Genomic DNA, 50,810 nt, shown 5'->3' with positions numbered 1-50,810 from the left:
TGTCAACAACTTTCTTTAAAAGTTTTTTTCTTAATTTCTTAAGATTTTTCTCTCAATTTTTGTTGTTTCTTTGCCGCATCTCTCAGCGACAAGACTTATAATACCATGCAATAGTACCCCCTAGCACCACCCCTGTCTGCGTTAACTTATATTATATTAATCCTTCTTTAAATTACTCCTGTTTTCTATACATTTCTCATATTGATACACCTGGCAACATTGTTAGAATTACCTTTCTCTGATAGTTTTCACCATGAAAAATGCATAAGATTTTCATCTTATGCATTTACAAAACCTCTTATATAACTAATTCCAATCTTTATCTATCATATCGAAAGTCATTTTACCAACTGTACCTAACGTAGTAACCCCATAAACATTAGATGGTAAATCCTTAGACATAACCGCAAATATAAAGTCTCCTTTTTCTACATTTAAAATTAGAGCATCATTTTCAATCTCATCTAAACTTCCACTTTTATTAGCCGTTTGTACTTGTACATTTTTAGGCCAATAAAATGATAGTCCAGTAGTAAATTGATTTTTCTTTATTATATCTATAATAAATGAACTATGCTCCTTCCTTAAAACTGTCCCATCATTAAGCAACGTTAAACATTTACACAAATCATAACAAGTAGTTATATTTTCATCTAAATCATTAGCCTTAACATTAGAAGGGTATTTATTTATAACCGTAGACGTTAACCCCATAGCCCTAACTATTTCATTAATTTTATTCATTCCAATAATGTTTATAATTTTACATGCCGCAGTATTATCACTTTGCATTAGCATCGCTACTATTAATTCTTTAATACTGTATTGTTTTTCTCCGAATTCATGTATTATTCCAAAGTATCCTGTAACTTTATCAGCCTCTGTTATACTAACTAATTGTTCTAAGGATATATTGTTGCATTCCACTTCTTTCATCGCAGCCATAGCTATTGGAATTTTAATGCACCCAGCCGCTACCATTTTATCATTTTCATTGAGACCGTAAGTATATCCACTTTTCAAATCAGCAAAATAAAAACTATATTTGCCTTCTCTTTTTTCTAAATAACGCTTAACTTCTTTCATACGCAACCTCCACACAATCAATGATAATAATCTATATCCTTTTAAAACTTATTATAATTTTCTTTCTATATGATGTCAAATCTCTAAAATTTATTCTTATTTTATAAATGATGTACATATATCTATGTTTTCTATAATATGCTACGCCTTTTTTCTAAATAGATCAATTATTCTTAATATTGTTTCAACACATATCCATTATAGTTCTCAATTTCACACGATTATAACCTCTAAACATAAGTATAAAGTGCTCATATAATCCCTAAAAATATATTACATACCTCCCATTACAAACCAACTACTCTTTGTTTATTATAACTGAACGCACTGTATTAACCCCATCAACGGAGATTTCAATCAAATTATTCCCAGTTTCCACAGAAAGACTATAATAAGTGTCCACTTTTATATACTCCCCACCATTTATCCTAATATAAAAGTCTCTAAGCATAGTACTATTCATAAAAGTTCCTAAAACAAACTTTATATATCCTTCGCCATCTTCTTTCATATCTCGTTTTGAAAATATCATAGTAGGAATTTCATCAGCCTTATATTCTTTTTCATCAATACAAGGACTTATATTAAATACAACCTCATCCTCTACAAATATTGTTGGCTGAATATAACCTTTATCAGTTTCAACCTGTATATCTTCAACTTCTTTAACATAAGTCACATATGAATTAATAACAGATTTATCGTATTTATTATTGTCCACTTTAATAGTATATGTACCTAAACTGCTATTTAAAATTTTAACATGAGACTTTTCTAAAGACATTTTTTTCTCACCAGTATCAAGTGTCAAATTTTTCAGATCACTATTAAGTACTTCTATAGCACTTAGCGGTTCACCGTCGCATTCTAAATATCCACCTGCAAATCCATCTACCATTATCCATTTCATTCTTTTAGAATCCCAGATTTCAATTACTGAATAACTTTCATTAAGTCTATACTCACCAACTCTAACCGTAACACCAACAGAGGTTAATAACTCCTCCATAATGGTATTGTAATCCTTCTGTGAAACCACTGCACCCTTACCCATTTCAATTAAAAGTTCTTCAGCATTTTTTTTGGTTTCCATAGCTGTTAAACTAATCTCACATCTAGCTTTTAACCACTTTTCAATATCTAATGCCTTTAGAATTTCATCATCCTTTTCATTAACTATCTTATCAATTTCACATTTACTTTTTAAGTGAATTATTTCCGCTTCACCTTCATCCATATAATAAAACTTTATATTGTTTCCCTTATATAGGTTATCCCACTTATTTACCATAGTTATATAGTTTTTTTCCCCATCGTCACCGCCCAAATAAATAAACATAAATATACTAACAATTATTACAACTACACCTATGAATAAATTTTTGCTGCTCCCTATTTTCATCAAACCCTCTCCTTTCACAATGTAATTAAAAATTATACTTCAATTATAATGCTTTTTAAATAAAAGTGAAAGTTTTTATACTCGTAACATACACCTCGTATAAAATATTCTTTTGAGATTAGTTTAATATCACTAGTAGAAAAGGACCCTTTTTATACCAGAGTCCTTTTTATAAAAATATATAATTCAGCTTCAACCCTTTGTTCAACTCATCTTACAATTATAGTTTAATGTTTTATCTATTCTTTGCAACCAACCGCAGCTGCTAAAATTTCATCACTTAATTCATCGAACTTTTTAAAATTATTTTGGAATTGTTTAATAAGCTCTGCAACTTTTCCGTCGTATTCATCTTTATTTTCCCATGTATTCCTCGGATTCAATATTTCTGAAGGTACATTAGGTACACTCTTTGGAACAAGCACATTAAAGTTATTATCCTCTTCAAATTCACCATTTCTTAATTTTCCTTCTATGGCCGCCTTTACCATTGCCCTAGTATAAGTAAGGTTCATCCTCTTCCCTACGCCATACTCGCCTCCAGACCAACCTGTATTAACAAGATACACCTCTGTGTTATTTTCACTTATTCTTTCACCTAGAAGCTTTGCATACACTTCTGGTTTCATAAGCATAAATGGCTCTCCAAAACACGCTGAAAATGTAGCTTTAGGTTTAGTTATACCTCTTTCCGTACCTGCAAGCTTACTAGTATACCCCGACATAAAGTGATACATAGCTGCTTCTTTAGATAGCTTGGATATAGGAGGTATAACACCAAATGCATCTGCCGTTAAGAATATTATTGTATTCGGATTTTTACCTACACCACTAATTTCAACATTTTCAATATATTCAATTGGGTATGCCCCTCTTGTATTTTCAGTCAAAGAGTCATCATCAAACATCGGTCTATTCTCTTCATCTAACACAACGTTTTCAAGCAGTGCACCGAATTTTAATGCATTGTAAATCTCTCTTTCCTTATCCTTATTAAGTTTAATTGTTTTAGCATAACATCCACCCTCAAAGTTAAACACCCCATCATTACACCATCCATGTTCGTCATCTCCAATTAGTTTCCTTTCTGGATCTGCTGATAAAGTAGTTTTCCCTGTACCTGAAAGTCCAAAGAATACGGCCGTATCACCGTTCTCACCTATATTAGCTGAACAATGCATTGGAAATACACCCTTTGTTGGTAATATAAAGTTCATTATTGAAAATATAGATTTTTTTATTTCTCCTGAGTACTGGGTTCCACCTATCAAAACAATCTTTTTCTCAAAATTAATTATGATGAAGGCCTCCGAGTTAACTCCATCTTCAGCACCCTTAGCCTTAAATCCTGGAGCAACAATTACATTAAATTCTGATTGAAAGCCTTCCAATTCTTCTTTTTCTATTCTTCTAAATAATTGATTTGACATCAACGCTTCTGATGCATATTCATTTATAACTCTTATGTTCATGCTATATTCCTTCATAGCACCAACATATCCATCAAACACATATATATCTTTATCTGAAATATATTCTATAACCTGTGAATATAAACTATCAAATACATTTTCATCTATAGCTAAGTTTACATCTCCCCAGTTAATAAGTTCCTTAACACTATCTTGCTTAACTATAAATCTATCTTTAGGTGACCTACCTGTATATTTTCCTGTATTAACCACAAGAGCCCCACTATCCGCAAGAGTTCCCTCACCATTTTTAAGCGCATGTGAAACTAGCGCTGCATAGCTCAAATTTCTATAAACCTTTTTAGAAGTATTAATATTTAAATATCCTAAATCTAAATTCATTTTTCTACCCCCATATAAACTATATTATTAATTTAATTAATGTAACACATTTTTATTTACATAATATTATAATACTCTTTTTTTATGAAAATGCAAGAAAAATTTTAATTTTCCGCTGTATTTGGGTCTTAATATTGCAAAAATTGAATTATATATTTCATTGTGCATATTTTGTCACTTTTTCCCGTTAATAGTGCAACATATTACATACCACCCATTTGATTTTCAATAAATTTTTAATGCCATTAATCTTTTTTTCTTTCCTTATGATTGATAAGTTCTTATATGTCAATTCAATATTATATGTTATAATGTTGAATTGACATATAACTCATGAAGTTTTCTATATCATTGTAAAAATTATAGTTCTTCATTGGATTTATATTAAAATATGTTTAAATATATTAAAAGGATGTGTGGAAAATTAAAATTAATTCTCTTATAGCAATAATAAGCTCAAAGATTATCCTTAAACTTAGTACCACATTATTTAAGGGTGGTTCTAATTTCCCTGGCAAAGTTGCCCTTGCCCTAGATAAAAATATACTTTCCACTATAACTAAAGGATATAAAGTAGTGCTAGTTACAGGCACCAATGGTAAAACTACCACAACTAGTATGATTTATAACATCCTAATTAATGCAGGTAAAACTGTTGTAACAAATGGTACCGGTGCAAATATGAATACTGGAATTGTAGCATCTTTTATTTCTAACTATAAATTTTTCCGTAAGTCCAATGACATCTATGCTGTTATAGAGACAGATGAAGCTTACCTTAAATTTATAACTGAAAGTATAACTCCTGAAATTATAACGGTTACAAATTTATTCAGAGACCAACTTGATAGATACGGAGAAGTACATACAACTTATTCTAAAATTTTAGAGGGAATACACAAAACCCCCAACAGTCTTTTGATTTTAAATGGCGATGAATCTTTACTTGGTAAAATAGATGCTAAAAACCCTTCTGTATATTATGGATTCAATACAGCAATTAATGAAAATACAGTTTTAAGCGTTAACGCCGATAGCAAATTTTGCAAGTTTTGTAAAACACCTTATAGTTACGAGTATATTACCTATAATCACTTAGGAAATTATTTTTGTCCTAAGTGTGGATATAAACGTCCTGAACTAAAATTTAAAGTAGATACCATTCTAAACATTTCTCCCTCTGGATCAGATGTTATAATAAATAATGAAGATTACTATATTAATCAATCTGGAGAGTATAATATTTATAATGGCCTATGTGCTTTAGCTGTAACCTCAGAACTTGGGATTACTTCCGACTGTATTAAAACCTCTTTATCTAATCAAAAAAGTAGTTTTGGTAGACAAGAGAGTATAATTATAAATGGAAAAGAAATTAAAATAATCCTCGTTAAAAACCCTGCCGGTTATAACCAAGCACTTAACACTATTTTACTTAATAATGATTCCATAGATTTAACTTTAATGTTAAATGATAATTATGCAGATGGTACAGACGTATCTTGGATTTGGGACGTAGATTTCGAAAAATTAGCAGAACTAAACATAAATGATATTGCTATTTCAGGCATAAGACTTTACGATATGGCCGTAAGACTTAAAACAGCAAATCTTAATGAAAATAATTTTATATTCTGTGAATCTGATGACGATTTAATAAGTAGCCTGACACAGAGTAAAAGTAATACTAATTATGTACTTGTTACCTATACTGCTATGCTCCATCTTAGAAAGTTACTACACAGTAAAGGATATATAAATAAAATTTGGTAAGGTAAGGTGATCTCGTGGAAATTAATATATGTCATTTGTATCCAGATTTATTAAATGTTTATGGCGACGTTGGAAATATTCTAATCCTTAAACATAGAGCTGAAAAAAGAAATATCAAAGTTAATATTAAAAACATATCAATAAACGATGATTTTAATAACGATGAATTTGATATAGTTTTCTTTGGAGGTGGTCAAGACTACGAACAATCTATTGTATCAAAAGACTTAGTTGAAAATAAAAAAGAAACTATCTCACAATATATTGAAAGCGGAAAAGTATTTTTATGTATCTGTGGTGGATATCAACTCCTTGGCAAAACTTATTCAACATCAACAGGAGAAATTCTTGAAGGCCTTGGCATACTAGATATCTACACCGAGGCCTCCACTAAACGATTAATCGGAAATTCAATAATATACAATGAAATATTTGATGAGACATATGTTGGTTTTGAAAACCATTCTGGAAAAACTTATATTGGAGATTTAACTCCACTAGGTACCATAAAATATGGTTTTGGAAATAACGGCGAAGATAATAAAGAAGGTTGTATATACAAAAATACTTTCTGCACTTATTTTCATGGTAGCTTACTATCTAAAAATCCAGAGCTCTCAGATAGATTGCTCTCTTTAGCCCTTAATAACAAATACGGCGACGTAACACTCTCAACATTAGATGACACCTTTGAACTCAAGGCAAAGGCACACATAATTAATAGATTTGTAAAATAGAAATTAAGTTAATACTAATAAGAGCATTCACTAAAACTATTAGTAAATGCTCTTATTTTTTATATTATAATTTAAAAATTATTATTTTCCTTGAATGCTAAATTAAAATAATGAATAGAATCTCTAACATTGTTCATTCCATGATACATGCTACCAAGTTTCATATATCGCTTATATATCTGTCCCTTTGTACCATATTTAATTAAAGTATCCAAGGAGAGTACCATACAGGTTTCAGCCATCACATAATTTTTTTTCTTTTCATATACTATACCTTTATAATAATAGGCTTTTTCCATAGTTGGTATAAACTCTATCTCTATAGACAAATCCAATGCTTCTTCTATATATTTAAGCGCTAAATCTAAAGCTTCACATTCTATCAAGCTCTTTGCTCCATCTATTAGAAATTCACATAAACTTTCTTTATTTTCTCTTGGAAACTCATCTAAAGCCTTCTTAATATATTCTAAAGCACCATCTATGTCTCCATTACTAAACTTAGCTTTTGCGATATCATAATATGCAGCCGCCTTTTTATCAATACACTGTCCATATCTTCTAAATGCTTCTAATTCATATTGTTTTGCTTTATCACCTTTTGAGTATATCTCAACTATAGAAAGAACCTTATATATTTCAGCATTTATATATTCATCATCACTGAAACTAAGTATTTCACATAAATCTTTGCTTATCTCAATAGCTTTATCAATTTTATTATTCGTTATATTGATTGCAACCTGATTATATGTAGCTTTTATATATTCAATAGAATTTTTCTTGTTTAGTCCAATAAGTTTTTTTCTCACAGTAGAAATATAACTTCCAGCCTGTTCGATTTCTCCATTACTATATAAATACTTTGCTATATTCATATAATAGTTAATGTGTAGTATTTCATCTTTCGATTTCTGACATGAATTATAATATCTAGGTATAACTGTACTTAATTCCGTTTTCATCCCACGATTTAAATAATACTCAAAAAGTATATTAAATAATTTACAACTCAAATCATGATAATTATATTTTTCCGAATATTCAACACTCCTAAGCACATCTCCTAATGACATAAGTTGCTTCATCGAATTAAACTTCTCTATATTACCTTCAATTTGTTCTCTTATTCCATGTTTTAGATAATCCATATCTAAGTTAAGCTTGTCCCTTACAATTTCTAGTATCCACTCTTCCGGCTCAACCTTATTATTCTCTATACAGCTCATTTTAGAGACAGAAATCTTATCTTCACATACATCCTTCAACGTTAAACCTTGATAAACTCTTGACCTTTTTATTTTTTCTCCAGCCGATAATATTTCCATAATTATCCCCACCCCTAAAACTCCGTTAATTCATTAGTTTCTTCAAGAATTCTAACACCTTCATCAAGATATTTTTTAGCCTCACATTCACGTCCTAAATCCATATAGAATTTACCTAACGTAATAGCTATTTCAGCACTTTCCCTTGTGTAATTCATTTTTTCTGTATAACTCAATGTATCAATAAGTGTTTTTTCCGCTTCTTCATAACTTTTATCTAAAAGTTCTATTTTATATTTTAACATATGATATTTGTATAATAATGTAGAGTCTGTAGTACTCATCCCTTGAAGATTAGTAGAAATCTGCTCTAAAACTTTCTTTGCATTAACTTCATCTTTTAATTTTATATAGTTACTACAAATAAGCATTAATGTATCCGCTGTTGACTCTCCCATACATTGTTTCCCATATCTCTCACTAGAAATTTGTTCAAATGACTTTTCAATATTACCATACCATGAAAATAACTTACCTACACCAGTCATCAACTCATTCATCTCTATTTTTTCATCCCTTGCTTTAAAAACACTCAAACTTTTTTCTGTGTAAGTAATAGCTTGGTCCAAGTTTCCTTGCCCAAATCTTTCTTTCCCAATCACTAAAAAAGATTCTCCATATCTTACGTCATCTTTCAATTTCTTAATTTTTAAGTCTGCATAATTCATGTACTGAATCGATTTCTCATCAATACCCATTTTATTCAGAGTTAAACTAATATAATAATATACCTTACCTATCAAAACTTCATTATACACATCGCACTCTTCTAACACCTTTTCAGCTTGTTGAAAATAGCTATAAGATGAATGATATGCCTTTAATTTAAGTGTTATTTCACCTAACAATATGAAAATCTTAATTATTTCATCATAGTAGTTATACCTTATATATGTATCATTTGCCGAAAGTAACAACTCTTGAGCTTCATTGTATTCTTTTTTGTCCGCATGAATTAAAGCTTTTAAATACATATTAGTAGCTCTTCTCACTTCCAAATTATACTTTTCTATGTATTCAGAAGAATGTGCCAACGCCTCGTTTGCTTGATCTAAGTGCCTATTTAATATGTTAACTTTAGCTATATTTTCATAATAAGTACATACTTTATTAGCTTGGGCACCTTCACTTTCCATAAGATGTTCTACTGAAACGTTTAGCGTGCTTGCCAAATACTCTAACAAGTCCATGCTAGGATTAGATTTACCTGATTCAATTAAGCTTATTTGCCCTGCAGTAATCCTATCACCAGCTAAACTCTTAAGAGTTAAATCAAGCTCCTTTCTTCTTTGTTTAATTTTCTCTCCTAAAGATAAGATCTCCATAAATTCATCCTCTTCTCTTATCAAATTCTTTATAAAATACAACATAATTTCACGTATATTCATTGTATCATAAAGATGTCTAATACACAAAACGAAAAGTTCAAATCTTCTTAACTATGAATTTATTTTGTTTATAAATAAAAGCTAGAGCAAATGCTCTAGCTATTTTAAAGATGACATTGCTATACTTAACATATCTCCAGCCCTATGTTGAAGTTTTCTAGCGGTCTTTTTCATTTTTCTTTTTGTCCTCATATCCACCTTTGGCATTGCAAAATTTACTGCCAATAATAATGCTGATATCAAAGCAATAGCTTTAATTAAGACTTTCATATACTACACATCCCTTCTTAACCTCTATGTATATGATGTGCATAATTACAATTTATATCCCTCAAATTATAGCTTTAAAATATTTTTTTATAATCTACTTATTAACTCAATTATAACTTGATTTTTTGTATAATCTTCTACTTTATTCAAATATATATATATTTCTTCTTGAGATAACGTTAAAATATAAGATACTATCTGCTTAATATTTTTTTCTCTATTTATTTCATTGTCATTTGACTCCACTAAACTCTCATCCATACATTTAACTCTATCCAAATTCTTATCAATAATTTTGGCGATTATTTTTTTGACTTCAGTAGATTTTACTAGTAGTTCCGAATCTTTTATAGCCTTGTCAACTACTCTATCAATATTAACCCCTGCACCTACCTTAGCCAATTCATCTGCAACATCATTGTACAAATCATTTGTATGACTATCTACTTTAACAAATATGATGTTTATATCGCCCTTACGTTTTAATTTATTGATAATCTCATAATATTCTTTAGATAAATTTGTATTTCTCTCCCAAGTCCCTGTAGCATGCTGACATACGCCCTCATAATCATAAAATATAACAATTTCTTTATATTTGTTTTCTATGGCATATTCTACTGCCTCAATAGATGCTCTCAATTCTCCATTTACTTGCCTTTGATTACACTCTTCAGCAAATCCACCACCATAGCTTGCATGAATTATTGTATCTTTTTCAATAACTACAATTCCATAGCCATAATTTTCAGTCGCAGTATTATAGCTACCATCTACATATATGTGGGGAATATTTGAAGGATATTCATCAATGCCCTTTTTTAATGAATTCACACTATTTAAATATTCTTCTGCTTCACCACGTGTCAAAAAGCTCTTATATACAGCACCCTTTGCACCTTTTACATATCCAAGACATTCATTCCAAGTGTTAACAATTATGTTATTTACAGTTTTATTTGTTTGGACATCTATACCTCTTTTTATTGCATAATATTTAACTGCCATATAGTCTTTTATCTCCTTCTATTGAATAATATTTAAATTAATCTTACTGTTTATCATTATTATTTAGCAAAAAATCTAATAGTCTTTTTCATAGATATTCTTACCACATCTACCATCCTCTTAATTTCTTTTGTTCCAAACTTATCATCAAGTAGACTCATAGCATCTCTTGAAATCTCTATAATATTTGACTTACCTTCCCAATTTTCTAGTATCACTTCCTCAGGTATATCACAGAGAACCTTTTGAAGTATAAAAAATGTAACTGCTAAATCATCTATTTTCCCTACGAGCGGCACTGTATCTGGAATTATATCCAATGGGAAAAATAAATATCCTAATGCTATAGATATATTAAATTTAGTTTCTTTTGCCACTCTTTTATCATTATATAATCGTATGAACAATGAAATTATATCTGGTATTAAAACCACATACGGATATAATTTTTTATATTTACTTGTAAATCTTTCTTGAAACTCTTTTCTAAATCTTTTATAAGTGTACTCTTTACTAGCTTCTATCACATTCTGAAATTCTAGATTCACACTATCATCCCCATCAATGTTTACATTTTCCGCAGTACTTACATTATCCTCTACTCTATCTTGTGATGATATTTTGCCATTTTTTTTTATTTCTACATCTTTATTATCACTGTAAAAATTAAAATCACTTACCTCAGCCTCAAGTCCATATGGTATTATTTTCAATCCCTTTAGTTTAAAATCTACCATCGGTATAATTTCACATAATTTATCTAACTTAATTTTAATTATTTCTTCATTAAATTCAATTCCTAAATGTTCTACTTTTGAACTTATAATCTTTAACGCAATGTTAATAATTCCTTTGAATATTTTTAAGTTTTTAACATTTATTTTCTCTATGGATAAATATACTATATTATTCTCTACTCTTTCAACTGATATATTAATGGTAAATGGAATCGTAACCTTATACTTATAGGTTCCTGATACTATAATAGTTTTGTCTATTAATACTTTATCAATAACCAATCCATCAACTTCTACATATTCTTTTAACACATCATTAATAATACTGTATAAGTCTTTTTCTGTTACAACTACATTTATATTAGATATTTGCATTACAATTCCCCCTAGTTCTTTCCATCAAATTATTATCAAACAATCCTTTATTCTATATATATTTTCACATAAAAAAGGACCCACTTCAATTATACATGATAATTAAATACAGTGCATCCTTAATTATATACTTATTGTTTTAAATTACACTTTGAACCGTTAAATTTATCTTCTCAAGTAAATTTATCTCATAAAACCGTACTGGTTCCCTGGTTAAATGATCATATAGAACTCTAATTATCGGTCTATCAGGAAATCCTCTGTTTTGCTTTATTATATATCCCTCAACACCATTAGATAATTTTACGCAACTACCTAATGCGTAAACAGCAAATGTATCTTTGAATATCCGAACTAAGTCTTCATCGAACTGAGTTCCACAGCCAGATAGTATGAGCTCATAAGCTTCATTTGGTTCAAACTTATTTCTATAACTTCTATTACTTGTAACTGCATCGTACACATCACATATTCCTACTATTTTACCAAACCTTGAAATTTGATTTCCTTTTAACCCATAAGGATATCCTCTTCCATCTATCTTTTCATGATGTTGTTCTACACCAGCTATTGCATCACAAGAAATCTTGAAATTCTTTTTCAGAATATCTCCACCATAAATAGGGTGCTGCTTTACAACTGTGAACTCTTCCTCTGTAAGTTTACCACCTTTATTTATTATAGCTGCTGGAACTTTCAATTTTCCAACGTCATGAAGCATCCCCGATATGCCAAGCTCACTAATTGCCCACTTCTTCATTCCAAGATTAATTCCAAAGAATACAGACATTATACCAGTATTAATACTATGTAAAAATGTATAATTATCATGGGTTCTAATATCACATAAACATTTGTTTACATCTCCAACTTCCATTATAAGTTCTACTAATTGATCTATATTATTTAAATATTCATCTCCAACTTTGCCAGATATGCAGGTTATGCCCCTTGATATATTCTTTAAACTTTTCATAGTTTCCTGCTTAACTACAGTTAATTTTTCATCTTCTACCTCTATATCATCTAACCTGTCATCTTCAAGATATACACAATAAACACTCAACTCATTAAGCCTCTTTATATAAACACTATTAAGTTTAACACCAGCCTTAAGTAATATTCTTCCATCTTCTCCATACACATGCTTTGCTAGCACATCATCTTCTTTAACTGTATTTATGTATTCTAACCTCATGATTCCCCCTAAAAAAATGTGATATTACTTATACTCTTCTATTTTACCTTCAATATCAGCAATCACTTTATTCATATTCTCTTCTATCAAAGAACATATATAATTCAATTTATCACTTAACTTGTTATGGTCATCATCATATCCAAAAGTTAAAATCCATGTAGGATTAAATTCCTCATCATATGGCTCTATAGACGTTACTACACCATGAAATGCCTCTTCATTAAACAAATCATATATAGCTGTAAATTCCCAATCTTCCACTTCTTTGTTCGTATCGAAGTATAGTTTAACGCTATCTCCGTCATAAAACAATTTAGTTATGTACTCTGCACCTTCATGTATTTGGTAGCTTCCAAGCTCCCTTATAAGATAGTTTGTATCCTTTTCTCTCTCCATTAAAACAACAGCAGAAAAATCCATAAAATCACCCTTTCTCAATCCCAAATAAAATATTTACATATTTTATCATTAATGTTATAATTAGTATATATTCTCCTAGTAAGGAGTGCTGATAATGAAACGAATTAAAAATCACACCAAATTAAGAACCTTTTTATTTCTTATCTTAGTATTTATTCTTATGATATATTTGCTATTTTTTAAATTTTCCAGCAAAAAATATGAGAATGTTGACTACGCAATAAAACGATATACAACTACTGGTTTATTAAACAAATATAGACTTTATTCCCTTGAAAATTATGAAATTAAATTTTCTGACGGAAATTTATGTATTGCTGAAATCACCGGTATAGAAGATAAGAGCCCCTATCAAACAGTAATATATAATTTATATTTAGAAAAATCCAAATCTGGCAAATGGAAATTATTAAAAGTTTATTCTTCCAAGTAATTAAAAATTCATTCTTGCAATAATTAAATAATTAAATTACTACAATTAATTCATTGATTTTACCCCTATGAATTATCTAAATTCTTCAAGTAATTATTACATTTCCTATAGTATACATTACTAATTCTAAATATACAATAATATAGTTATCCCCTTAAGATTAATTTACCTATTTATCTTAAGAGGATAACTTTTTATTTCAAATTATTTTACGTCTGATAAAACATTAATTAGATAAGTGTACATTCTATCTACCGATGAAATGCTTATATGCTCATCAGGTGTATGAACATCAAATATGTTTGGTCCAAAAGAAATTTGATCTAAATTACCATTAAATTTATCTCCAATTAACCCACATTCAAGCCCTGCGTGGATTGCTGAGATTTCTGCCTTTTTACCAAAAGTCTTCTCATAAACTTCTTCAAATACAGTTCTAATCTTTGAATTTGGATTATACTGCCATTCAGGATAATCAGATTCAAATTCAATAACACAATTTAATATCTCTGCAAGCACTATCATTTGGTCCATTATTGATCTTTTTAATGATGCAACAGAGCTCCTTACAGCATTTTCAAACTCAACAGCCTCACCTGTAGTAGTCACAACACCTACATTGGTAGAACTTTGCACTAATCCTTCTATTGCCATGCTCATTGTTTGAACGCCATTTGGCAACATGAAGAGTGTTCTTAAAACATTTCTTTTAGTATCATCCGAAAACACCTTATCTATTCCATCTACAACTTCACATGTAAGTTTGAAATCATCATCTATTCCCTGTAATTCATTTTCAAATATACCAGTCCATTGTTTTATCTTATCCTTAACTTTGCACATCTCTTCCGCTCTTACTAAAACCATTGCATCTGCTTCTCTAGGAATTGCATTCATCTTAGCACCTCCATTTATAGATGCTAACTTGAAGTCTACTATAGCGTTAAGATCCATCAAGAATCTTCCCATCAATTTATTTGCATTTCCTCTTTCCTTCTTAATTTCCATTCCTGAGTGTCCACCCTTTAGCCCTCTTATTTTAATTGCTAAAGAACTATACTTACCCTCTGTATTTTCATAAGTTACAGGAACTGAGAATTTTGCTCTTACTCCACCTGCACAACTAACAAGAAGTACTCCCTCTTCTTCTGAATCTATATTTACTAGTATTCTACCATTTAAATCTTCAGGTCTTAGGTTTGTTGCTCCACCCATTCCTGTTTCTTCTTCAGTAGTTACTAGCACTTCTAACGCTGGGTGTGATATATCATTTCTATCAAGAATAGCAAGTGCATATGCTACTGCAATACCATTATCAGCACCTAGAGTTGTTCCATCTGCTTTTATAAAATCACCATCAATAATAAATGCAATTGGATCCTTCTCAAAATCATGGTTAGTTCCTTGATTTTTCTCACACACCATATCCATATGACCTTGTATAATAATAATAGGAGCATTTTCATATCCCTTTGTAGCTGCCTTTTTTATTATTACATTTAAAGCCTCATCTTGAATAACCTCTAAATTACGATCCTTTGCAAATTTAACCAACCAATCACTTATAGCTCTTTCATTTCCAGAACCTCTTGGTATTTCATTCATTTTTTTAAAGAAATTAATTACCTCAAAGCTTTTTAAGTTTTTTAAAGTTTCTATCATTTTACTCATCCTTTCCTTAGAAGAAAATCATCTTCAATCCAAATAATATTAAAATTACGCCTCCAATATAATCTGCATATTTACCTACAAGGTAAATTTTCCCTAGATATCTTGCTATTACAAATGCTAATATACTCATAATGAATGTGACAACACCAACTATAGATGTAAATATGGATAATGTAATAATACTTCCTATTTTTGAGAAAGTAATAAATCCAATTACCATTGCATCTATACTTACTGATATTCCTAACACAAAATATACATTAGAATTAAAAATAAGATTGTCTTCATCATTATTCATTCCTTCTTTAATCATAAGTACACCAACTACTGCAACTACCATGCCTCCTATAATTGTTGGAATTGAAGCAATATTTTCTGTAAAAATCTTCCCCCCAAAACCACCTAGGAAACAAAACAAGAATTGAAAAAAACCGAAGGAAATCGCAAATAATATTTTCATGCGTTTGGTAGCCTTATCATTCAACCCAATTGCTATTGCAATACCAAATGCGTCTAAAGATACAGCCAGAGATAATAAAAGCAATTCTTCTATTGCCATAAACCCTCCCATTCAATACATTAAAGTAATTCGAATCATAAATTATAATCACAATACTATTACTATTATGATTTAACTTAATTATGATTGAAAATTAAATTATCTGTACTATTATAATTATTACTTTTAAACATATAGTTGTCAATTACAAATATAGTGTTAAAATATATTCATAGATTTATTTTTATGAGGTGATAACATTGATTACAATATTAAAAAGTGATGCTTCTGGCGCCCTTTCAAACATAGATACCATTGAACACGGCTCTTGGGTAAGTATGATAAATCCATCGGATGAAGAAGTACTCTTAATTTCTCAAAAGCTTTCCATATCTCAGGACTTCATAAGAGCTGCCCTTGATGAAGAGGAAGGATCAAGAATTGAATTTGAAAACAACTCTACTTTAGTTATCATCGATATTCCATTTACTGAAATGGATGATAATTCATTAACATATGATACATACCCTCTAGCAATTATATATACTGAAAATATAATTATTACTGTTTGTCTTAAAAATAGTCCTGTATTATCTGACTTTGTCCTCGAAAAAATCCCTTCATTTTACACATTTAAAAAAGTTAGATTTATGCTTCAAATGTTATATAGAGCATCTAATTATTATTTGCTGTATTTAAGACAAATAAACAAAAAAAGTTTACTTATTGAAAAGACACTTTATAAATCCTTACGAAATAGAGAACTCATTCAACTTTTCGCTCTTCAAAAATCATTAGTTTACTTCTCAACATCCCTTAAATCTAATGATTTAACCTTGGAAAAGCTTCTTAAACAAGAAATACTAACTAAATATGATGATGATTGCGATATTTTAGATGATGTTATGATTGAAAACAGGCAGGCCATAGAGATGTGTAGTATCTATAGTGATGTACTAACTGGCACCATGAATGTTTTCGCATCTATAATCTCTAACAATCAAAACCAAGTTATGAAATATCTTACTTCTGTAACTATAGTTATTTCAGTACCCACACTAATCTCAGGCCTTTTAGGTATGAATGTCGGTGGAATTCCTTTTTTAGACTCTTCTAATGGATTTTTCTACATGTGTGTAATTGTTGGACTAATAACTATAGTTGTAACCTATTATCTAGGTAAAAAAGATATGTTTTAACAATAAAAAGTAGATAGTTCATGCTATCTACTTTTTACTGCTTTAACCTTAATATACTAATTAAAAATATTTCAAAACCGAAATTATCAAAGTTATATATTTTCTACCATACTAACTGTTTTCCTTCTATTGTCCTGCATATTGTAGCTTATATAGATTACTATATAAGCCTTTTTTCTCTAATAACTCTGAGTGATTTCCCACCTCTCTAACTTTCCCTTTATGCATTACAATTATTTTATCAGCATTTTTTATTGTTGATAATCTATGAGCAACCACTATTGTAGTTCTTCCCTTTGTAAGCTTATCTAATGCATCTTGAATTAAGCTTTCAGTTTCAGTATCGATATTCGCTGTTGCTTCATCTAACACTAAAATTGGTGGATTAAATGCTAAAGCTCTTGCAAATGCAACCAACTGTCTTTCTCCTTGAGAGAATGTTGTACCTCTTTCATTAACTTTGGCATTATATTTATCTGGTAGCTTCTCAATAAACACATTAGCATTTACATATTCACAAGCCTTTACAATCTCTTCATCGGTTATATTTTCATCATTTAACCTTACATTTCCTTTTATATCCCCTGTGAATAAAAACACATCCTGAAGTACTGTCGAGACATTCTTTCTCAATTCCTCTGTTGACATCCTTCTTATATCTACTCCATCTATTAATATTTCACCCTTTTGAATATCGTAAAGCCTAGTTATTAAACTAATAATAGATGTTTTACCTGCTCCAGTTGCTCCAACAAATGCAATAGTTTCACCTTTTTTAATTTTGAAACTCACATCTCTTAGCACCCATTCCTCATTATTATATGCAAACCAAACATGATTAAATTCAATCTCACCCTTAGCTCTTCCAATACTTTCAGGAATTTCGGGATTTTTAATAGTACTATCATTATCTAATAGCATAAATATTCGTTCAGAAGATGCCATGGACGATTGAAGTATATCAAACTTCTCTGACAAATCGAAAATTGGTTGGAATAACTTTTGAATATAGATTATGAAAGCATATAAAACTCCAAACTCAAGAGTTAGATTTAAAACCGCTGTTCCTCCAACCCATACAAGTATACAAAGCGCTAACTGATATACCATATCCATTATAGGTCTAAATATGGCAAAAACCCTTATTTGTTCCATAGATGCCTTAGAATAAGAAGTATTTATATCATCAAATTCTCTATATTTCTTATCCTCTACTCCATATATTTGAACTGTCTTCATACCACTAATATTTTCTGATAAAGATGAATTAATCTTTGATAACCTAGCTCTAACCTTTCTATATGCTTCTCTATCATATTTTCTGAATATAAATGTTAATGCAATTACAAGTGGCAGTGTTACCACTGATACTATACCCAATTTTATGTCTAACATAAACATAGCTATTATTATACCAAAAACTAGGAATGCATCTTTTATAAGATATATTAATACGGATGTATACATCTCATTTAAAGTTTCTACATCATTTGTTATACGAGTAACTAGCCTTCCTACAGGATTTTTGTCAAAAAACGATAATGATAATGATTCTACATGTTTAAAAACCGTAGCTCTAATATTATAAATAATTTTTTGCCCCGTATATTGAAGTATATATATTTGTATATAATTTAGTACAAATACTCCAATGCAAATACCTAACACAAGTAAAGCACTTATCTGTATTGCTTTTAAATCTTTGCTTCTTAACTGCTCTATGTCTTCAAATGTTATTTCATGCATTTTATAGCTATTACTACCTTGAAGGAATCTATCACCTTCAATTGTATATGCCGTATTTTCAGATGCAATTCCTTCTACAATGTAAGGCTTATTATCGCTATCATATATCATTGAGGCTCTTATTGCTCCGTCTCTCTCACCCCTTATAACATATTTATCCCCTATGCTAATTGCACTGTCTTCTGCTTTCTCAACAATAGAATACTTTCCACTTAAAGGGCTAATATTATTATCTATCACGTTTTTAATGATAAAAGGCACCGAAAGATCTAGGCATACTACTATAAACATGATAACTACTACTATAGCAATAAACCATTTGTATGGTAAAGCAAACTTTAACAGCCTTCTCATTAATAGAGAGTCATACTGTTTGTCTAGAATTTCATCTTCATGACTAAAGTTTTCCATAACTATACTTCCTCCTCTTCCATAATCTCTTGCTCAATTTGTTGCTTCTCAAATATATCCTTATATATTCCTGGTATATTTTTAAGTTCCTCATGAGTCCCTTGTTCTACTATCTCTCCATCTTCAAGAACTATTATATTGTGAGCATCCTTAACCGCTGAAATTCTATGAGATATGATAATTGATGTTTTATCCTTCATAACTTGCTTTAAATTTTCTAAAATTTTAACTTCCGTCTTTGCATCTACTGCCGACAAACAATCATCTAAAATTAATATATCAGGATCTTTTATAAGGGCTCTAGCTATAGAACTTCTTTGTTTTTGACCACCTGAAAGAGTTGTTCCCCTTTCTCCAACAATTGTTTCAAACCCCAATGGAAATTCTTTTATATTATCATATATATCTGCCTTTATAGTCGCATCCTTTACTTTCTCTTCATCAATTTTATCAAAGGCAAGTCCTATATTCTCTGACAGAGTTGTTGAGAATAAAAATGGGTCTTGAGATACAAATCCAATGTTTTTTCTTAAACTATTTAATGATATCCTATTTATATCTTTATCTCCTATGAAAATTTTCCCATCTCCCACATTGTAAAGTCTAAGAAATAAACTTACAAGAGTACTTTTACTACTTCCAGTTCTTCCTACAATACCAAGAGTTTCACCCTTCTTTATTCTTAAATTGATATTTTTGAGGGTTGGTGATAATACATTTTCATATGTGAACGTTAAATCCTTTATAACAATATCACCGTTTAAAGATTCCAATAATTCTGTGTTTTCATCTACTATGTCAGCCTTAGTGTGTAAAATTTCCTCTATTCTTTCTATAGAAGCAAACCCTCTTTGTAGTATATTAATTACCCATCCAATAGCCATCATTGGCCATACTAGATTTCCAAGGTACATATTAAATGTAACAAAGTCTCCTAGAGATATTTTTCCCAATACTACAAATGTTCCACCTACAATAATTAATAATGCAAAACTTAATGATGAAATAAATTCTACTAGTGGTGAGAACACTCCCCAAATTCTTATAAAATCCATGTTAGCTTGAAAATTTTTATCATTTTCTTCCATGAATTTTTCATATTCTTTCTCCTCTTGTACAAAGGACTTTACTATTCTAATTCCCGAGAAATTTTCTTGTACTACATCTGTAAGTTTTGAAAAACAGCTTTGAACTTTCGTGAACTTCTTATGAATTTTCTTACCAAATCTTTGCGATACTATTGCCACAAATGGAAGTGGTAACAAAGCTAATATAGTCAATTGAACATTGATTGTTAGCATAATACAAATTGTTGCAATAGTTAATACCACCGCATCAAAGAACATAATAACCCCAGGTCCTAATGCCATTCTAACCGCATTTAAATCATTTGTTGCCAATGCCATTAAATCTCCTGTTTTTTTCTCATTGTAAAAGTTAGCTGATAACCCTTGTAAATGTTTAAAAAATTTACTTCTTATATCATACTCTACCTGTCTAGAGGTACCATTTACATATATTCTCCACATAAATCTTCCAAATGCCATAACAAGAGCAATTATTAAGATATATATAATTGCTTTAATTAAACTACCTTTAGTTGCACTCCCTTGTGATAATCCATCTGTCAAATACCCTAAAATTTTAGGTGGAACAAGTTGTATAAAATCTACTAATATAAGAAAAAATATACCTACTAAATATTTCTTCTTATATGGCGCTGCATATTTTAATAACCCTTTAATCTTTTCCATTTGCATCCCCCTGTTTCAAAATTTAATTACATCATAAAAAACAATATTTTTTTCAACAAAAACCCTTAATATATATATAATATAAAACTTTACATATTATTTCAATATAAATATTTAGTTTTACGAAATATTATTTTGGAGAATATATTAAAAATCCTATGAACTTATTTCAAGTTCATAGGATTTTTCTAACCATATAAATCTTCTATAATTATTTTAAATACCTCTAATGCCTCTTCAACATTTTGCTGTAATAATATCCTCTTAGTTTCAAACTCCTTAAGTCCAACCTCTGTTATTGTGTATACTTTTTGTGATTTTTTGCTATTATCCCAAATACCTTCTACAAATCCCTGTTTTTCCAACTTTTTTAAAAGAGGATATATTCCCCCAGTACTAGGTATCCAAAAACCATTTGTTCTTTTACCTATCTGCTGAGATATGTCATTACCATTTGTAGGTCCCAATGTTAATATATACAATGTATAGATTGGTAGTAATCCCTTTGTAAAGACTTGACCAACCGCTTCATTTTCATACTTTATTTTTCTTAGTTCATTTAGTTTTCTCTTATAATCTTCGTATAATTTTTTTTCTTCTTCTTTAATGCCCCTTAATTCATCGCTCACACTGACTACTTCCTTTCGTAGAAAAGTACCCCTATAAATCCTGGTCCAGAGTGAACCCCTGAAACTGGACTTAAATATCCACCAAAAGTAACCGAATGTACATTTGAATGTAATTTAAATTTTTCCTCTAATGATTTGGCTTCTTCTGCTGCTTCTCCATGCATTATATACACATCACACTTACTACTATTTAGCTTATCTACCCCTATATCATAAATTTTACTTAAAGACTGCTTTCTCCCCCGGACTTTTGTATAAGTGTAGTATACACCTTCTTTATCTACGCTTACAATAGGTTTAAGGTGTAAAAATTGCGCAATTGTACCTGCCACTTTTCCAATCCTACCACCCCTTATAAGATATTCTAAGGTTCCTATAACAAAAAATATTTCTATTCTACTATTTATTTCAGGAAGTTTATCCACTATATTTTGGAATGTCTCACCAGCTTCTATCATCAATCCTGCCTCTTCTATAAGTATCGCTTCGCCCTTTGATATAGATTTAGAATCATGAACATAAGTTTTAATTTCTGGATGATCTGCTGACACCAATTTTATAGCATTATTAAATCCCGATAATTGGGATGATATTGTAACTATTATTGCATGAGTATACCCTTCTTTTTTTAACTCTTCAAAGGTATCTTCCATATCTTGCATAGACGGTAATGATGTAGTTGGAGCTGAGCTTTCTAATGTGTCATATACGTATTGTGGGGTAATATCAACTCCATCACTAAACTCTTTATCCCTATATATTATTCTAAAAGGTAGTACCCTTACATTATATTTATTAACTATCTCCTGTGTTATATCACTTGCACTATCTGTAATCAATGCTATTTTTTCCATATATATCACTCCTCTATTATCTCTACTATATTTATTATATATCACTACTGAGTATATTATCAATAGTGATATATCAGAAATGATACTTTTTATTACATAATTTGGTACATTGATCGTAAATCTCTTTATTCATTTCTTGTTAATCTCCATGTAATTTAAGATTAATAAGCTCTAGTGTTTCATTTAAATCCTCATTCTCCACGAGAACACCATCTACCCTAGCTATATACTTGTAGCCACAGAAATTACATGCTCCAATACACATATTCTCTGTTATTTTATCTTCACCTTTGACTATTTTTTTTAATCCTTCTACTAATTTATTTTGTCCTTCATTACATTTACATGTGCTAACTTTCTTTCCCATAGTATTCCTCCCATTATCTATAATTAAACATTTTTTTCATTATGTTATAATTAAATCCTATTATTAATTCAGAATATATTTTTTAATATGTATTGTCAATAATGCTTTTTTATAAAAAAATGGGATATATACTTTAATTAATATATATCCCAAGATTTCATATGCATTTTAAATAATTTGTCATTCACCCTGTTTCATAGCACTATATATAGTCTCTACATTATATCTTAATGTGTCAGAAAAAGATTTTTTATCTTCACTGCTATGAAGTGTATATATTTGTTTTGTTGTAGCTCCAACTTCCTTAGCTAAAGTATTTGAGAGATTTTGACTTATTAATTCTTCTACAAAAATAACTTTAATGTTATAGTTTTTGCAATGTAGTATAAGTTTCTCTAACTCCTTTGGAGATGGTTCACCTTCTGCAAACACTCCTTCTATACTGCTTTGTGTAAGACCTAAATCCCTACATAAATATCCAAAAGTAGCATGACCAGTAATAAACTCTTTATCTTGTAAATCTTGAAATTTAGGAACATATTCACTGATAATTTCATCAATTTTCCCTGCAAATTCCTCATAATTCTTTTCATAATAGTCCTTATTTTGAGTGTCTTTTTCCTGTAATGCATTTTTAATATTTTCTGCTTCGACCTTAGCTGAGGTAAGACCAAGCCATGTATGTGGATCTTTGCCTAAATTATTGTTATCTGTTCCATCGGCATTTATGAGTTCTACTCCTTTACTAGCTTCTACCGTGATTAACTTATTATTACCTATTGCAGCTTCTACATCAGTTACCCATTCTTCCATACCTGCTCCATTATAAATAAAAATATCACTTTCTTCTATAGCTTTCATGTCCTTAGCTTTAATATCAAAATCATGTGGCTCACTACCCTCAGGTATTATATTATCTATGTTAACTTTATCCCCACCGATTTCCTCCGCTAAAGCTTTCATTCCATAAAATGATGTAACAACATTAATGGTATCACTATTATCCATAGACTCACTCTTAGATTTTTCTGAACATGCAGTTAATATCATAGTCATAACTATCAACACTGCTGTAATTTTAAATTTTTTCATGTTTTTCCCCTTCCTAATTGAAAATGATTTTCATATATAGTATAATTATATCATACATATTATTAATATCAATACTGGTGCAATCTCTTGTGCACCTATATTGAATTAAGAATTTACATATTACTTCTTAAACTATTGTCATTTTTCATTAATATCATTCAATATTAATAATTTCTTTATATTATAACTATATTATGTAAATATGTGGTTAGACTTATAATATAACATTACACTGTATGAAAGGAGCTCATTTTATGATAGAAATAAAAAACCTTTGTTTTTCATATACAAATTCTGGGCCATACTTAATCAACAACTTCTCGCTTTCTATTAATAAACAAAATTATGTTTCTGTAATTGGAGCTAATGGTAGCTGTAAAAGCACCTTAATAAAGCTAATTTTAAATTTCCTTACGCCCCAAAATGGAAGTATCCATTTAAATTCACATAAAATAGGATATGTTCCTCAGTTCGTTGAAAATTTTAATAGTTCTTTCCCTGTAACTGTATGGGAAATATTAAATACACACAGAAAAGTAATGAAGATTGCAGATAAAGATTCTATATCTTCAGCTCTAAAAAAAGTTGGAATGCTTGATTATAAAAACTCACTTATTGGGAACTTATCAGGTGGTCAACGTCAAAAGATTTTCATAGCTAGAGCAATTTTAGCTAATGAAGATATCTTAGTTTTAGATGAACCTTCAACAGGTGTTGATAATCAAAGTATGAAAGAAATTTATGCTTTAATAACTTCTTTAAATAGAAAAAATGGAGTTACCGTAATATCTGTAGAACATAATATAGAGGCAGCTATTCAAAATTCAACACATATACTTAGTATGGACAATGGAAATGGAATCCTCTATACTATTGACGAGTATTTAAGGAGGTTATCTAATGTTTCAATATGAGTTTATGCAAAATGCATTTCTAGCTGCTATTTTCATTTCAATATTATGTCCTATGGTAGGCGTTTTTCTAGTACTTAAAAGACATTCAATGATGGGCGACACGCTTGCTCACTCCGCCTTTGCCGGGGTTGCAATTGGCTTAGTATCAGGTTTTAATCCAATTATATGTGCTTTTATATTTACCACAATTTGTGGACTTTCTATTGAATTTTTTAGAGACTACTACAAAAAATATGCTGAACTTATTCTTTCCATAGTACTTACATTTAGCGTTGGTGTTGGAATTACACTTATTAGTACTGGCAAGGCAAATGGCAATGTTAATAGTTATCTTTTCGGAAGTATCTTAACAGTTACAAAATTTGATTTACTTGTAATGATAATTCTTAGTTGCATTTCTATTATTACCTTATATTTTTTATATGATAAGTTACTATATACTACCTTTGATGAGGAAGGCGCAAAAATTGCTGGTATTAATGTGAAGGCAGTAAATTATATATTTGCTTTACTTGTTGGGGCTACTATTTCTGCTTCTATCCGTATTATGGGAATTTTAGTAATGTCCTCAATGATAGCCTTGCCTGTAGCAACCTCCCTCCAACTTAATAAAGGCTTTAAACCGACTTTGTTATTTTCTGTATTTTTCGGCTTTATAGATATTATTCTTGGTTTAATACTCTCCTATGTGTTTAATTGTGCTCCTGGTGGTACCATTGCATTAACATCTGTATTTGTATTAATCTCAGTAATTATATATAATTCCATAACAATGTCCAGAAAGTAAAAATCAGGTAAAGGATAATATATCCCTTACCTGATTTTTTATACTTCTTATAAATAAATTATACTGATATCTGTTATAAATACAATTTAAATTGCATTTAAATGTTGTTCCTTTAATAATATCTTATATCAATGTTTTTAAATGATTTTTAATATTTTCAGTTGCAAATGCTCCATCAACTGAATCATTATATATTTTTTTATAATCATCATAACTCATATTCTCAACGTGATTTATGCTTTCACACTCATTGGTTACATTAGTTCTTGATACAGTCCTGTTATCAGTATTAAAAGAAACTCTTATTCCATCTTTATAAAACTTAAATAATGGGTGGTCATTATAACCCGTCACTACTTTGGTCTGTATATTACTAGTTGGGCACATTTCCAAAATGACATTATTATTTTTAACTAAATCATATGCCTCTTTAAAATCTTTTATCCCTACTCCATGTCCTATTCTCTCAGCATGAAGAAGTTTAATTGCATCGGATACATTTACGCCTATGCCAGTTTCTCCTGCATGTATAGTAACTCTATATCCATACTCTCTCGCTACCCTTATAGGCTCTATAAAATCTTTGGAAAACCCTTCATTCTCCGCTCCACAAAGATCAATGGCTACAACGCCTTTACCTAAATACTTTCTTCCTGCCTCTACCACCGTAAGTGCACTATCTGACCCCATATGTCTTAGACATGATAAAATCAAATTACTATGAATATCAAAATCTTTTTCACCTTTTTTTATTCCTACTAATACACTTTCAATAACCTCATCTAAGGTTAATCCATTTTGCGTATGTAATGTTGGTGCATATCTTATTTCTATATATTTAACATTCTCTTTTGATGCGTCTTCCAATAGCTCATAAGTAACTCGCTCTAAGTTCTCTTTACTTTGCATAATTTTAACTGGAATACTAAATCTATCTAGATATTCTACTAATGATTTACACTGCAATGGAGCTTCTAACAATTCTGTTAATTCACTCAAATTATAGCTTGGAATTTCAATATTATCTTTAGTTGCTATATCTAATATTGTTTGCGGTCTTATACTTCCATCTAAATGACAATGCAATTCTATTTTTGGCATTTCTTTAAAATTCATAGCTAATACATCCTTCCATTGTTGTATTTTAGTCTTACCTATTATTAAAATTAATTTTTGTCTATATCCTCTAAATAATGTAGTGTAATTTAAATATTTATAAGTTTTCTATGATTACTTTAGTTTTGCAACTAAACACATTGTTTTCATCCCCATTGACGTAAATTTTCCTTCATATTCAGTAACTATGTTATCTTCAAAACCACTGTTATGTAAGTCGTAGGTTACAAACTCCAATGAAAATCCACTTTCTTTAAAATATTCTTGGGAATCATTGAAAAGCTCTGTGTCATCTGTTTTAAACCAAATCTCTCCACCTGGTTTCAAAAACTTCTTATAAGCTTCTAAAAATTTTGTATAAGTAAGTCTTCTTTTATTATGACTCTTTTTAGGCCACGGATTACAAAAATTGATATATATTTTGCTAATCTCATCTTTGCCGAATACATTATCTATAAGCATTATATTCAGTACCATTAATCTAACATTTATATCTTTTTCTACTGAATCCTCTTGTCTAGATCCTTTAACCTTTCTTAAGGCATAAACTAAAACCTCATCCTTTAAGTCTATCCCAACGTAATTTACATCCTTACTCTTTTCTGCTCTTTTTGTAATATGTCCCCCCATTCCACATCCTAATTCTAGGTGAATAGGGTTATTGTTTCCAAATTCCTCATTCCAATTGTTGCAATGATCATATTTGTCATATACAACTATGTCACTTGCTTCTAGTTCTGGTTTAGCCCAATATTTTTTGCGTAGTCTCATAAATGTCTCTCCTTAATTTAAGTCAGTATTTTAATTAGTTAACGTTATATAAAATTAGTATTCTGTAATGTGCGTTTCCACATTATATTTATAAAATAGTAGATACAGCCCCAAAAACCGCATTAAAAATCATTATACCCGGTATTCCTACTATTATATCTAAAATAGATTTATTCCCAATTAACGGTAATACTAATATTATGAAAATAAACATATTGTTTTTATACATAATACTTTGAAATTTTTCTCCTTTACCTCTCAACAAATTCGTTATTATTTGAAATCCATCAAAACCAGGTATAGGAAGCAAATTCAACATAAACCACGTATAATTTAGCAATGCTATATTTAAAATAATCATATGTATTATATATGTAACTTCATTTGCTGATACATACTTTAAATATACAACTAAAATTATTGTACTTATCACAGCTATTCCTAGCGTTGTAACTATTCCACCAACTCTTACCTTTAAATCATCCTTGTAATAATCCTTAAAGTTTGATTTATTAATCTCTACTGGTTTTATCCACCCAAAACCTATAAGTATCATAAATATAAATCCTATCATATCAATATGTTTTAATGGATTTAAGGTATTTCTCTCATATTGCCTAGGTGTATCATCCCCAAGCTTCATAGCTATCCTAGCCTGCACATATCCTTTAAATGTAAATGCAACTAAAATCGCTGGTATGGATAGTATTTTCCCTAATATATAATCATTCATCTTATCCATCCTCCTACAATAATCCTAGTATATCATATTTAACTATTGATTTTTAGAATAATTTTATAATTTTTCTTTAATATTATATTTAAAACTTCACAATAAAGTTCATATTTACATTTAAAAATGAAGAACAATCAAAAGTGAATTTCACTTAATGCTTGTTCTTCATATCACCTTTATTTTAACATACTTTATACAAGTAAATTTTCATATATTGTATTTATATAATATTATTATAATCGTTGTGCTGCCTCATTTGCTAATGGCGACCTTTCACACTCTTCATATTTTAAAGATACTTGATAACAAAGTTTGCTTCCCTTCATTCTTTCTGATGCATAACACAATCCATTCGACCTTGAATCCATAAATGGATGATCTATTTGATCTGGATCTCCGATTAATATAAGTTTTGTCCCATATCCAACTCTAGTAGTTATAGCCTTAACTTGCTTTGGCGAAAGATTTTGTGCCTCATCTATAATTACCCATTGTCTAATTATAGATCTGCCTCTTAAATATGCTATAGCCTCTGTTGTTATTATTCTTCTATCAAACAATTCGCTTACCTTATCTTGTAACTCTTTTTCATTTTTATATCTTTCTTTCTCATCTGAATCCACTAAAACTTCTAAATTATCAAATATAGGCCTCATAAACGGTGATATTTTTTGTTCTTCTGTACCTGGTAAAAATCCAATTTCTTCGTCCATAGTAACATTAGGCCTGCAAACTAATATTTTTCTATACTCTCCTGTTTCTTCTTCCATGATTTTCTGCAATCCTACTGCTAATGAAAATAAAGTTTTAGCCGTTCCTGCTGGTCCTTTTATTATACTTAAAGGTGCCGATGTAGAGTCCGTAAATAAGCATTCTAACATAAATCTTTGACCTACATTTCTAGTACTCAATCCAAGCGGTCTACTATCCTTATAACGTAAGTGAACTATATTTTCTCCATCAAATCTTCCCAATGCACTGTGTTTTTTATTTTCTAATGAATACATTATAAGGAATTGATTAACATAAAGTTCAGGAATATAGTATTTGTCACTCTCCTCTAAATAACAAACTATATCATCCTTTGAAATAGTTTTTTTTGTATAAAACTCCGAGAGCTTTTCAGATGATATATAAACTTCAATCCTTCCAGTATATTGTTCATCGTCTTCCGGAACTACTTTTTCATAAAAATCTTGACTTTTCACATTTACTATATCAGCTTTTATCCTCTCAAATGTATCCTTTGTAATTAATATAACTTCCTCACCTGCATCTTTTAATCCTTTACACACTTGAAGTATTCTATTATCTGCCTTATTTTTATCCCAAAATTCAGGCATTTCAGTATTTAAGCAGTTCACCTCTACTCTTAACCGACCACCATTTGGAAGAGGAACTCCCACATTTACATTTCCATGTTTTCGTAATCCATCAATAATTCTAGATGCTTGCCTTGCATTTAGTCCAAGATCTGTTTTATTTTTTTTAAAATCATCTAATTCCTCTAGCACTACCTCCGGTATTACAACATCATTATCACCAAAAGACAATAACGCTCCTGATGAATAAAGTATAACATTAGTATCTAACACATATGTTTTTCTCAAGCCATCTCCCCCTCTCATATATTATGTATATGATTGATTCCCAATTAATTGAATTAAATTCTTAAATTTAATTTAATTTTTTCTATGTTAATTATAATTTTTATATATTTACAACGGATAATTTTTATTATATAATATTTATAGTAAATAAGCTTTAGAGGTGATATTATGGATATTAATTTTACTCAAGTTTTTAAAGAAAAAAAACTTAAACTTACACCTCAGCGTATAGCTGTATATAATTACTTGAAATCTACAACAGAACATCCATCAGCTGAAACAATTCACAAGGCCATCAAAGCGGATTATCCTACTATGAGCCTTGCTACTGTGTACAAGACCTTAAAAGTTTTAGTAGAGGTTAACCTTATACAAGAACTTAATGTCGGTGAAGGCAATTTCAGATATGATGGTTCTTCTTATCCACATCCTCATATTAATTGCATGTGTTGTTCTAAGGTAGACGATTTAGAAGGAGTTAACTTTGATCACTTAAATAATAGTGTTAAAGACGATACTAACTATGATATTATTTCTAACAAAGTATATTTTTACGGAATATGCCCTCAGTGCAAACCCCAAAAAAGAGATTAGAATTCTAATCTCTTTTTTTATTTATAATAATTATTCCAACACTATACACATATAATTTAACATGAGGTGATTATAGTGTTTAAAAAAATAAACTTTACAACTAAATTATTTACCCTATTTCTAATTTTATCAGGGCTAGCATGCTTTGTATTTAATCTTAGCAATACCCCTACATCTAAAGATGTTTTTAATTTATGTAATAATGAAGGTATATTCTATGAAGATTTAAATGGAGATGGTAAAAGCGATACAATTCTCTTAGAAAGAACTAATGATGGATTAATATCTCAAATTAATTTAAATGATAATATAACTTATAGTTTAGATTATGATAAAGACCTTCAAACCCTTGGAGAATTATGTGATTATTGGCCTATCCGTATTTCTACCCCCAATATTACTAATTCTAAATTCAAAGATATAGTTATTCAAAGTTCCTTTCACAACAAAGCTATACAACATGTTTTTTCATGGAATAAATCTAAATATAGTGATTTATTCTGTTCAACTAATAATATAGTTGGTATTAACCATAATTTCGATGGTGAAACTACAACGTTATTTTCAGGTAATTTTACTAATGATAATATTTATATCAATGAGTATCTGTATACTGATGAAAGTTTAATTGAAATTAATTTTTCTGAAGCTAATTTATTACCTGATATTGATACAATCAATGATTTTATATGTTTTATTGAAAGTGTCCCTTGTTTACCTTTAAATCTTCCAGATTATATTAATCCTCAAATCAAAGGTAATGATATTCAAAAACTTTCTTCACTTTTTGAAAATTCTAATTCCCTTATATTCCAAGATGGATATTTTACTAATTTACCTTTTAATAAAGATGATAGTATTAAATCCAATAATTGGAAATTAAACTTTAGAGTTACTAGTAATTTAAACTACAATGATGTTAATAGTATTACTATTAATTTAACTACAAGTATATACGAAAATAATCACTCTCTTCCCACAATTGCATCACTTACTATCAATTAAGTAATCCCTAATTTTGCCGCCACAATAATCTTTAAATCTAATTTAACCAATTCCCCAAAATACAAAACCCAGTCTAATATATATTTTACTTAATCAAAAAAATAAAAACGGGACCTATTAGGTCCCAAGGGGGATGGGGGGACCTCTAAAATTTCTTTTAGAGGATATGGAGATTTTAACTCCCATTACATTAATTATTATTAACCAATTAAATGTTTTTATACATATTAAAATAAATATTTTTTCTAATCTTTTCTAATCTTTTCTATGCTCATCTAAGAATTTTTGTAACAATTTAATTTTATTAGGTTCTATAAGTCTTATAAGTATATTTACAAGTTTGTTATATTCTTCTGTTGTTAACCCTCTGCCTCCTCTAAATATGTTCTCTTCAATTATATCTTCATCTCTTACTGTAGTAATATTTCCATTTACAAAGCTATCGTCTACGTCTATGTCACTTAAGTCTAAATTCGAAAAATCCATTTGTGAAAGATCCATATTATTCATATTGTTTAATATTGAATTAAAGTCAAGATTTGCAAGTATTTCATCTACAGATTCCTCACTCTTCTTCTTTTCAGTACTTGCGCTCTTCATATTTTCATTAACCGATTTATTAGGGTTCATATTTCCTAACATATTTTGAATTTGTTCAATATCTTGCGGTGTAATTTTAGACAATAAATCTTCAATTGAGTTAGCTTTTTTATTCTCTTGACCACTACTAAATCCTAAGTTAGTGCCTTGTGTATTCCCACCACCCATTAAGGATGATATCATACCCATTATATCTCCACCACCATCAGTTAATCCCGATCCACCACCTAACCCCAACATACTTAATAAATCTAAAATTCCACCCGAATTTCCACCAAGACCTCCTAGTATGTTTGCCAATGGATTGTTATTATTCATCATATTCATTTGATTCCCATTCATCCCTCCTCTACTATTTCCCATTCCCATTTGATTGTTATTCATGCCCATATTATTTCCATTAAAACCCTGTCCCATATTCCCATCACTACCCATCATATTCCCATTCATTTGCATATTTCCGTTCATTTGAGTATTCCCACCCATCGGTATATTCCCGTTGTATCCACCAACATATTGATTTTGTTCATGGATATTTTCACCTTCTCTTCGTCTATGCTTATGCTTTCCCATTAGCTCACCTCTCCAAATAATTATTGAAAATTTTAAAAAAGCAATCCATGAAAACATGGACTGCTAATTTTCTTACCTTTCTAGAAACCCCCCTATAATGGGCAATGGTTTACATCCTATTTTATCTTTCGATTTTCACTTGTTTTATTTTAATAAATTGTACTTGTTAGCAACATCTGTTATTACAACAGATTCTTCTTTGACAGCATCCACAATTATTGCTTCCACAGCCACACATCATATTATTGCTACCGCACCCCATATTACCACAACTGTTAGATCCTGATCTATTCATTCCACATAACCAATATAAGAATATTAAAGTTAATGCATTTTTAGCCCCTGGGTTACACTCTGTATCTAACAAACATTGATTCTTAAGAATTACGATTATTAATAAAATTGTACATGGTTGAAATCCAAATCCTGAACATCCCATATTACCTGTATTTCCACATCCACACATAACGATATCTCCTTCTCTTATTATCATTAATTAATCACTTAATAGCCTTAGTTTTATTTTCTATTTTATTCTAATCTTACTAGTATTTCTTCAATTCCTTTGCTATCTAAACTTTAATCTTAGTTATTACAGCAGGTATTATTACAACATACTTTTATTCTTTTGCATTTGCATTTTTTCTCTTTACATTTGCAGCAACTTTTTTTGCACTTACATTCGCATTCACAACTTGGTTTGCATATACAACTTGGTTTACATCCACAATTAGTTGGCATTACCATCTGTGTTGAACAATTACTTCCATTTCCTCTATTAGCTCCACATAACCAATATAAGAAAAGTAATGTTAATGCATTCTTTGATTTTGGTGAACCATCTAGCAATCCTTGATTTGCAAGAATTACTATTATTAAAATAATAGTACAAGGTTGACAACTATTTTGATTATTTGAGCATCCACACATTTATTCATTCCTCCAGTATTTATTTATCTTTACTCATCTGTTGATTTTCTATATATTATGCTTTAGCATATTTCTGGTTTACATGAACCTCTTCTTAGACAGAAAATAGCTATTAATAAAATTATTTGGCACCAATTTCCACCAAATCCGCCAAATCCACAATTGCCTCCGAATCCAACATTTCCACATTGGTTCATATTTCCACAGCTATTAGAATTACAGCAATTTGGAACTACATCTACAATATAATTTTCATATTTCTTTTTACATTTTACTGTTCCGCCACAGCAACAACATTTCTCTTTGCAACTACATATATCACAACAAGAACAATCGTTACAAGAACAGCAATTATTACATCCACAGTTGTTTGTTACACATCCACAGTTATTCCCGCCAGAGTTTCCTCCACATCCACAGTTATTTCCACAAAGGTTTCCTCCGAATCCACAATTGTTTCCGCCACATCCGCCACCAAAGCCAAAGCCATTTCCGCCTCTGCACAAAACAAAGAATAATAGTATCCAAATTAGTATCTTACCATTCCCAAACCCTAATGGTGTTGAGCATGCGTTTTCATCTGTACATGTGTCATTTAACATTTGAAATATTTTTGAATAGTCGCTCATATTTTTTTCCTCCTATTATTTTTCATATATATCATCTTTTGTATAGTACAATATATGATTAGCATTAGTTTTTGACACTTATTTTTTCAAGATTAAATTAATTTTATTTATCATTAGTTTATCTACATTTCCCTTGTATTTCTGAATTTTAAATATTTAATGTAGGTTCCATACTACACTATATGTACTCCTGTAAAATTTGTGATAAAAAAAACACCTTATAATTTTCAATCTTGAAAATTATAAGGTGCTATATATTTTAAATCATCTTATTAATAAGTAATGCTGTAGTTGTAACTCCATTAATAACCATATGGGTAAAAACAGCATAACAAAATCCTTTTTTCTCTACTAAATAGCAGTTATAAAAGCTTATGACAAACAACAAAGCAAATGCTGTTATGCTAAAGTGCGCTCCCGCAAATACAAGACTCACCAATGTTGCTGATATGAAAAATGGAATTTTTTTACCTATACCATTTCTAAATCCCTTACTAAAAAGTATGTATCTGAACGTAAACTCCTCTACTACCGGTGCAAATATAACAGTAAATGGTATCGTTATAATGAAATTTTTCAAATCGTAACTATTTAGCATAGTCACAACATCTTGTTGCTCCATTGGAATTTTTAAAATTGATAATATACAATAACTTATATAGGATGCCATTAATGTAAGTCCGTAGGTAATACCAACATACTTAAATGCTTTTCCTATTTTAAAATTTTTTAATGAAAATTTATAATTTTCATATTCACCTTGAAATTGTTCATTATTTTTCCAATTAATAAGAGTAAAAATTATTAAAATGAATGGTAATATATTGGTTAGCATCTCTGGTAAAATGATACATGTAACCACATATACTATAGCTACCAAAGTTTTAATTAATTTAGAATTCCTATTAATCTTAACAGTTTTCAAGTAAGTAATTAATGGTATAACATAAATCATAATTATGATAAACAAGTTTCCTATAAATTTCAAATAAACCCCACCCTTTTTCATATACGTATATAGTATATGTGATAGCACTATAAATATTATCTTGTTTAATAAAAGGCTATTGAAATTAATTCAATAGCCTCAATGTACTTTAAATATCTAATCCATTAGATATTTCTTCAAGCAATTCTTCTTTTCCATCTCTATTCAATGATGAGAAAAACATAATTTTATCATCATTAGAAAGATTTAGTGTTTCCTTTATTAATTTTCTACTACTTTGAATTTCTGATTTCTTAAGTTTATCCTTCTTTGTAGCTACAACTATTACTTCATATCCATAATGCTTAATCCAATCATACATTAATATGTCATCAGCAGTTGGTTTATGTCTTGAATCTACTAGCAACATTACTTTTTTTAGCTGACACCTATTAGTAAGGTATAACTCCATCATGCCGCCCCAGTTAGCTTGCTCACTTTTAGATACCTTTGCATATCCATATCCCGGTAAATCCACAAAATAAAAACCATTATTTATAGTGAAAAAGTTTATAAGTCTTGTCTTTCCTGGAGTTCCACTTACTTTAACTAATTTTTTTCTATTAGTCAAAGTGTTAATTAGTGACGATTTTCCTACGTTAGATCTCCCTACAAATGCTATCTCTACCATTCCATCATCCGGGTACTGATTAGGTTTTACTGCTGATATCTTGAATTCTGATTGTTTAATTTCCATTGTTTATCTCTCCAATTAGTGCATTCTTCAATACATCTTCTATTTTTTCTACTGGTATAAATTTTATTTTATTTTTTACAACCTTAGGTATCTCTTTTAAATCCTTCTCATTATCTTTAGGAATAATTATTGTTTTTATTCCCATTCTATATGCTGCTAAACTTTTTTCTTTAAGTCCACCTATAGGAAGTACTCTACCTGTTAAAGTTATTTCTCCTGTCATTGCCACCGAGTAATCTATTCTTCGTCCGCTTAATGCTGAAATCATAGCTGTTACCATCGTTACACCTGCAGAAGGTCCATCCTTTGGAATTGCACCTTCTGGTATATGAATATGTATATCTTTAACCTTATAAAAGTTCTTATCTATACCGTATTCATTACAATGTGTTCTAACATAACTATATCCTGCTTTTGCAGACTCCTTCATTACATCTCCAAGTTGACCTGTAAGTTGAAGTTTTCCATCACCTTCCATTGCTGTCGCTTCCACTGGAAGTGTGTCACCGCCATATCCAGTCCATGCCAGTCCAGTAACTACTCCAATTTTATTCTCTTTTTCTAAATCATCATAGTTATAAACTTCAGCACCCAAATATTTTTTAACCATCAAAGGATTAATTGTTATTTTATCCTTATCACCTTCCATAATTTCAGTTATGGCTTTTCTAATTACTGAGGATATTTTTCTTTCTAAATTTCTAACGCCAGACTCTCTTGTATATGCTTCTATTATTGTTCTTAGTCCAGTTTCAGTAATTGTAATTTGTTCTTCCTCTATTGAATATTCTTTCATAACCTTAGGAATTAAATATCTTTTACCTATCTCAAACTTCTCCTCAGTAGTATATCCTGAAACCTCAATTATTTCCATTCTGTCAAGGAGTGGTCTTGATATAGTGTCCAATGTATTTGCAGTGGTTATGAATAGTACTTTAGATAAATCAAATTCTACATCTAGGTAATGATCCCTAAAACTTTTGTTTTGTTCTGAATCCAGAACTTCTAATAATGCATCTTCTATATTTCCCTTATAATCCTTAGATACTTTATCAATCTCATCTAAAAGACATACAGGGTTTTTATATCCAGCTTCTTTCAATGCAGTTACAATTCTTCCTGGAATTGCACCTACATAAGTTCTTCTATGACCTCGAATTTCAGCCTCATCTCTTACGCCACCTAAACTCATTCTTACAAACTTCCTACCTAATGAATTGGCGACAGATTTAGCTATTGATGTTTTCCCCACTCCAGGAGGTCCAACAAGACATATTATAGGCGACTTCAAAGATTTGCTCATTTTTCTCACTGCTAGATGTTCTATAATACGTTCCTTAACATCCTCTAACCCATAATGCTCTTCATCTAAAACTATTCTAGCATTCTTTATATCTAAGTTATCCTTTGTTAGCTTATTCCAAGGCATACTAAAAACAGTGTCAAGGTAGGTTTTTATAACCGATCCCTCTTGAGATGAAACTCCAATATTTTTAAGCCTACCCATCTCATATTCAACTTTAGCTTTTACTTCCTTTGGCAACTTGTTTTTTACTATTAACTTCTCATAATTTGATAATTCTTTAGTTAACTCATCCTCTTCTCCAAGTTCTTCTTGTATTACCTTCAATTGTTCTCTAAGATAATATTCTTTTTGAGATGTGTTAACCCTAGCCTTTACCTTATTACTAATGATCTTCTCTATTTTTACTATTTCTATTTCCTTTTTTAATATTACTAGAAGTTTATCCATTCTTTCTTTAATAGATATAATTTCTAATAGTTCCTGTTTCAACTCTACTTTTAAAGGTAAAAATGCACTTATTACATCACAATATACATCATTATCTTCTTCCTCTTCTAATTCTGTTACAAGCTCCTTAAAATCATCTCCAACTAACTCTAAGTAATCTCCAAACATGTCATTTAAAGAATTTTTATATCCTTGTGTTTCTGCTTCATCTTCCATTGGTACATCATGAATTTCCTCTATTTCACAGGTTAAGCACTGTTCCTCATCAAAATAGTTTACTATTTTAGCTCTACATTCTCCCTCAACTAGTACTCTTAGATGATTTCCTGGAAGTTTCATGAATTGTTTTATAGTGCACACACATCCTACACTATACATATCTTCCCTAGCCGGTTCCTCCATACTAGCTTCTCTTTGAGCTACTATAAATATTTTTTGATCATTCTTCATAGCTACATTTATTGCTTCTACTGATTTTTCTCTTCCTATATCAAAATTCAAAGCCATGTGTGGAAAGATGCCCAATCCCCTTAAAGGTATTAGCGGAAGCTTTGTTAATGTATTCTCCATACTCTCTCCTCATTTCTGTTTAAAAGTTTCTATCTTTTATATAAAATATAAAATATATGCCATTATCTTTCTATTTATAATTAGACTAGTATATTATACCTATAAAAATATAATTTTTCAATTAAATTAATCCCTAGGAAGTTTAATATTTTATAAACTTACCTAGGGATTACATTATGCATCTAGTTGAGGTGAATTAGTATTCAATATAAAACTTTGATCCTTATTCTCCAGGTTTACCCTAAGTATCTGTTCCTGTATTATAGCCTCATTAATTATATCTTTGATATTTCCCATCGGAATTACCATTATACCTTTATAATTTGCATAAGTATCCACCCAATTTTCCTTTGGGATTAATACCTTTGTTGCTCCAGCTTTAATAGCCCCATCAATTTTCGCTGTAACACCACCTACAGGTTTTACTTCTCCATGAATTGATATTTCACCTGTCATAGCAACCTTATTATCTACTAATCGCCCTGTAATTGCACTATATATTGCTGTTGTCATACTTACACCTGCTGAAGGTCCATCTACAGGTATTCCTCCTGGGAAATTCACATGTATATCATATTTTCTTACATCTATATTATAAAATCTCTCAAGAACTGTAATCACATTGTCAACAGAATTTCTAGCTGTACTTTTACGCCTAAGTTTCCTTCCTCTTTCGCCTAATTCTTCCTCCTCAACTATACCTGTTATTTTAACATTTCCATCTCTTCCATGGGTTTCTATGGCACTAGCTTCTATTTCCATAACCGAACCTATATTAGACCCATATACCGCTAACCCATTTACATATCCAATCTTAGGTTTTGAACAGATCTTTTTATTGGGCCTTGGCGAATATTGACCATTCTCTATTACCCATTGAACTTCATTTACTCCGATAATATTTCTATTTTCATTTATTACAATCCCACAAGCCAATTGAACTAAATTTACTGCATCACGACCATTATTTGCATATATACCTATTAGCTTTGCTGCTTCATCATCTATTAATATACCGATTTTATTTGCCGCATTTTTCGCAATGACTTCAACTTCATCTCCATCTAGACCCCTAAAAAATATCTCAACACACCTTGACCTTATTGCTGGAACTATATCTTCTGGATTTCTAGTGGTTGCACTTATAAGCCGAAAATCTGCTGGAAGTCCTTCTTCAAATATCTCTTTAATGTACGAAGGCATATTTGGATCTTCACTATTATAATACGCACTATCAAGAAATACTTTTCTATCCTCAAGGACCTTAAGCAACTTGTTCATCTCTATAGGATGCAATTCTCCTATTTCATCTATAAACAAAATACCTCCATGTGCTTTTGTAACTGCGCCATGTTTAGGCTGTGGCACTCCAGCAATACCCAAAGGACCAGCCCCTTGATATATAGGATCATGCACAGAACCAATTAGGGGGTCCGCTATTCCTCTTTCATCAAACCTAATAGTTGTTGCATCTATTTCCATAAAGGGTGAAGATGATCTGAATGGAGATGAAGGTATCAATTTAGCTTCTTCTAACACTAATCTAGCTGCAGCTGTTTTACCTATTCCTGGTGGCCCATATATTATTACGTGTTGAGGATTAGGACCACATATAGCTGCCTTTAATGCCTTAATTCCTTTTTCCTGCCCAATTATTTCATTGAAATTTGTAGGTCTACTTTTTTCTGTTAAAGGCTCAGTCAAACTTATGCTCTTCAATTTTCGGAGTTTCTCTATTTCTTTAGTATTTTCCTTATTTATTATAACTTTAGATGTCTTTTGCCCCTTTAATGCATTAAAAAAGTAAAACCCCATTACTATTGTAACTAACAATTGTATAAACATTATCAATATGCCCACTGGTTCCATCTAAATGCTAGCCTACTTCGTGAGTAAACTAACTCTCCCTCCCTTTCGCTAATTTATGAATTACAATAGTATTATTATCAATATTTTGGATTAATATTCTATAACAAGAAAAAACTGCTGATAATCAGCAGTTTTTTCTTGTTATGCAAGTTCAGGTTTTCTTTTTGCACTTTTCTTATTTTCTAATTTTAAAGGTTCTCTTTTTCCACTATCCGCAATAATATATTCCGGAATTTTAGTAGTTAAAGTTTCTTCGTGTACTATTACCTTTTCTACTTCTTCACGTGAAGGCACCTCGTACATCACTTCTTGCATTATATCTTCAATTATTGCTCGAAGTCCTCTAGCTCCAGTACTTCTTTTAATAGCTTCTTTAGCTATCGCCTTAAGTGATGCTTCATCAAATTCAAGTTTAACATCATCTATTTCTAAAAGCTTCTGATACTGTTTAACTAATGCATTTTTAGGCTCACTCAATATTTTTACAAGTGCAGATTCATCTAGATTATCCAAAGTTACTATTACAGGTATTCTTCCTACAAACTCTGGAATTAATCCAAATTTCAATAAATCACCTGGCATTATCTGCTTAAATAGTCCACCTACATCTTGGTTTTCCTTAGACATAACTTCTGCCCCAAATCCCATAGCTGATTTTTGAGTTCTTCTTGTAATAATCTTCTCTAAACCATCAAAAGCTCCACCGCAAATAAATAATATATTCGATGTGTTTATTTGAATAAATTCCTGATGTGGATGTTTTCTTCCACCTTGTGGCGGTACAGATGATACAGTTCCTTCAAGAATTTTAAGCAATGCTTGCTGCACACCTTCTCCTGACACATCACGGGTTATTGATGGATTCTCTGATTTACGTGCAATTTTATCTATTTCATCTATATATATAATTCCTCGCTCTGCCCTTTCCACATCATAGTCAGAATTTTGAATTAACTTCAATAGAATATTCTCTACATCTTCACCTACATAACCTGCTTCTGTCAGTGTTGTAGCATCAGCTATTGCAAATGGTACATTTAACATTCTAGCTAATGTTTGTGCTAATAAGGTCTTACCTGAACCTGTTGGCCCTAAAAGAAGTATGTTGCTCTTTTGAAGTTCTATATCACTATCAACAATAGCTGAATTTATTCTTTTGTAATGGTTATACACCGCTACAGACAATGCCTTTTTCGCATCATTTTGTCCTACAACATATTGATCTAGGTACTTTCTAATCTCTTTAGGCTTAGGTAATGCGCCCATGTCAATTTGAACATCTTCTTCTCTTTCATCTACTATAATTTCTGAACAAAGTTCTATACACTCATCACATATATATACTCCTGGTCCGGCAATAAGTCTTCTTACTTGTTCTTCACTTTTCCCACAAAAAGAACATTTAAACTTTTTCTTTTCTTCATTCTTTGGCATGTTGACACCCCTTTAAAGCTATTTCTTTTTAATTATTACTTCATCTACTAATCCATATTCTTTAGCTTCATCTGCTGACATAAAATAATCTCTTTCAACATCATTTTTTATCTTATCTAGGGATTGACCTGTTCTTTCACTTAGGATTTCGTTAAGTGTCTGTTTTGTTTTAAGAATTCTCCTTGCATGAATATCAATATCCGTTGCTTGCCCCTTAAAACCACCTAGCGGTTGATGTATCATTATTTCACTATTCGGTAATGCATATCTCTTTCCTTTTTGTCCTGCTGCAAGTAAAAATGCTCCCATTGATGCTGCCATTCCTATACATATAGTAGAAACTTCAGGTTTAATATAATTCATAGTATCATAAATAGCCATACCAGAAGTTATTGATCCTCCTGGGCTATTTATATATAAATATATATCCTTATCAGGATCTTCTGACTCTAAAAATAAAAGCTGCGCTACAGTCAAACTTGCTGTAACGTCATTAACCTCATCAGATAAAAATATAATTCTTTCTTTCAATAACCTCGAATATATATCATAAGATCGTTCACCTTTACCTGTTTGTTCTACAACCATTGGTACAAAGCTCATAAATACAACCTCCTTGCTGTTGTAATTCTATTAGAATATTTTCTATTATATCCTAACTAGATTTTTTCAACCTATTTTTTTTAAAATAATTGCCAGTATATACTGGCAATTATCATTTTTATTAAATAGCTTTACTATTTTCCATTATTAAATTCTTGATTTTTTCATTTATGATTTGGATTCCAAGGTACTCTCTTTGAACTTTAACTAAACGCTCAATTGTTTCCTCTAGTTTATCCGCCTCACCATATTTACCAGCTATTTCAGTAGCTTTTGCTTTTATCTCTTCTTCTGTTGCTTCAATGTTTTCCGCTTTAGCTATTTCGCTTATAACTAATTCATTTTTAACATTTTTAGCTGCTATGTCTTTCATTTGTTCTCTAAAATCTGCTTCTGATGTATTAGTGAACTTAAAGTAGCTTTCTATGTCTAATCCTTGGTATTTTAATCTATTCCCTAAGTCTTCTAACATTCCGTCTAATTCTCTGTTTACCATTGCATCTGGAATTTCTACTTCTGCATTAGCCACTACTGCTTCCATTATAGCTGTTTCATATTCATTTTCAGCTTTAACTTCACTAGCTTTTTCTAATTCTACTTTAATGCTATTTCTTAATTCCTCTAAAGTTTCAAATTCTGAAACCTCACTAGCAAACTCATCAGTTACTTCTGGTAATTCTTTAACCTTAACAGATTTAACCGTTACTTCAAACTTAGCCGGCTTACCGTTTAAGTCATCTTTACCATACTGCTCTGGGAAAGTAACATTAACATCTTTAGCTTCTCCAGCTGATAATCCAACTAATTGATCTTCAAATGTATCAATAAAGCTTCCTGATCCTATTTCTAGTTCAAAGTCATTACCTTCTCCACCTTCAAATGCAACTCCATCAACATAACCTTTAAAGTCAATAACAGCTATATCACCTTTTACTATAGCTCCCTCTTTAACTTCAACTCTTGTGTTTTGAGATTGTAACTGTTTAATTTTGTTTTCTATATCATCAGTTGTAACTTCAGCTGTTTCTTTTTTAGCTTCTATTCCTTTGTATGACCCTAATTTTACTACAGGTACTACAGGTACTAATGCAGTATATATAAACTCTTTACCCTCACCGATTTGTACTATATCTATACTTGGGTAATCCACTGGGCTTATGTTATTTTCATTTAATGCTTGTGGATATGTTGTATCATATATATAGTTTATTGCATCCTCATAGAAAGCACTTTCTCCATAATGTTGTTTAATCATGTTCATTGGAGCCTTACCTTTTCTAAATCCTGGGATATTAAAATTCTTAGCATTTTTAGCATAAGATTTCTTTATAGCTTCTGCAAACTTATCTGCTCCCACTGTTACTTCCAATTTCACAACGTTCTTTTCTAGCTTTTCAATTTTAACGTTCATTACTTATTCCTCCTAATATTACCAACTCTTAATTTCTTAAAATTATAACATAAATTTATCAAAATAAATAGCATCTTCCACACTTAATGTCCACATATAATATGCGATACTCTAAATTTATGATAAGAAAATAAATATTACCTTATAAATTATACAATAACCATGTTACTATTTACAATACTTTTATACTTATATATATTCACTCTATCGTTTCTCCATATTTATTCACTTTAATTTCTTTGTCATCCAAATAAATTAAAACTCCATTACTAGTAACTTCTCCAAATGTAACATTTTTTCCTTTTATATTAAAATATCCTGTATGTGCATTATTCTCAAGATTGACTATCCACAAATATCTATCTCCAGTATCTTTAATCCAAGGTAATCCACTTGTATATGCAATGTTATTATCATCTATAAATTCTGCATTTTCAATCCATTTATATGATGGATTATTTTTAATAACGCTCTCTTTCGTGAAAACTTCATTAGTTGTAGATACATATTTAGTATTAGTTATATCTATTAAAGTTTCGTCAGCATTCACCAAATATATACTTTGAGAACTTTTTTCTAAAATTAGTGCCTTTTCCTTTGACGGAGATAAGCTGCACTTTATCTCTTTAGTACCTTCTATAGCTTGAATCTTTCTTTTAGCCTCAATTTCTTCGTATTTAACAGTAACCCCTTGGCCAGATTGCAGTTTAACATCAAAAGATTCTACCACATTGGGTATTTTCACTTCCACCTTATCATTTTCTATATTATCTTGCTCCTTAGATTCAACCTCTCCACTTGGATTTATTTCTTCATTCGCATTAGAATCTTCACGAGAGATAAGACTTCTAATAAATATAAATTTTCTATCGGAAGAAGCCATCCCCACCCCAATTCCAGCTATTATAAAAAATGTTATAATCATAGCCATATATTTTATACGTCTTAGTTTCAACCGTCTACGATAGTCTTTACTAAACATACTTATTTTTTTACCCACAGTTTATACCTCCATATTCAACCAATTTATTTATACACAATAAATTACATACAAAATTATTATAACTCAATTTTAAGAAAATTAACATTTTATTATTTGAATTTATTAAGTTTTATATTTTTCACCTCTAAATTTATTTTAGCACATTATACTATTTAATTAGCTTCCTTTTTTACAGCCACCACCTATTAAGTTGTAATTTTTAAGACTTAATGCAGTATTTAATTATTAATAATTCCCAAAAATATAACTTGACTTTTCATAGATTGTAGTCCAGCTTAATATGTTTTCCCCATTTTATAAACGCAAAATACCTAATGGTTATTTTCTGAATAATCAAACTTATTTTATTATTTAAAAAACAGTTGTGTTTCACCTGTTATAGTTGTACAATTGTAACAGATGAAGCAGACAAAACTTAGTTATTCAAGTATGTCTGATAATTTACTTAAGTTATATATAACAGTTTTATAAACTCTGTTTTTTACGATTATAGAAATAAACTATTGAATATGAAGGTTTTAGGAGGATGTAATATGTTTAACGAATGGAATGGATTTAATGGTGTACTATGGAAAAAAGAGATTAACGTAAGAGAATTTATTCAAAAAAACTATACCCCATATAGCGGTGATTCATCATTCTTAGTTGGCGCTACAACAGCCACTACTAAGTTATGGGATGAAGTAAGTGATTTATTTAAAAAAGAAAGAGATAACGGTGGCGTTTTAGATGTTGATACTGATACAGTATCAGGAATAAACGAATACGAACCTGGATACATAGATAAAGCCTTAGAAAAAATTATTGGTGTTCAAACCGATGCACCACTTAAAAGAGCTGTAATGCCACAAGGTGGAATTAGAACAGCTGAAAATGCAGCTAAATCTTACGGCTATGAAGTTTCACCTTCAATATCAGAAATCTTTTCTAAATATAGAAAAACTCATAACCAAGGAGTTTTTGATGCTTATACCGATGAAATGAAAATAGCTAGAAAATACGGTATAGTAACTGGATTACCTGATGCCTATGGTAGAGGTAGAATTATAGGTGACTATAGAAGAGTTGCTCTATACGGAGTTGATAGATTAATAGAAGATAAAATAGCACAAAAGAAAACTTTAGAAGTTGGAACTATAGATGCAGATATAATCCAATTAAGAGAAGAGCTTTCTGATCAAGTGGTTGCACTTAAAGAATTAAAGGGAATGGCAGCTAGATACGGACTTGACATATCAACACCGGCAAAGAATACGCAAGAAGCTGTTCAATGGTTATACTTTGGATACCTAGGTTCTATTAAACAACAAAACGGTGCGGCAATGTCATTAGGTAGAACTTCTACATTCCTTGATATATATGCCCAAAGAGATTTAGAAAATGGTACTTTAACAGAATTTGAAGTTCAGGAAATATTTGATCATTTTGTCATGAAGTTAAGACTAGTTAAATTTTTACGTGGTCAAGAATATAACGATTTATTCTCTGGTGATCCGACTTGGGTTACTGAATCTATTGGAGGTATGGGACTAGACGGAAGATCACTAGTAACTAAAAGTTCATTTAGAATGCTTAATACCCTATATACTTTAGGTGCATCTCCTGAACCAAACCTAACAGTGTTGTGGTCAACAAGATTACCTCAGGGCTTTAAAGATTTCTGCTCAAAGGCTTCTATTGATACAAGCTCTGTTCAATATGAAAATGATGATTTAATGGCACCTTACTGGGGTGATGACTATGCAATAGCTTGTTGTGTATCTGCAATGAGAGTTGGTAAACAAATGCAATTCTTTGGAGCTAGAGTTAACTTAGCTAAGACTTTACTTTATACAATAAACGGTGGAGTAGATGAAAAGTCTGGGGTTCAAGTTGCACCTAAAATGGAAGGAATCTCTTCTGAATACTTAAACTATGATGAGGTTGTTGAAAAATTTGATGTTATGACTGATTGGTTAGCTAATCTTTATGTTAACACATTGAATATCATCCACTATATGCATGATAAATACTCCTACGAATCATTACAAATGGCTTTACATGACAGAGATGTATTTAGAACAATGGCATGCGGTATTGCCGGACTTTCAGTATGTGCAGATTCATTATCTGCAATTAAATATGCTAAAGTTAAGCCAATAAGAAATGAGCAAGGTATAGCTGTAGACTTCGAGATCGAAGGAGATTTCCCTAAATACGGAAATGATGATGATAGAGTAGATGATATAGCAGTATACTTAGTTAAAAATATGATGAAAAAGATAAGAAAAAATAAGACTTATAGAAATGCTTACCATACTCAATCAGTACTTACAATAACATCTAACGTTGTGTACGGTAAGAAAACAGGTACAACTCCATGTGGAAGAAAATCTGGAGAACCATTTGCTCCAGGAGCTAACCCAATGCACGGAAGAGATAATAGTGGTTCACTAGCATCATTAAATTCTGTGGCTAAATTACCATACGAAGATTCACAAGATGGTATTTCTAACACATTCTCTATAATACCAGATGCACTAGGAAAGTCAGCCGACGATAGAATTTCTAATCTAAGTAACTTATTAGATGGATACTTTGGTCAAAATGCTCACCACCTAAATGTTAATGTATTTAATAGAGAAACATTGCTAGACGCTATGGATCATCCAGAAGAATACCCTCAATTAACTATTAGGGTTTCAGGATACGCTGTTAACTTTATTAAATTAACAAGAGAACAGCAATTAGATGTTATAAACAGAACCTTCCACGCATCAATGTAATTCCATTTTAAATCAAAATAGAAATACCTAACAAAACAGGTATTTCTATTTTATATATATATATTCACGGTTTAATATAATTATTTTTATAGAAAAATTACTAAGTTATTTTTGCATAAAGCTAATTATATTACTTTTAACTTTTGGAGGTGTTTCAGCTTGGTAAAAGGAAAAATTCACTCAATAGAAAGCATGGGACTTGTAGATGGCCCTGGAATAAGGACTGTAGTATTCTTTCAAGGATGTAAATTAAGATGTGCATATTGTCACAACCCCGATACCTGGCATTTAAAAGATGGCACAGAATTTACTGTTGATGAAATAATTAAAAAACTTATTAGGTTTAAACCATATTTCGCTCCCTCTGGTGGCGGTGTTACATTTTCTGGCGGTGACCCACTTATGCAACCTGAGTTTTTATTGGAACTATTAAAAAAATGTAAAGAACATGGAATCCACACTACAATTGATACTTCTGGCTACGGCTATGGAAATTATGATGAAATCTTAAAATATACAGATTTAGTGCTGTTAGATATAAAACATATTGATAATGATGGCTACGTTACCCTAACAGGAAGAGATACAAACGATGTTAACACCTTTCTATCAGCCCTAAGAAAATCAAGTTCTAGAGTTTGGGTTCGCCATGTTGTAGTCCCTGGCTACACAGACACCTTCACCCACATGGATAAAATAAGTTCCATTATTTTAAATGAGATTCCGAATGTTGATAGAATCGAATTACTACCTTATCACTTACTAGGTGTCAACAAATATGAAACTATGGGCTTAAAGTACAGATTAGAAGGTATTCCTCCCATGGATAAAGCTCACTGCTCTGAACTTCAAGAATACCTAATATGTAAAACTTTAAGCAATGTAAAAAATACAGCACTTTAGTCTTACATATTTTTCCACATAATCCACAGCTTTCTCCACAGTTTTAGAATATTTTTAAAAGTTTAACCATACACTAATAAGTTATATGGTTTCTATTTACTAAATACCGCTTTTATGAGATAATAATTTAAAATATATGTAATATTCAAAATTATTATCTTATAAATATTTACTAAGGGGGATAACTTCTATGAGAGACAATGCAATCAAATTCGAAAACTATATAAATGAACATAAAATTTATATGAATAAAGGTCTTAACCTAGATGACTTTACAATATTTACTTTTCCTGAAAAAATCACTGTAGATGGAGTTACAAAACCAGTTCTAGGCGGTGGCCAAGAAAGAAGAGCTGTTATAGCCCTACGCGATGATGATACTTTAGCTGATATATTCTGCTTTCACATAACCTCTGTACCCAACAACTTAGATAAAGCTAAATTATACGCTCTTTTTAATGACTTAAATTCTACTTATAAATATATATCTTTCTATGAAGATACTAATGTTATAAGTGCTAAAATATCAATACCTTTTAATGATAACTTTGATTCAGATTTAGTTTTCCAAATGCTTGCCATAATATTTAGAGCAATCGACGAGGAGTATCCAAAGATTTTATCAACTCTTCATAACTAAAATAGATAAACTAAAATACATGCTAAAGAAATAATCTAGCATGTATTTTTAATTTTACTATTACCAGTAAAATTTAGTCTTTATATTAAGGAGGAAATAATGAACAAAAACTCTAAAATAATACAATATCTTATAATCGTAAATTTATTATTAGTTGGGATATCACTCTTCAGTAAGATGGATTTTGTCCTCTCCCCGGTAACTACAGTGCTTAATGCCATATTCATTCCAATAGTACTAGCAATCTTTTTATACTACCTCGTTAGGCCAATAAAAAGATTTTTACAGAATAAAGGTTTATCAAGCGGTGTTTCTACAGCAATATCTATTCTACTAATTTTATTAATACTTATTTATATATCCCTATATGCTTCATCTATTATAGCTTCTCAAGGTGAAAGCTTAGTTTTATCTATTATAACATCTGTACAAAGTTTAACTGATAAATACGGACATCTATTTCCTAAAATTGGTGAATTATTTAATATAAATCAAATTCTCGAACAGAGTGCAAATTATATAATGAATTCATTCACCGATATTTCTAAAAATGTATTTTTTTTCGCTAGCTCAATTAGTAATTTTATAGCACAACTTATACTGATACCAATAATAATGTTTTATATTCTAAAAGACGATAAAAAGATATATACTTCATTTTGCACCTTTCTACCTACAAGAATTAAACATACATTATTAAAAATTCTTCATGAAATAGATACAGCGCTAAAGCACTATATAACATCTCAAGTAATGGTCGCTTCTATAATTGGTGTACTAATGTTTATTGGTTATGTTGTCATAGGTATGCCAAATGCTCTTGTATTGTCGTTATTCTCACTTATAACAGCATTTATACCATTCCTAGGTGTAATACTCGGCATACTACCTGCCCTTCTAATTTCCTTAAGTATGGGCTTTGGTATGCTACTTAAAATAGTAATTCTCACAATTATAGTCCAACAGCTAGAAGGTAATGTTATAACTCCAAATATCACAGGAAACCAACTTAATATGCATCCGCTAACAACAATTTTAGTCGTTACTGTAAGTGTTTATTTCGGAGGCTTCTTTGCAGCTTTTCTAGCAGTACCAATTTATAATATTGTTAAAATATTAGTTAAAAATATATATTCATACTTAAACCGCAAAAATAACTTTAATATAGATGGTTAAAAAATAGCGCATAGTAATTACTATGCGCTATTTTTTTTCTAGTTATACACTATGTCTATATAATTACTGCATATGACATAAAAATTAAATTAAAAAGGACAAGCGTATACACTTGTCCCAATCCACTGTAATTATATACTCTAATCCTTTAAGCATTAACCAGTTGTTACATAAATACAAATTATTCAAAAGCTATTTAAGCTTAATATTCTTGGTACACCCAACAGGATTTGAACCTGCCACCGTTGGATTCGAAGTCCAGCGCTCTATCCGAATGAGCTATGGGTGCATATTTCTTCAAAAAGCAAAAAAAAATGGAGCGGGTAGAGGGAATCGAACCCTCATAACTAGCTTGGAAGGCTAGCACTCTACCACTGAGTTATACCCGCATATTTAATTTTAAAATTGGTCGGGGTGACAGGGATTGAACCTGCGACCTCATGGTCCCAAACCACGCGCGCTCCCATCTGCGCTACACCCCGATAATATGGTGCGTCTTAAGAGATTCGAACTCCTGGCCCACGCCTTAGAAGGGCGTT

General features: G+C 30.4%; 46 protein-coding genes and 3 tRNA genes. 12 read left to right on the top strand and 37 right to left on the bottom strand.

Annotation, left to right across the window (positions count from 1 at the left end; translation table 11 throughout):
• Positions 1-306: 306 nt before the first annotated feature.
• The 3 genes from RSA29_RS16975 to pckA all read right to left on the bottom strand — a co-directional run bounded on the left by RSA29_RS16975 (position 307) and on the right by pckA (position 4,302).
• Positions 307-1,086 (bottom strand): serine hydrolase, encoded by a 780-nt coding sequence (locus tag RSA29_RS16975; RefSeq protein WP_346944055.1) that lies wholly within the window; start codon positions 1,084-1,086, stop codon positions 307-309.
• Positions 1,087-1,384: 298 nt separating this feature from the next.
• Positions 1,385-2,488, bottom strand: coding sequence for a hypothetical protein (locus tag RSA29_RS16970; RefSeq protein ID WP_346944056.1), 1,104 nt, complete (start codon positions 2,486-2,488; stop codon positions 1,385-1,387).
• 239 nt (positions 2,489-2,727) lie between these two features.
• Positions 2,728-4,302, bottom strand: a complete 1,575-nt coding sequence (gene pckA / locus RSA29_RS16965; protein ID WP_346944057.1) for a phosphoenolpyruvate carboxykinase (ATP) — start codon at positions 4,300-4,302, stop codon at positions 2,728-2,730.
• Between the two features lie 414 nt (positions 4,303-4,716).
• On the opposite strand from pckA, the gene RSA29_RS16960 reads away from it, so the two are divergent.
• Both RSA29_RS16960 and RSA29_RS16955 read left to right on the top strand, forming a co-directional pair.
• Positions 4,717-6,075, top strand: coding sequence for a MurT ligase domain-containing protein (locus RSA29_RS16960; RefSeq protein WP_346944058.1), 1,359 nt, complete (start codon positions 4,717-4,719; stop codon positions 6,073-6,075).
• A 14-nt stretch (positions 6,076-6,089) separates the two neighbouring features.
• A complete protein-coding gene (locus tag RSA29_RS16955) occupies positions 6,090-6,812 on the top strand; it encodes a glutamine amidotransferase (protein WP_346944059.1) in 723 nt (240 codons plus the stop codon).
• 71 nt (positions 6,813-6,883) lie between these two features.
• Here RSA29_RS16955 and RSA29_RS16950 read toward each other — a convergent pair whose 3' ends face one another.
• The 7 genes from RSA29_RS16950 to RSA29_RS16920 all read right to left on the bottom strand — a co-directional run bounded on the left by RSA29_RS16950 (position 6,884) and on the right by RSA29_RS16920 (position 13,539).
• Positions 6,884-8,140 (bottom strand): XRE family transcriptional regulator, encoded by a 1,257-nt coding sequence (locus RSA29_RS16950; protein WP_346944060.1) that lies wholly within the window; start codon positions 8,138-8,140, stop codon positions 6,884-6,886.
• Positions 8,141-8,154: 14 nt separating this feature from the next.
• Positions 8,155-9,465: a helix-turn-helix transcriptional regulator gene (locus tag RSA29_RS16945; RefSeq protein WP_346944061.1), complete on the bottom strand. Its 1,311-nt coding sequence runs from the start codon at positions 9,463-9,465 to the stop codon at positions 8,155-8,157.
• 162 nt (positions 9,466-9,627) lie between these two features.
• Positions 9,628-9,798: a hypothetical protein gene (locus RSA29_RS16940; protein ID WP_346944062.1), complete on the bottom strand. Its 171-nt coding sequence runs from the start codon at positions 9,796-9,798 to the stop codon at positions 9,628-9,630.
• 87 nt (positions 9,799-9,885) lie between these two features.
• Positions 9,886-10,806 carry a ribonuclease H family protein gene (locus RSA29_RS16935; protein ID WP_346944063.1) on the bottom strand — a complete coding sequence of 307 codons (921 nt, stop codon included), beginning with the start codon at positions 10,804-10,806 and terminating at the stop codon, positions 9,886-9,888.
• Between the two features lie 59 nt (positions 10,807-10,865).
• Positions 10,866-11,918, bottom strand: coding sequence for a DUF1232 domain-containing protein (locus RSA29_RS16930; RefSeq protein ID WP_346944064.1), 1,053 nt, complete (start codon positions 11,916-11,918; stop codon positions 10,866-10,868).
• A 139-nt stretch (positions 11,919-12,057) separates the two neighbouring features.
• Positions 12,058-13,116 carry an HD-GYP domain-containing protein gene (locus tag RSA29_RS16925; RefSeq protein WP_346944065.1) on the bottom strand — a complete coding sequence of 353 codons (1,059 nt, stop codon included), beginning with the start codon at positions 13,114-13,116 and terminating at the stop codon, positions 12,058-12,060.
• A gap of 24 nt (positions 13,117-13,140) precedes the next feature.
• Positions 13,141-13,539 carry a DUF6762 family protein gene (locus tag RSA29_RS16920; RefSeq protein ID WP_346944066.1) on the bottom strand — a complete coding sequence of 133 codons (399 nt, stop codon included), beginning with the start codon at positions 13,537-13,539 and terminating at the stop codon, positions 13,141-13,143.
• A 94-nt stretch (positions 13,540-13,633) separates the two neighbouring features.
• Here RSA29_RS16920 and RSA29_RS16915 point away from each other — a divergent pair, with 94 nt between their 5' ends.
• A complete protein-coding gene (locus RSA29_RS16915) occupies positions 13,634-13,972 on the top strand; it encodes a hypothetical protein (protein WP_346944067.1) in 339 nt (112 codons plus the stop codon).
• 204 nt (positions 13,973-14,176) lie between these two features.
• On the opposite strand, the gene RSA29_RS16910 is transcribed toward RSA29_RS16915, so the two are convergent.
• Complete coding sequence (locus RSA29_RS16910; RefSeq protein WP_346944089.1) at positions 14,177-15,631, bottom strand: aminoacyl-histidine dipeptidase; 1,455 nt, start codon at positions 15,629-15,631, stop codon at positions 14,177-14,179.
• Positions 15,632-15,650: 19 nt separating this feature from the next.
• Complete coding sequence (locus RSA29_RS16905; RefSeq protein ID WP_346944068.1) at positions 15,651-16,202, bottom strand: manganese efflux pump; 552 nt, start codon at positions 16,200-16,202, stop codon at positions 15,651-15,653.
• 200 nt (positions 16,203-16,402) lie between these two features.
• Between RSA29_RS16905 and RSA29_RS16900 the strand changes: the two genes are divergently transcribed.
• On the top strand, positions 16,403-17,341 hold the full coding sequence (locus RSA29_RS16900; protein WP_346944069.1) for a magnesium transporter CorA family protein: 939 nt from the start codon (positions 16,403-16,405) through the stop codon (positions 17,339-17,341).
• A 126-nt stretch (positions 17,342-17,467) separates the two neighbouring features.
• On the opposite strand, the gene RSA29_RS16895 is transcribed toward RSA29_RS16900, so the two are convergent.
• From RSA29_RS16895 to RSA29_RS16870, 6 genes are all read right to left on the bottom strand, one after another.
• Positions 17,468-19,498, bottom strand: coding sequence for an ABC transporter ATP-binding protein (locus RSA29_RS16895; protein ID WP_346944070.1), 2,031 nt, complete (start codon positions 19,496-19,498; stop codon positions 17,468-17,470).
• Positions 19,499-19,500: 2 nt separating this feature from the next.
• Complete coding sequence (locus RSA29_RS16890; RefSeq protein WP_346944071.1) at positions 19,501-21,252, bottom strand: ABC transporter ATP-binding protein; 1,752 nt, start codon at positions 21,250-21,252, stop codon at positions 19,501-19,503.
• A 188-nt stretch (positions 21,253-21,440) separates the two neighbouring features.
• Positions 21,441-21,881 carry a PadR family transcriptional regulator gene (locus RSA29_RS16885; protein ID WP_346944072.1) on the bottom strand — a complete coding sequence of 147 codons (441 nt, stop codon included), beginning with the start codon at positions 21,879-21,881 and terminating at the stop codon, positions 21,441-21,443.
• Between the two features lie 5 nt (positions 21,882-21,886).
• Positions 21,887-22,735 (bottom strand): DegV family protein, encoded by an 849-nt coding sequence (locus tag RSA29_RS16880; RefSeq protein ID WP_346944073.1) that lies wholly within the window; start codon positions 22,733-22,735, stop codon positions 21,887-21,889.
• 139 nt (positions 22,736-22,874) lie between these two features.
• Positions 22,875-23,102, bottom strand: coding sequence for a hypothetical protein (locus RSA29_RS16875; protein WP_346933734.1), 228 nt, complete (start codon positions 23,100-23,102; stop codon positions 22,875-22,877).
• A 180-nt stretch (positions 23,103-23,282) separates the two neighbouring features.
• Positions 23,283-24,194 carry a zinc ABC transporter substrate-binding protein gene (locus RSA29_RS16870; protein WP_346944074.1) on the bottom strand — a complete coding sequence of 304 codons (912 nt, stop codon included), beginning with the start codon at positions 24,192-24,194 and terminating at the stop codon, positions 23,283-23,285.
• Positions 24,195-24,448: 254 nt separating this feature from the next.
• Here RSA29_RS16870 and RSA29_RS16865 point away from each other — a divergent pair, with 254 nt between their 5' ends.
• Together RSA29_RS16865 and RSA29_RS16860 are read left to right on the top strand one after the other, a co-directional pair.
• Positions 24,449-25,108 (top strand): metal ABC transporter ATP-binding protein, encoded by a 660-nt coding sequence (locus tag RSA29_RS16865; RefSeq protein ID WP_346933736.1) that lies wholly within the window; start codon positions 24,449-24,451, stop codon positions 25,106-25,108.
• Positions 25,095-25,895: a metal ABC transporter permease gene (locus RSA29_RS16860; protein ID WP_346944075.1), complete on the top strand. Its 801-nt coding sequence runs from the start codon at positions 25,095-25,097 to the stop codon at positions 25,893-25,895. The genes RSA29_RS16865 and RSA29_RS16860 overlap by 14 nt, the downstream gene beginning before the upstream one ends.
• 123 nt (positions 25,896-26,018) lie before the next feature.
• Here RSA29_RS16860 and add read toward each other — a convergent pair whose 3' ends face one another.
• From add to RSA29_RS16840, 4 genes are all read right to left on the bottom strand, one after another.
• On the bottom strand, positions 26,019-27,011 hold the full coding sequence (gene add / locus RSA29_RS16855; protein WP_346944076.1) for an adenosine deaminase: 993 nt from the start codon (positions 27,009-27,011) through the stop codon (positions 26,019-26,021).
• A 114-nt stretch (positions 27,012-27,125) separates the two neighbouring features.
• Positions 27,126-27,782, bottom strand: a complete 657-nt coding sequence (trmB, locus tag RSA29_RS16850; protein ID WP_346944077.1) for a tRNA (guanosine(46)-N7)-methyltransferase TrmB — start codon at positions 27,780-27,782, stop codon at positions 27,126-27,128.
• Between the two features lie 88 nt (positions 27,783-27,870).
• A complete protein-coding gene (locus tag RSA29_RS16845) occupies positions 27,871-28,515 on the bottom strand; it encodes a site-2 protease family protein (protein ID WP_346944078.1) in 645 nt (214 codons plus the stop codon).
• A 236-nt stretch (positions 28,516-28,751) separates the two neighbouring features.
• A complete protein-coding gene (locus tag RSA29_RS16840) occupies positions 28,752-30,128 on the bottom strand; it encodes a PhoH family protein (protein ID WP_346933741.1) in 1,377 nt (458 codons plus the stop codon).
• 165 nt (positions 30,129-30,293) lie between these two features.
• Between RSA29_RS16840 and RSA29_RS16835 the strand changes: the two genes are divergently transcribed.
• Positions 30,294-30,722, top strand: a complete 429-nt coding sequence (locus RSA29_RS16835) for a Fur family transcriptional regulator (protein WP_346944090.1) — start codon at positions 30,294-30,296, stop codon at positions 30,720-30,722.
• A gap of 75 nt (positions 30,723-30,797) precedes the next feature.
• Positions 30,798-31,727, top strand: a complete 930-nt coding sequence (locus RSA29_RS16830; RefSeq protein ID WP_346944079.1) for a hypothetical protein — start codon at positions 30,798-30,800, stop codon at positions 31,725-31,727.
• A gap of 255 nt (positions 31,728-31,982) precedes the next feature.
• Here the strand turns inward: RSA29_RS16830 and RSA29_RS16825 are convergent, their stop codons facing one another.
• The 12 genes from RSA29_RS16825 to RSA29_RS16770 all read right to left on the bottom strand — a co-directional run bounded on the left by RSA29_RS16825 (position 31,983) and on the right by RSA29_RS16770 (position 44,784).
• Complete coding sequence (locus tag RSA29_RS16825) at positions 31,983-32,900, bottom strand: hypothetical protein (RefSeq protein WP_346944080.1); 918 nt, start codon at positions 32,898-32,900, stop codon at positions 31,983-31,985.
• A 166-nt stretch (positions 32,901-33,066) separates the two neighbouring features.
• Positions 33,067-33,393: a hypothetical protein gene (locus tag RSA29_RS16820; RefSeq protein WP_346944081.1), complete on the bottom strand. Its 327-nt coding sequence runs from the start codon at positions 33,391-33,393 to the stop codon at positions 33,067-33,069.
• A 92-nt stretch (positions 33,394-33,485) separates the two neighbouring features.
• Entirely contained in the window at positions 33,486-33,830 is a 345-nt protein-coding gene (locus RSA29_RS16815) for a hypothetical protein (protein ID WP_346933746.1), read from the bottom strand.
• 62 nt (positions 33,831-33,892) lie between these two features.
• Positions 33,893-34,459, bottom strand: a complete 567-nt coding sequence (locus RSA29_RS16810) for a hypothetical protein (RefSeq protein WP_346933747.1) — start codon at positions 34,457-34,459, stop codon at positions 33,893-33,895.
• A gap of 259 nt (positions 34,460-34,718) precedes the next feature.
• Positions 34,719-35,447 (bottom strand): CPBP family intramembrane glutamic endopeptidase, encoded by a 729-nt coding sequence (locus RSA29_RS16805; protein ID WP_346944082.1) that lies wholly within the window; start codon positions 35,445-35,447, stop codon positions 34,719-34,721.
• A gap of 109 nt (positions 35,448-35,556) precedes the next feature.
• Positions 35,557-36,144, bottom strand: coding sequence for a ribosome biogenesis GTP-binding protein YihA/YsxC (gene yihA / locus RSA29_RS16800; protein WP_346933749.1), 588 nt, complete (start codon positions 36,142-36,144; stop codon positions 35,557-35,559).
• Positions 36,134-38,467: an endopeptidase La gene (gene lon / locus RSA29_RS16795; protein WP_346944083.1), complete on the bottom strand. Its 2,334-nt coding sequence runs from the start codon at positions 38,465-38,467 to the stop codon at positions 36,134-36,136. Before lon ends, yihA begins: the two co-directional genes overlap by 11 nt.
• Positions 38,468-38,641: 174 nt before the next feature.
• Entirely contained in the window at positions 38,642-40,327 is a 1,686-nt protein-coding gene (gene lonB, locus RSA29_RS16790; RefSeq protein WP_346944091.1) for an ATP-dependent protease LonB, read from the bottom strand.
• 150 nt (positions 40,328-40,477) lie between these two features.
• Positions 40,478-41,770: an ATP-dependent Clp protease ATP-binding subunit ClpX gene (clpX, locus tag RSA29_RS16785; RefSeq protein WP_346944084.1), complete on the bottom strand. Its 1,293-nt coding sequence runs from the start codon at positions 41,768-41,770 to the stop codon at positions 40,478-40,480.
• Between the two features lie 18 nt (positions 41,771-41,788).
• A complete protein-coding gene (gene clpP / locus RSA29_RS16780) occupies positions 41,789-42,373 on the bottom strand; it encodes an ATP-dependent Clp endopeptidase proteolytic subunit ClpP (RefSeq protein WP_346933752.1) in 585 nt (194 codons plus the stop codon).
• A 121-nt stretch (positions 42,374-42,494) separates the two neighbouring features.
• On the bottom strand, positions 42,495-43,784 hold the full coding sequence (tig, locus tag RSA29_RS16775; protein WP_346933753.1) for a trigger factor: 1,290 nt from the start codon (positions 43,782-43,784) through the stop codon (positions 42,495-42,497).
• A 199-nt stretch (positions 43,785-43,983) separates the two neighbouring features.
• Entirely contained in the window at positions 43,984-44,784 is an 801-nt protein-coding gene (locus tag RSA29_RS16770) for a hypothetical protein (RefSeq protein ID WP_346944085.1), read from the bottom strand.
• 536 nt (positions 44,785-45,320) lie between these two features.
• On the opposite strand from RSA29_RS16770, the gene pflB reads away from it, so the two are divergent.
• The 4 genes from pflB (at position 45,321) to RSA29_RS16750 (ending at position 50,271) form a co-directional block, all read left to right on the top strand.
• Positions 45,321-47,552 (top strand): formate C-acetyltransferase, encoded by a 2,232-nt coding sequence (gene pflB / locus RSA29_RS16765; RefSeq protein WP_346944086.1) that lies wholly within the window; start codon positions 45,321-45,323, stop codon positions 47,550-47,552.
• A gap of 159 nt (positions 47,553-47,711) precedes the next feature.
• On the top strand, positions 47,712-48,455 hold the full coding sequence (gene pflA, locus RSA29_RS16760) for a pyruvate formate-lyase-activating protein (RefSeq protein WP_346944087.1): 744 nt from the start codon (positions 47,712-47,714) through the stop codon (positions 48,453-48,455).
• A gap of 190 nt (positions 48,456-48,645) precedes the next feature.
• The gene (locus RSA29_RS16755) at positions 48,646-49,095 is read left to right on the top strand and encodes a YbjN domain-containing protein (protein ID WP_346933757.1); all 450 of its coding nucleotides are present in this window, start codon (positions 48,646-48,648) and stop codon (positions 49,093-49,095) included.
• 99 nt (positions 49,096-49,194) lie between these two features.
• Positions 49,195-50,271: an AI-2E family transporter gene (locus RSA29_RS16750; protein WP_346944088.1), complete on the top strand. Its 1,077-nt coding sequence runs from the start codon at positions 49,195-49,197 to the stop codon at positions 50,269-50,271.
• 212 nt (positions 50,272-50,483) lie between these two features.
• On the opposite strand, the gene RSA29_RS16745 is transcribed toward RSA29_RS16750, so the two are convergent.
• From RSA29_RS16745 to RSA29_RS16735, 3 genes are all read right to left on the bottom strand, one after another.
• A tRNA-Arg gene (locus tag RSA29_RS16745) sits at positions 50,484-50,560 on the bottom strand.
• Between the two features lie 26 nt (positions 50,561-50,586).
• Positions 50,587-50,660: transfer RNA gene (locus RSA29_RS16740), tRNA-Gly, on the bottom strand.
• Positions 50,661-50,677: 17 nt separating this feature from the next.
• Positions 50,678-50,753, bottom strand: a tRNA-Pro gene (locus RSA29_RS16735).
• Positions 50,754-50,810: the final 57 nt, after the last annotated feature.

The organism is Clostridium sp. (assembly GCF_036660475.1).
Lineage (GTDB): Bacteria > Bacillota > Clostridia > Clostridiales > Clostridiaceae > Clostridium_J.
The sequence above is the reverse complement of the archived record's forward strand: the minus strand, read 5'-3'. Positions and strand labels throughout refer to the sequence as shown.

Bases quoted from the DNA above. Each gene is read 5' to 3' on its own strand.
- RSA29_RS16975 (WP_346944055.1), bottom strand. From the start codon at position 1,086: ATGAAAGAAGTTAAGCGTTATTTAGAAAAAAGAGAAGGCAAATATAGT.
- RSA29_RS16970 (WP_346944056.1), bottom strand. From the start codon at position 2,488: ATGAAAATAGGGAGCAGCAAAAATTTATTCATAGGTGTAGTTGTAATA.
- pckA (WP_346944057.1), bottom strand. From the start codon at position 4,302: ATGAATTTAGATTTAGGATATTTAAATATTAATACTTCTAAAAAGGTT.
- RSA29_RS16950 (WP_346944060.1), bottom strand. From the start codon at position 8,140: ATGGAAATATTATCGGCTGGAGAAAAAATAAAAAGGTCAAGAGTTTAT.
- RSA29_RS16945 (WP_346944061.1), bottom strand. From the start codon at position 9,465: ATGGAGATCTTATCTTTAGGAGAGAAAATTAAACAAAGAAGAAAGGAG.
- RSA29_RS16940 (WP_346944062.1), bottom strand. From the start codon at position 9,798: ATGAAAGTCTTAATTAAAGCTATTGCTTTGATATCAGCATTATTATTG.
- RSA29_RS16935 (WP_346944063.1), bottom strand. From the start codon at position 10,806: ATGGCAGTTAAATATTATGCAATAAAAAGAGGTATAGATGTCCAAACA.
- RSA29_RS16930 (WP_346944064.1), bottom strand. From the start codon at position 11,918: ATGCAAATATCTAATATAAATGTAGTTGTAACAGAAAAAGACTTATAC.
- RSA29_RS16925 (WP_346944065.1), bottom strand. From the start codon at position 13,116: ATGAGGTTAGAATACATAAATACAGTTAAAGAAGATGATGTGCTAGCA.
- RSA29_RS16920 (WP_346944066.1), bottom strand. From the start codon at position 13,539: ATGGATTTTTCTGCTGTTGTTTTAATGGAGAGAGAAAAGGATACAAAC.
- RSA29_RS16915 (WP_346944067.1), top strand. From the start codon at position 13,634: ATGAAACGAATTAAAAATCACACCAAATTAAGAACCTTTTTATTTCTT.
- RSA29_RS16905 (WP_346944068.1), bottom strand. From the start codon at position 16,202: ATGGCAATAGAAGAATTGCTTTTATTATCTCTGGCTGTATCTTTAGAC.
- RSA29_RS16895 (WP_346944070.1), bottom strand. From the start codon at position 19,498: ATGGAAAACTTTAGTCATGAAGATGAAATTCTAGACAAACAGTATGAC.
- RSA29_RS16890 (WP_346944071.1), bottom strand. From the start codon at position 21,252: ATGGAAAAGATTAAAGGGTTATTAAAATATGCAGCGCCATATAAGAAG.
- RSA29_RS16880 (WP_346944073.1), bottom strand. From the start codon at position 22,735: ATGGAAAAAATAGCATTGATTACAGATAGTGCAAGTGATATAACACAG.
- RSA29_RS16875 (WP_346933734.1), bottom strand. From the start codon at position 23,102: ATGGGAAAGAAAGTTAGCACATGTAAATGTAATGAAGGACAAAATAAA.
- RSA29_RS16870 (WP_346944074.1), bottom strand. From the start codon at position 24,194: ATGAAAAAATTTAAAATTACAGCAGTGTTGATAGTTATGACTATGATA.
- RSA29_RS16865 (WP_346933736.1), top strand. From the start codon at position 24,449: ATGATAGAAATAAAAAACCTTTGTTTTTCATATACAAATTCTGGGCCA.
- RSA29_RS16860 (WP_346944075.1), top strand. From the start codon at position 25,095: ATGTTTCAATATGAGTTTATGCAAAATGCATTTCTAGCTGCTATTTTC.
- add (WP_346944076.1), bottom strand. From the start codon at position 27,011: ATGAATTTTAAAGAAATGCCAAAAATAGAATTGCATTGTCATTTAGAT.
- trmB (WP_346944077.1), bottom strand. From the start codon at position 27,782: ATGAGACTACGCAAAAAATATTGGGCTAAACCAGAACTAGAAGCAAGT.
- RSA29_RS16845 (WP_346944078.1), bottom strand. From the start codon at position 28,515: ATGAATGATTATATATTAGGGAAAATACTATCCATACCAGCGATTTTA.
- RSA29_RS16825 (WP_346944080.1), bottom strand. From the start codon at position 32,900: ATGGGAAAGCATAAGCATAGACGAAGAGAAGGTGAAAATATCCATGAA.
- RSA29_RS16820 (WP_346944081.1), bottom strand. From the start codon at position 33,393: ATGATAATAAGAGAAGGAGATATCGTTATGTGTGGATGTGGAAATACA.
- RSA29_RS16815 (WP_346933746.1), bottom strand. From the start codon at position 33,830: ATGTGTGGATGCTCAAATAATCAAAATAGTTGTCAACCTTGTACTATT.
- RSA29_RS16810 (WP_346933747.1), bottom strand. From the start codon at position 34,459: ATGAGCGACTATTCAAAAATATTTCAAATGTTAAATGACACATGTACA.
- yihA (WP_346933749.1), bottom strand. From the start codon at position 36,144: ATGGAAATTAAACAATCAGAATTCAAGATATCAGCAGTAAAACCTAAT.
- lon (WP_346944083.1), bottom strand. From the start codon at position 38,467: ATGGAGAATACATTAACAAAGCTTCCGCTAATACCTTTAAGGGGATTG.
- clpX (WP_346944084.1), bottom strand. From the start codon at position 41,770: ATGCCAAAGAATGAAGAAAAGAAAAAGTTTAAATGTTCTTTTTGTGGG.
- clpP (WP_346933752.1), bottom strand. From the start codon at position 42,373: ATGAGCTTTGTACCAATGGTTGTAGAACAAACAGGTAAAGGTGAACGA.
- tig (WP_346933753.1), bottom strand. From the start codon at position 43,784: ATGAACGTTAAAATTGAAAAGCTAGAAAAGAACGTTGTGAAATTGGAA.
- pflB (WP_346944086.1), top strand. From the start codon at position 45,321: ATGTTTAACGAATGGAATGGATTTAATGGTGTACTATGGAAAAAAGAG.
- RSA29_RS16755 (WP_346933757.1), top strand. From the start codon at position 48,646: ATGAGAGACAATGCAATCAAATTCGAAAACTATATAAATGAACATAAA.
- RSA29_RS16750 (WP_346944088.1), top strand. From the start codon at position 49,195: ATGAACAAAAACTCTAAAATAATACAATATCTTATAATCGTAAATTTA.